The sequence below is a fragment of the Aeromicrobium sp. Leaf289 genome (assembly GCF_001423335.1).
Lineage (GTDB): Bacteria > Actinomycetota > Actinomycetes > Propionibacteriales > Nocardioidaceae > Aeromicrobium.
The window spans coordinates 56740-103360 of the sequence record NZ_LMNK01000007.1 but is presented as its reverse complement, the minus strand read 5'-3'; the positions used below and the strand labels follow the sequence as shown (position 1 = coordinate 103360).

The window sequence follows — 46621 nt, the reverse complement described above, 5'->3', positions numbered from 1 at the left end:
TTTCCGTGATCAGATCACCGCGCTCGGCTACACCGTCATCGACGAGACCGAAGGCACCGGACTCTCCCCCTACGGAGACGAAGACCCCGAGCTCTACCGAGCCATCGCCATCTTCGGATGATCCACTCCGCCGCGTACCGAGTTTCCTACGACGGTCGCCTCATTTTGAAGTAGACTTTCTCAGGTTGGTCTCAGTCGAATCGGGGGCATGCGCTGGAAACGGGACGGACGTCACACGCTGAGTGGGCTGCTGACCTCCGTTTCGCCGCGACAGATCGAGGGCCTACTCCCGCTCATCAGCGTCGTCGTCCCCGTCCACAACGTGGAGCGATACCTGCGCGACGCATTGGACAGCATCCGTCATCAGACCTACGCGAACCTGCAGATCATCCTGGTCGACGACGGCTCGACCGACCGCTCCGGCTCGATCTGCGACGAGATCGCCGCCGAGGACGAGCGGGTCATGGTCATCCACCAGCCGAACGGCGGGCTCTCCCACGCACGCAACGTCGGCATGTCGGCCGCGACCGGCGAGTTCGTCGCCTTCGCCGACAGTGACGACCTGGTGCACCCCACGGCCTACGAGCGCATGCTCTCGACCTTGATGATCAGCGAGTCGGAGTTCGCGACCGGCAACGTGCGCCGGTTCAACTCCACCCGCAACTGGCAGGCCTGGAACCAGCGTGAGTCACACCGACACCGCCGCCTTCGTACCAACCTGGCCCAGCACCCTGAGCTCGTCTACGACACCGTCGTCTGGAACAAGCTGTTCCGGCGCACCTTCATCGACCGGATCGACCTCACCTTCCCCGTCGGGCGGCTGTACGAGGACATGGCGCCCATGTCACGTGCCTACGTGCTCGCCGAGTGCGTCGACGTGCTTCCCCAGCCGGTGTACTCCTGGCGCGAGCGGGACGAGGGCGGCTCGATCACCCAGCGCCGCAACGAGCTGCCCAACATGCAGGCCAAGCTCGAGGCGATCGCCGAGATGCACCAGATCCTGCGGGCTGACCGCGAGACCTCGATCAGCGACCACCTCTTCCTCAAGCTGTTCCACGGAGACCTGTGGGTCTTCGCCCGCCACGTCGGTGACGCGGACGAGGCCTACTGCGACCTGTTCACCGAGGTCGTGCGCACCTACTGGGAGCGCACACCCGAGCGGGTGCGGAACAAGATCCACGACGGCCACCGGCTGTTCTTCTCCTCCACCGTCGCGTTCGGCGCCTCCACCGCCGCCGACATCTACGCCTGGTTCCTCGCCAGTGGCACCGAGCGGCTGACCGACGTGCGCAGCGGCGAGCTGGTGCTCAGCAGCGCCAACTACCCGTCGCGCCTGCCTCCGCTGCCCCGCCCGAGCCGCACGCTCATCAGCGGGTCGCAGGTCAAGCACAAGCTCACCGCCATGCGCTGGCGCGGCAACGTGCTCGAGATCGAGGGTTGGGCCTACGTGCCCTACACCGTCGACGCCGGCCAGCAGACCCTCGAGATCAGCGCCCTGAACGTCGCCGACGGCACCCGGGTCGAGCTGCCGCACAGCCGACGCACCGACCACTCCGTCGACGTGCTGGCCAAGGACGCCATGCGAACGTACGCCGACTCCGCCTTCACCGCCGTCCTCGACCTGGACGATCCCCACGTGGCCGACGCCATGAGCTCGGGACGTTGGGTCCTGGTGGCCACCGTGGTCGCCGGCGAGGTGAAGCGGTCGGCCGAGCTGGTCGAGCAGGACCGGAACGGCACCCTGCGCACCGTCGCCGCCCACGAGGTCGGCGCCGGCCTCGTCGTCGACCCGCTCGTGGAGCCGCGCCAGCCCGTCACGCTCGTGCTGCGCCGCCCCAAGGTGCGCGCCACCCGCGTGCAGCTGTCGCACCGCCGTCTCACGGTCGACCTGAGCTCCACCCTCACGTCGCCGCTGGTGGCGGCGTGGCTCGACCACCCGCACCCGGTGGAGTGCAGCGAGGCCACGCTCACCCAGCGCATCACCCGTGGCTACCGCCTCCGCGTCGACGTCCCCCCGCCCACCACCCGCGGCAACCTGGTGCGCAGCCTCAAGGTCCGCACCGCCGCCGGGCGGGTCCTGCCCGTGGACCTGCCCGAGCACCTGGTCACCGCGCAGGACGACGTGACCATGAGCGTCGTGCGCAACCGCCGCGGCATGGTCGCGGTGAGCGACGAGCGCAGCTCGGCCACCATCGAGGCGCTCGACGTCGTCAGCGCCACGAGGGTGCGCCTGTCGGGCACGACCCCTGGGCAGCGACTCCAGCTGGCGGTGCACCGGGCCGAGAACCAGCCGAGCGCCTGGAAGGACCTCGAGGTGGACGGCGCGCACTTCTCCACCGTGGTCGACCTCGGGTTCACCGACTGGTACGGACGCCGCAGACCCCTGCCGGCGGGCCGCTACTCCCTCACGCTGCGCGATGCCGAGACGAAGGAGCCGTGGACCCTCCGCACGGCGCTGCCCATCGTCGAGACCTACCCGATCCAGCGCGACGACTTCGACGCGCACCTCACGGTCAAGGCCACCACCACTGGTCGGCTCAGCCTGATCCTCGACGCTCCCGTGCCGGAGCCCGACCGCAGCGTCTACAGCCGGCGCCAGTCGCGCATCACCTTCGGCGAGGACGCCCAGGTCGAACCGGAGGAGGCGGTGTTCTTCTACGTCGACCTGGGATCGAACGCCTGCGACAGCGCCCTGGCCATCCACCGCGAGCTCCTGCGCCGCGACACGCACCTCACGCTCTACTGGGGCGTCGACGACCACTCCGTCCAGGTCCCGCCCGGCGGCGTCCCCATCGTCAAGCACAGCACCCAGTGGTACGAGAAGCTGGCCGCGGCCCGGTTCCTGGTCAACAACTACGGCGGGATCGACGGCTACGCCCCCCGCGAGCACCAGCGCTACCTGCAGACCTGGCACGGCACGCCCTACAAGTACGTGGGCCGGTCCCAGGTCGAGCACCAGCGGATGAGCGCCGAGGAGGCGGCCGTGCGCCGCGCCGAAGGTGCCCACTGGCACGCGATGATCTCGCCCAGCCCCTACTTCACCGACCTGGTGCCCCGCGAGTTCTCCTACGACGGACCGGTGCTCGAGACCGGCTACCCCCGCAACGACGCCCTCGTCGACACCACCCTCGACGAGCGCCTGCGGCTGCGCGACCAGCTCGGCATCCCGCAGGACAAGAAGGTGCTGCTGTACGCGCCCACCTTCCGTGACCTGAACCGCGAGGGCTGGACCGCGTCGCTGTTCACCGGGCTCGACCTCGCAGCGCTCACCCGTCACCTCGGCGACGACTGGGTGGTGCTGCTGCGCGGCCACAGCTTCAATGCCCGGCACGACCTGAGCGACCGGTCCACCGCCCAGGTCATCGACGTCACCCATCACCACGACATCAACCACCTCTACCTCAGTGCCGACGTCCTGCTCACCGACTACTCGTCGGCCATGTTCGACTTCTGCCTGACCGGTCGGCCGATCCTGTACTTCGTGCCCGACTTCGCCCAGTACGTGCGGGCCCGGGGTGTCTACTTCGACCTCGAGCCGATCGCGCCCGGACCGTGGTGCAGCACCCAGGCGCAGCTGTTCGCCGCTCTCGACGCCCTCGAGTCCTACGACCGGGAGTACGGCACGCGCTACGCGTCGTTCAAGGAGCGCTTCGCCCCGTGGGACGACGGCAAGGCGGCACGACGGGTCGTCGACGAGTTCTTCGTCGACTGAACGCCGCTGCTACTCCAACAGGGAGCGCAGCTCCTCGGGGAGCGCGTCCAGCGAGAGCTGCCACTGACCGTCAGCGAGGCCGTACCCGTCGTCCCACCCGAGCTTGCGGGTGTAGCCGGACGACTGGGTGCCGTTGAAGGCCCACCACGCGAAGCCGATACCGGTGGTCTCGAGGTTCGACGACATGCGGGACAGGAACTTCGCGCGGGAGGGATCGCAGTCGGGCTCGCCAGGATGCTGCACGCACGAGCCGAACTCGGTCAGCAGCACCGGAGCAGCGAAGTCGTTGCGGGCGTCGTTCATCCCGCCCCAGCGGGTCTGGATGCGTCGATTGAACAGCGACTGGCTGCTGAGCGCCTCGTCGGAGTGGCGCCAGGCGTAGTCGTGCACGGCGTACACCAGCTTGTCCTGGCGAGGGATCTCCAGCGGGTCGCGGAACTGCTCGATCAGCTTGGAGTTGTGCTCCAGGCCGCCGACCACCACGAGCAGGCGGGGAGCCACCGAGTGCACGGCCTCGACGCCGAGGGTCGCCGCACGCTTCCAGTCCGTCTCCTCGTCACCGCTCCCCCAGGTGGGCATGCGGTCGGTCTTCACGTCGAACCGGATCTCGTTGCGCAGCTCGGCCGCGATCACGGCCGGCTGGTCCACGTACCGCTTCGCCATGAGCGTCCAGTGCTCGAGCCACTCGCTCTCGGGGTGCTCGGCGGTGTACCAGAGACCGTTCCCGTCGCGGATGTTGCAGCACCAGTCGGCGGTGGAGTGGTGGTTGTCGAGGATGATCCTGAGGTCGGCGTCGGCCAGTGCCTCCACGACCGCGTCGTAGACCTCGAGCGCGGTCTTGCCCTGGAGCTGAGGGTTGGCAGCGACCCGCGCCGGGTCCGGCACCTCGTCGTCGCGCACCATCTCGTTCGACCACGGCAGCCGCACCGTGTTGAAACCGGCGTCGGCGATCTCCTCGGCCATGTCGGCCAGCGGGCGACGGTCCAGCCCCCCGGCCACCCGGTCCGCCGTCTCGGCCCCGTACCAGTTGACGGCGCGGACCGGGAACTGCGTGCCGTCCTCCTCGACGATGCGCATGCGGCCCTCGATCTCGGCGGCGCGGAGTCCACCCACCGGTGGGAGGGTCGGCGTCGGGGACGCGCTGGAAGTGGAGGTCGTCTCCGCTGGTGCGGCGACGTCGCGGTACGGGCCGACGTCGAGCAGCCTGGCCCCCACCACGCCCGCCAGCGCGACTACAAGCAGCGCCACCAAGGCCACGAGGCCCTTCCACGCTGGGGAAGGGCCTCGCCGCCGGTGCGAAGAGGTCATCGCAGCTTCATGAACGCAGCGTGCGTCGAGCCGCAACTGCTGGACTTCTTCCAGATGTTGATCCAGTCGGTCTTGTACTTGTTGTAGAGCGTCGGGTCGTTCCAGACCCGGAGGGTCGTCTCGTCGCTCAGCCTGAAGCCGGAGTAGTCCAGGTTGCGCGGTCCCGTCCACACCGACGACTTCTCGTCGCTCAGAATGTTCTTGGTGTGGATGTACTGGCCACAGCGCAGGTACGTCGTGGATCCGCCGAGCTGATCCGTGAGCCCGTCGAACGTCGCCTTGTCAGTACCGAAGACGTGCGAGCCGGACGGGATCGGTCGGCTCATGACCACGTAGACCTTGCAGCCCTTTGCCTTGAGCTCCTTGATCGTGTCGACCCACTTGGTGCCGATATCGCCGGTCCCGAGCAGCACCGCGAACCGCACGGCCTCACCCTTGTCGCACGTGTAGCTCGAACCCTTCAGCCGATCGAGGATCGGGTCGTAGCCGCCCGACGGCGAGAACGAGACAGCCGTGCGAGCCGCACCGGAGCCCGAGCCCTTCCGCTCCTTGGCGCTCACCATGTCGTCGCCCGAGCTGACGTCGGCCGGTACCCACGTGTTGTCGGCGGCGCTCTTGACCAGGCCGTCGGCACCTGACGTCGCCCAGCCACCGTTGCCGGCCGAGGTCCGCTCGGCGGCCTGGATCATCTGCGACAACCGCGCCGAGGAGCGCGCGTAGACGTTCGCGTCGTTCCACAGCACCGAGCTGGAGTTCCAGTAGTCGCGCAGCTGCCAGTACGACCAGTTGGAGGTCGAGATGACCGTGACGGGTGCGCCCTTGGCCTTGCTGATGGTCAAGAGCTTCTGGTGGTTGTCACCCGCGTTGTTCTGCCCGCTCAGCCCGCGGTCGCTCATGCAGGCTTCCTTGCACTCGTAGTAGCCACCGCCATTGCGGGCGGCGATCTGCTTGAGCCACTCCGTCGTGTAGGCCTGCTTGCCGGTGCTGTCGTTGACCACCATGCTGACCTTCACCTTGCGGGTCGCGCTCACGTAGTCGAGCGCGCGCAGGATCGGGTTCACGACCTCGGGAGGGTTCTTGTAGAGCGCATCGTCGTCGATGTGCCACATGGCCAGCTTCAGCTCGGCGCCGGTGTCGGCGGCGCAGATGGTCTTGACCAGCTGGTCGCGCAGCGCCTTGGACCGCTTGGTCCTGTCGGCCGTGGAGTACGCGCCGGGGTTGGAGAACGCGGGCTGAATGCCCGCAGGGCGCGAGGGGTAGGTGGTGCAGCTGACCACGTGCACGGCGGGAGTGGTGGAGTACCCGATGGCGTAGAGCCCGACCAGCTTGGTGGACACGCGGTACTGCCACCGGCCGGGGGGCGTGGACACGGACCCGAAGCTGACGGTCCGGTTGGCGCCGGTGGAACCGGTCGTGGCGGTTTTGACCGTGGCCCACCGGGTGCCGGTGATCTTGCCCGTCGAGTTGCGGGTCGGCACCCGTCGCTGCAGGTAGGCCCGGTTGCCCTTGACTCCGTACGACAGGACGGCCGAGAACGTGATGCCGCTGCGGCTGTAGATCTCCTCGTTGGTCGCCACCGCGGTCTTCTTGCCACTGATGGTCTTGCTCAGCGACACCGACACCGGCCGATAGGAGTTCACCTGCCGGGCGGCCGACTGGGTCGAGCCGACGCGGACGCGGTAGTTGCGGAAGCCGTCGACGTACTTCTTGCCGTCCGCGCCACGCTTGGCCGAGACGATGGTGATCTTCCAGGTGCCGCCGGACGTGGCCTTGGTGGCGGCCTCCGGCAGCGGGACCTTGGTGCTGGCCGTGGTGCTGGGCGTCGGGATCTTGTGCGCACCCTGGTAGAGCTGCACCGTGGAGCCGGCGGGCGCCTTGCCGGAGAACGTGACCGGCGAACCCTCCCGGACCTTGGTGAGGTTCGACGTGATGGTCACCGTGACGGCCGAGGCCGGGGCGGCGACCAGCAGTCCGCCGAGCAGCGCGAGCACGGCTGCGCGCATGAGTGAACGGACAGACACAGGGGTACGACCTTCCAAGCCCGAGACGAAGTCTGGATGATCGTACCAAGATGGCCGCCGCGCACCGACCGGTTCGCGCACATCTCCCCTGCTTTTCAGGGCGGTCGAGCGTCGGACTTGCCGGTCCCCACCTGGTTGCCATGCTGGAGGTTGCGGCTGCGGAGCGCCGCCCACCGCGCAGCTCCCGCCCCGACCGACCCCTCCCCACGAACAGGAGCACCACCATGACCGTGCGTGACATCGCCCTGAACGACGGAACCACCATCCCCCAGCTGGGGTTCGGCGTGTTCCAGATCGATCCCGCCGAGACCCAGGCGGCCGTCGAGAAGGCCCTCGAGGTCGGCTACCGCCACATCGACACCGCCAAGATCTACGGCAACGAGGAGGGCGTCGGCGCGGCGCTCGAGGCCACGGGCCTGGCCGACGAGGTCTTCGTGACCACCAAGCTGTGGAACGACGACCAGGGACACGAGTCCACGCTGCGGGCCTTCGACGCCAGCATGGGCCGGCTCGGTCTCGACGTGCTCGACCTCTATCTCATCCACTGGCCCACGCCGGAGAAGGACCGCTTCGTCGACACCTGGAAGGCGTTAGAGCAGCTGAAGGCCGACGGCCGTGTGCGGTCCGTCGGCGTCTCGAACTTCCGCGTCCAGGACCTGCAGCGCCTGGCCGACGAGGGCCTGACCACCCCGTCGGTCAACCAGGTCGAGCTGCACCCCGCCCTCACGCAGGACGTGCTGCGGGCGTTTCACTCCGAGCACGGCATCGTGACCGAGGCCTGGAGCCCGCTGGCCCAGGGCGCCGTGCTCAGCGAGCCCGCCGTCGTCGAGATCGCCGAGGCGCACGACGCCACGCCCGGTCAGGTCGTCCTGGCCTGGCAGCTGGCGCTCGAGAACGTCGTGTTCCCCAAGTCGGTCACGCCCGAGCGCATCGCCGAGAACTTCGGCGCCACCGAGGTGCAGCTGAGCGACGACGAGCTCCAGCGCATCAGCGCCATCAACCGCGACGAGCGCACCGGACCCGATCCGTCCGAGTTCAACTGACGATGTCGGTCGTTGGGCCGGTCCAGGCCCGGCGGCCGGTCCGTCAGCCGGCGATCTTCGAGACCCGCAGGAAGTCCTCGGCCAGCTTGGTGTTGCCGAGCGCGTTCGGGTGGGTCTTGTCCAGCGTGAACAGGTCGTCGAGGAAGCGGACCGTCACGTAGGTGAAGCCACGCGCCTCGGCCTCGCGCTTCTGCGCCTTCCACATCCAGGCGTGGACACTGCGGAGGTCGGTGCCCCACGGGGTGGTCACGTAGACCTCGTTGGCCGGGATCCCCTCGGCCTTGCGCGCCTTGTCGAGCTTGGTCATGTAGTTGCTGATCGCCAGCTCCACCTTGGCGCGCGGTTCGGTCACGTAGCCCTGCCCCTGACCCCCGCGGCACCGGTGGTAGTCGTTGCGGCCGGTGGCCACGATGATCTTGGCCGGCTTGATGCGCGCAATCTCGGAGAGCCGCTGGTCGAAGCGGGTTCCGCCGCACTTGTTGCCGCGGGCCCACATGCCCGAGCCCGACTCGGCCGAGAGCACGGCCCGCATGTCGGCCTTGGCCGCGACCTTGGACCACCAGCCCTGCGACGGTGACCCGGGCTGGTCGGAGAACCAGGCGCTCGTGGAGTCACCGAACACCAGGAGCGGCTCGCCCGGCGCCGGCGCCGAGGCGGCCTTGGCAGCCTTGCTGGCGGTGGCGGTGGGGGTCGGGCTCGGCCTCGGCGCACTCGTGGTGGGTGCGGGGGTCGGCGTCGGCTCCAGAGTGGGTTCCGGCTCCGCCGACGGCTCGGCTTCAGTCGTCGGCGCGGGCGGCGGGACGGCCGCCGACGGCGTGGGGTTGGCCGTCGGCTCGTCAGAGATGGCGGGCACCGTCATGACGGTGAACAGACCTGCGGTGACTGCGCCGACGGCAATCAGGTTCTTTGTGAACGCGCGCGCGTCGAGCATGTGTCTTTCCCAACCCCGAGATGATCGTGACGGTCAAGGGTCACACATGCTCGCTCGTGCGCGTCGCGGAGCACGCGAAGATAGTTCGATCGAACTAGGTGCGGCGGGCAGGCGCTCAACAGCTGGGATTCGATTGGGGCGTGTGGACCGCCACGGACCGCGACCGCCACCTGGGTCGAATCGACGTGCCGCAGGCGTCGCAGATCCCTGGCGCGGTCATCAGAGCGGAAGACGCACCGAGCTAGCGAAGTGCGAGCGCGTCCAAGTCCGAGACCGACATGAACCGGTAGAAGAGTTCGCGGCTCCCAGAGATGTTGGGATGGGTTCTATCCCCGTTGGCGAGCTCGGCGTCGAGCGTGTGACGATGCTCCAAGCGTGGCATCTCAACCCACTTGAAGCCGTTCGCCTTCGCCGCCTGGCGGTAGTAACCGACGATGATCGAACGTGTCTTCTCACTGTTCTGCGCAGCCCAGAAACTCGTGACGTAGACCTTGTTCCTCGAGATGCCCGCGGCTTTCGTGTCGACTGCCAGCTGCTTGAAGTATCGATCCACCCACCCCTTGATGAGAGTCGGCTTGTTCATGTGACTGGTACGCACGCCGTTGACGCAGTGGCCCCAGTCATTGGCCCCGCCCTCGACGATCACGATGTCGGGCGATGCCGCCTTCAACGCGTCAAGCTTGGAGTAGTCACCCAGGCGCTTGCCCTTGCATCCCATACCTTTCATGAGGATGCCGGCGCCTGACTCGGCCGCCACGGTGAGCTTCGCGTCGAGATCCTCTCGCAGGTAGCTCCACCACGCCCGCGCCGTAGAGCCTGTCTCGTCGGTGTACCGGGCGGAGTACGAGTCGCCGATGACCATGATGTGGGGCCGGTCGTCGGCAGCGACCGCGCCATTGACCAGCGTGGAAAGACCCAGTGCGACGGCGGCGACCACAACAGCGCGCCGCGCGAAGATTGAAGCGAACATGAAACCCCGCGTGCGTGATTGGACAATTGCACCAGTATGCCCCAGTGCGGGTGTCCCGTCACAAGAAATCCATGTAGCCATCGCACGCCAGCCTGGAGTCGGCTGCACTCGGCCCGCACGCCCGGTGCCCAGACGCGACGAGACCCTGGCCATCCCCCCGAACGGCCAGGGTCTCGTCGTGTGTGATGGACCATCCCCCCGAGATGCTCCACCGTCCGGCCCGTCCCCCGACAGGCCGGAAGTCTCAGTGCGTCATGCGGTCGCCACCGTGGTGAGGGGCTGGATGCCGTCGGTGTCGAGCGGCTGGATGCCGTCGGTGTCGAGCGGCTGGATGCCCTGGGTGACGAGCGGCTGGATACCGGCCTGAGGCGCTGCCTGCGCGGCGGCCGGCACGAGCACCAGCGACGCGGTGGCCGCGAGCACGGCGACGCTCGAGGCGATCACCCTGCGCGTGCGGATCGTCGTCACTCCGGAGTCCTTTCGTCCATCCCCTTGGTCACAGGAGACTACACGGAACTAGTTCTTTAGGACTAGACCTGACTAGTCACTCTTTTGTCCGGTCCCGTGTCGGGACCTTCGGCGCCCGGAACCGGGCACGACGGCGACTCGCCCGGACCGGTGGCGTCCGTCACGTCTCGTAGGGTGGACCGGTGACCACCGCCGAACTCGCCCGCGCAGCCGCGGAAGCCCTCGCCGACCGCACCGACGGAGCGACCCACGACGTCGCCCTCGTGATGGGATCGGGCTGGCTGCCCGCCGCCGACGCCCTCGGGACCCCTGACCACGAGATCGCCCTGGCCGACCTGCCCGGATTCAGTGCACCGGCGGTCGCCGGCCACGGCGGCACGGTGCGCTCGGTCAAGATCGGAGAACGCCGCGCCCTCGTGTTCCTCGGGCGCACGCACTTCTACGAGGGCAAGGGCGTGGCGGCCGTCGTCCACGGCGTCCGGACCGCGGCAGCAGCCGGCGTCCGCACCGTCGTGCTCACCAACGGCTGCGGCGGGCTCGACCCCAGCTGGACGCCCGGCACCCCCGTGCTCATCAGCGACCACATCAACCTCACCGCCACCTCACCGATCGAGGGCGCGAACTTCGTCGACCTCACCGACCTCTACTCCGCGCGCCTGCGGGCCCTGTGCCGCGAGGTCGACCCCTCGCTCGACGAGGGCGTGTACGTGCAGTTCCCCGGCCCGCACTACGAGACGCCCGCCGAGATCGCCATGGTGCGTGCCATCGGCGGCACCCTCGTCGGCATGTCGACCACGCTCGAGGCGATCGCGGCACGCGAGGCCGGCATGGAGGTGCTCGGACTCTCGCTCGTGACCAACCTCGCCGCCGGCATCTCCGGCGAGCCCCTCAACCACGAGGAGGTCCTCGAGGCCGGCAAGGCGGCCGCGAGCCGCATGGGCGCCCTGCTCGCCGACATCATCCCCCGGATCTAGTGGGCGCCCCACCCGACCTGCACCGCTCCCACCAGCACCGCCCGCCAGGAGGCACCATGCCCGTCGTCGACCTCGCCCTCGACTGGATCGACCAGGATCCTGACCCGGCTACCCGTGCCGAGCTGCAGGCTCTCGTCGACGCCGACGACCTGGACGCGCTGCACGACCGCTTCGATGAGCGGCTGCAGTTCGGTACTGCGGGGCTGCGCGGTGCACTCGGCGGTGGGCCGAACCGGATGAACCGGGTCATCGTGGCCAAGGCGGCGGCAGGTCTCGCGGCCTACCTGCTGCGCGAGACGCCCGACGACCCGTCGGTCGTCGTCGGCTACGACGCCCGTCACAACTCCGACGTGTTCGCCCGCGACACCGCCGAGATCATGCACGCGGCGGGCGTGCGGGCCTACCTGCTGCCCACCCACTTGCCGACCCCCGTGCTGGCCCACGCGATCCTGCACCTCGGCTGCTCGGCGGGTGTCATGGTCACGGCCTCGCACAACCCGCCCCAGGACAACGGCTACAAGGTCTACCTCGGCGACTCCAGCCAGATCGTCCCTCCCGCCGACACCGACATCTCCGCCCTCATCGACGCCGTCGGGCGGGTCGACGAGCTCCCGCGCAGCGACGACTACACGACGGTGGGCCCCGAGGTGGCCGAGGCGTACGTGCAGGCCGTCGTCGACCTCGCGCACGACGGGCCGCGCGACGTGGTGGCCGTCTACACCCCCATGCACGGCGTCGGGCGGGACACACTGGTCGAGGTCGTGCGCCGTGCCGGCTTCGCGCCGCTCCACGTGGTCCGCGAGCAGGGCGACCCCGACCCCGACTTCCCCACCGTCGCGTTCCCGAACCCCGAGGAGCCCGGCGCCATGGACCTGGCGCTCAAGCTCGCGTCGGAGGTGCAGGCCGACGTGATCGTGGCCAACGACCCCGACGCCGACCGCTGCGCCGTCGGCGTCCGCGACGGCGAGGGGTTCCGCATGCTCACCGGCGACCAGACGGGCGTGCTGCTCGCCGAGCTGCTGCTGCGGCGTGGCGCGATGGGCACGTACGGGTCCTCGATCGTGTCGTCGGACATGCTCGGCCGCCAGGCTGCCGCGCACGACCGCCGCTGGCAGCAGACACTCACGGGCTTCAAGTGGCTGGGCAAGATCGACGACCTCGTGTTCGGCTACGAGGAGGCGCTGGGCTACAGCGTCGCCCCGCACGTGGCCCGCGACAAGGACGGCGTCTCGGCGATCCTCGCGGTGCTCGAGCTCGCCGCCGAGCTGAAGGCCGAGGGCCGGACGCTGCTCGACCTGCTCGACGACCTGTACCGCGAGCACGGTCTGCACGCCACGGGCCAGCTCTCGGTCCGCGTGGAGGACCTGTCGATCATCGCGACGGCCATGAGCACGTTGCGCAGCACCCCGCCCCGCCTGCTCGCTGGGCTCGAGGTGACGTCCGTCGACGACCTGGCCGACGGGTACGCCGGCCTGCCCCCCACCGACGGCATCCGCCTGAGCCTCGGCGACGCCGCGCGCATCATCTGCCGTCCCTCGGGCACCGAGCCGAAGCTCAAGTGCTACGTCGAGGTGGTCGTGCCGGTCACCGACTCGGTCGAGGTCGCCCGCGAGGAGGCGTCGGCCACGCTCGAGGCCGTCAAGACGGACCTCGCCGTCGCTCTCGGCCTCGCCTGATCCACCCGCCCGACCCCACCCATCGGTGGATCCTCAACCACAGGCGCACTGCTGCGGTTGACGATCCACCGATGCGGGGCTCCGGACCCGGTCAGCGGGTGCGGTAGAGGGTGACCCCGGGCTTCACGCGGCGGTCGCCGGAGTAGACGAGGGTCAGGGTCCGCTTGCCCTTGCCGACCCCGGAGAGCCGCACCGAGGCCGTGCCGTCCACGACCTTCGCGACACCCACCGGGCGCCAGCCGTCGAGCACGAGCAGCACGCCGCCGTCGGCCTTCACGTCACCTCCGGCCACCGTGGCCGTGAGCGTGACCTTGGGCGGTGCGGTGTAGCCGGTCACGGCGATGCGCGTGGGGCCGACCTGCGGCTCGTTCTGCTTCGCCGTGAAGCCGACGATCGCCGGGTCGTGGTCGCTGGCGCGGTAGGGGCTCGTGTCGTACAGGCGCGTGACGTTGTTGTCGTAGCGGCTGTACTCACGCCCCAGCGACTCGTCGGCGTTGATGTCCCACACGTCGGCACCGGTGACCTTGTCCACCGCGGCCGGCGAGGCGAACACGTGGTCGAGCGAGCCGAGCAGGCCACCGAACTGGTACGTGGTCTTGTCGGTGTACTTCGCGGGGACGTTCACGTAGCCGGCGTCCTCGAGGACCGCGATCGGGTCCTCCTTGCTGTAGCTGTTGAAGTCGCCGGTCAGGAACACCGTCTCGGTGCCGGCGGCGGCCTTCTGCTCGTCGGCGAACGCGACCAGCGCGGTGGCCTGGCGGACGCGCGACGCGTTCGACGCACCCTGGCCGTCGCCGGTGTCGGCGTCCTCTCCGGAGCCCGAGCCCTTGGACTTGAAGTGGTTCACGACCACCAGGAAGTCGTCGCGCTCCGTGCCGCCGACGGGGCGGAACTCCTGCGACAGCGGGTCACGGGCGTTGTCGAACGCGGGGTCGTCGTCGATGACGGACTCCCCCACCGGCTCGACGACACCGACGCGGTGGATGAACGCCGTGCGGATCACGTCCTCGCGCTCGGGCACCCGGGTGGGCGACGCGACGGCCGCCCACTCCTCGCGGCCGGCCTTCTCGTTGAGCGCCGCCACGAGGGCACGCAGCGCGGTGTCGCGGTCCATGCCGAAGGCGGCGGAGTTCTCGATCTCCTCCAACGAGACGACGTCGGCACCGAGGGCGTCGATGGCGTTGACGATCTTGGCCTGCTGACGCTGCAGGTTCGCGTCGTCGGCAGCGCCGCGGGGGCCGTCGTTGGTACAGGAGTTGACGGTGACCCGGTTGCCGTTGCGGTCCGCGTAGTAGGTGCACGTGCCGGCACCGGACTTCTCGTACGCCTCCCCGGTGAGGGTGAAGTAGTTGAGCACGTTGAACGACGCGATCTTGACGTCGCCGCCCACGTCCTTCGGAGCGGCGACCCGCGTGCTGCCGATGCTGATCGGCTCGTCGCCGTCGGCGGTCAGCTGCTGGGTGGGCTGGAGCCGCCACAGGCTGAACCGGTAGTCGAGCACCAGGTCGTCGCCGGTGAACGTGACCGGGGCACCGGCGCGCACCTCGTTGTCGGGACGCAGCCACGGCACCGGCGTGTTCTTGCCGCCGCTCGTGAAGTTGATGCCTGCGCCGTCGTCGACGGTGATGAGGCGCTGCGCGTTCTCGGCCACGACGGCGTCGTACTCCGCCGATCCCGGGCGGGCGACGTCGGTGGGCTGCGGCAAGCCGGTGTCGCCGGCGGCGAGACCGATCTCGCCGAACGTGTTGGTGCCGAAGTTGTTGGTGATCGTGTAGCGACCCTCGGGCGCCACGAGCATGCCCTCCAGGCTCTCGCGCTGCGCCTCGCCCAGCGGCAGGGTGAGCGGCGTGGGCTTCACGACCTGGGCCGCGTCGGCGAGCTGCTTCCAGTCACCAGCCCCGGGCGACACCTGGGTGAGCCCGAAGCTCTCGGCCACCGTGCCGGTGACCTCGACGTGGTCGCCGATCTCGACGTCGGCCGCCATGGCGGCCGACGCGACGAAGACCCCGTCCGAAGCCGTCCGGTCCGCGGGAGCGGTGCCGCCCGTGCCCTCGGTCTGGAGGTAGAGCCCGTCGAAGCCGCCCGACGGGTAGGCGGCGGTGACCACGCCGCTGGTGGTGACGGTCCGACCGGCCAGCGGGCTGGCGGAGCCGGTGCCCTGGATCTCGGCGATCGTGACGTCGACCGGAGGCTCGGGCGGCGTGCCGCTCCCGTCGCAGTCGGTGCCACAGGCCTGCGGCGTCGGCGCACCGCCGCGCAGGTCGGCCGCGTTGTCGTCGGTGTCCTGCGCGTCCGTGCGCTGCAACGACGAGGTGACCGAGTACCCCGAGGGAGCCGGACCGCTCCCCTCGTAGGTGGCGGACGCGCCGTAGCCGACGAGGTCGACGAGCTGGTCGGAGCCGAGCACGCTCGCTCGGTCGCCGCTCAGCGCCGACGTGGAGCGGACGAGCGCCAGGGTGCCGCCGTTGGCGTTGCCCGAGAACGCGATCGCCGACGTGACGTCGGGCGTGGGCAGCGCCTGGCCGTTCGAGGCGTTGGCGTTGCCCGAGACCAGCAGCGTGCCGCCGGGCTCCACGTGGTGGTCGCCGAGGGCGATGACGCCGGTGAACGCGCCGGTCGAGGAGTACGAGCGGTACTGCAACGACCAGCCGGACACGTCGATCGGCTCGTCGGTGGGGTTCTCGATCTCGACGAACTTGTTGAGGTAGGTGGCCCCGCTGCTGCCACCGTTCAGGTAGGCCTCGCCGATCACCAGACCGTCGCCGTCGGGTGCGGCCTGGACCGGCGAGGCGGCCATCAGGCCGGCGACCAGTGCGGCGCCCGCCGTCAGGACGGCGCCGGCGCGCACGCCGCGCATCAGCGCTTCTTCTTCGCGACGACGGTGACCTTCAGGTCACGCTCGACCGGGGCGTAGGTGTCGTCGCCGCTGTAGGCAGCCGTGAGCACCTGTGCCCCCGCCGGCAGCCGTCGGGTGTCGAGCAGCAGGACGGCGACGCCGCTGCGGGTCAGCCTGGCCGACCCGAGCTTCGTGCCTGCGGCGTCGGTGACCGTCAGGCTTCCGGTCGGGCGTCCCTCGCCGCCCTTGACGCGGGCCACCAGCAGCGACGGCGAGCCCTGCTTGACGAGGGGAAGGGTGACGACGTCGAGCCTGGCGTCGGCGCCGGACTCCTCGATCGAGAACGGCGGCAGGACCGCCGTGGTCCCCGTCGGGGTCGCCTCGACCTCGACGCGCACGTCGCCCGTGACGCCGTCCGGCAGGGTGCGCTCGACGGTGACGGCGCCGTCGCTGACCGGGAACTCGCCCAGGTCGTACGGGGTGTCGCCGGAGTAGAGCGTGGCGGTGACGCTGCGGGTCTGCGGGCTGCCGAGCGACGTCAGGTCGAGCTTCGGCAGCGTGAACGAGACCGTGCCGCCCTCCTCGTAGGAGGACTGAAGTCCCTCCACCTGCACGGCGTGCCGGGCGAAGCTGGGGGCGACGGGGCTGTTCTCGCCCAGGTAGTCGATCCAGACCTCGTAGTCGAGCAGTCCGGTGTCGACCGCCGTGCCCTCGGCGAAGGTCCGGAAGTTGTCACCGCCGGAGGCCAGGAACGACGGCACCGCGACCTTGTACGTCGTGTCGGCACCGACCTGCTCGCCGTCGACGCGCAGCGACGTGATGCGCTCGCCCTCGGGCCGGGTCGGGTCGAAGGTGTAGGCGACGTTGCTCGAGGTGCCGAGCTGCAGGTAGGGGCGCGAGGGCACGTTGCCCGCGGCGTCGCGCTGCCACTGCTCCTCGAAGACCTGCGTCAGCTGGGCCCCCGTGAGGCTGACCGAGCTGAGGTTGTTGGTGAAGGGCAGCACCGCGTTGGCCTCGGCGAACGTGACCACGCCGTCGGCGTTGGAGCCGCCGGTGCCCTTGAACAGCAGGTCGCTGCGCAGGCCGCCGGGGTTGACGACGGACAGGTCGGCGCCGGCCGGGGTGTCCTTCACGCCGGCGAGCTGGGCGTCGGCGACCAGGTTGCCGAGGGTGGACTCGCTGGAGCGGTCGTCCCGGTTGCCGCCGGCGTAGGCCGTGGTGACGTCGGCCGTCACCTCGGCGACGGGCTTGCTGCCGACCTCCTGGGCGTTGGCGAGCGCGGCGTCGACGATGGTCTTGACCTCGGCCACGCGCGGGAACCGGCTCACCAGGGTGGCGTCGTCGGTGGTGGTGCGTGCTGCGTTGGTGGCGGTGCTGGTGACGTCGCCGGTGTCGCCGTCGACGGTCAGGTCGATGCTGCCGATGAACTCGCCGTAGCTGCCGGTCTGCAGCACCGGGCGGGTCTTGCCGGCCTCGCCGGGCACCGGGGCCTGCCAGGCGTACTGCTTGTGGGTGTGGCCGGTGAAGATCGCGTCGACCTCGGCGTCGGTCTTCTGCACGATGTCGGCGAAGGCGCCGCCTGCGGCCACCTCCTGCTCCAGGGTCGCGCCGTCGGGCGTCCCGGCCCCGGCTCCCTCGTGGTACGCCGCGACCACGACGTCGGGCGGGGTAGCCGACGCCTCGAGCTCGGCGACGGTGTCGTTGACCGCCTCGATCGGGTCGGTGAACTCGATGTCGGAGATGCCCGACGGCGAGACGAGCGAGGGCGTCTCCTCGGTGACCGCTCCGACGACGGCGACGTCGAGCCCGCCGACCTCGAAGGTCTCGTACGCGGGGAGCGCCGGCTCGCCGGTGGCCTTGGAGACGACGTTGGCGCCCAGGTAGGAGAAGTCCGCCCGGTCGGCGACCCGGCCGGTGAGGTCGGCGAACCCGCGGTCGAACTCGTGGTTGCCGACGGTCGAGACCTTCAGGTCGAGAGCGTTCAGCACGTCGATGGTGGGCGCGTCCTGCTGCGTGGCGGACGCGAACAGCGAGGCGCCGATGTTGTCGCCGGCCGACATGAAGAGCGTGTTCGCCTCGCCCGCCTCGGCTCGCAGCTGCTCGACGGTGCCGGCGAACTTCACCGTGTTGGCGTCGATACGACCGTGGTAGTCGTTGATGTCGAGCAGCCGGATGGTGACGTCGTCGGCGGCCTGGGCCGGGGCCGCGGCGATCACGCCTGCTCCGAGCGCGAGGGTGGTGCCGAGGGCGAGAGCGGGTGCGGCCGCAGCGCGGCGCAGACGTGTCTTCACGTGAGAGCGGTCCTTCGGGTCGTCGAGTCGGCCCCCCGATGGCACGACTGCGCCCGGACCAGCTCTGGAACGTGCCTCGATTCCACCCGACGACCACCTGTGGCGTCAACGCCCCTCACGTGACGAATGGGTGAAGTCGCGGTGTGGGCGCCTGCGCCGGCGTCTCGTAGGCTCACCCTTCGTGGGCGTCGTGATCGTGGCCGGGCCGTCGGGTGTCGGGAAGTCCCACCTCGGGCAGGTGCTGGGGTGGTCGGTGCTGCGCCTCGACGACTTCTACCGCGAGGGCCACGACCCCGACCTGCCGCGGTCGAGCCTGGGCATCCCGGACTGGGACCACCCCGGCTCGTGGGACCCCGTCGCCGCCGTCGGTGCCATCGCCGAGCTGTGCGCGAGCGGCGAGGCGGACGTGCCCGTCTACGACCTCGCCTCGAGCGCCCGTACCGGCACGCAGCACCTGGTGGTGGGCGACCAGTTCATCGCCGAGGGCCTGTTCGCGCCTCAGGTCGTGTCCGCCTGTCGCGAGGCGGGCCTGCTCGACGCAGCCATCTGCCTGCGTCGGCACCGGCTGGTCACCTTCGCGCTGCGCCTGGCACGGGACCTGCGCGAGGGCCGCAAGGGCCCGTGGGTGCTCGTGCGCCGTGGTTGGCGCCTGAAGAACGACGACGACCGCGTCGTCGCGCAGGCCGTGGCCGCCGGCTGCGAGCCGATGACTCCCCGCCAGGCCCGGCGGATGCTCCGCTCTCCCACCTGAAAACCCGGCGAGACCGTCCGACCTCGTCAGGTCGGAGGTAGGTGACGCACCTCATCGCGTCCGGATGAGGTGCGAGACCTACCTCCGACGGCGTCGTTCGGTGCGAGACCTACCTCCGACGGCGTCGTTCGGTGCGAGACCTACCTCTGACGGCCCGGGGCCGCCGGTGGGGGCGGGGGCGGGGGTGGGTCAGAGCGCGGCGTAGCGCGGCTTGATGACGTCGTCGATGAGGGCGAGGCGCTCGTCGAAGGGGAGGAAGGCGCTCTTCATGGCGTTGACGGTGAACCAGCGCAGGTCGTCGGCGTCGTAGCCGAACGCGTCGACGAGCAGCTGCATCTCGCGGCTCATCGACGTGCCGCTCATGAGCCGGTTGTCGCAGTTGACCGTCACTCGGAAGCCGAGCTCCTTGAGCAGGCCGATCGGGTGGTCGGCGATGGAGCGCATGCCGGGCACCGCCGACGTCTGCAGGTTCGACGACGGGCACATCTCGAGCGGGATGCGCTTGTCGCGGATGTAGGCCGCCAGCCGGCCCAGCCGCGGGCCGCCCTCGGCCGCGAGGTCGATGTCGTCGATGATCCGGACGCCGTGGCCGAGCCGGTCGGCGCCACAGCGCTGGATGGCCTGCCAGATGGACGGCAGGCCGAACGCCTCGCCCGCGTGGATGGTGAAGTGTGCGTTCTCGCGGCGCAGGTACTCGAACGCCTCGAGGTGCAGGATCGGCGGGAAGCCGTCCTCCGCACCGGCGATGTCGAACCCGCAGACGCCACGGTCGCGGTACTCGACGACCAGCTCGGCGATCTCGAGCCCGTGCTGGGCGTGCCGCATGGCGGTGAGCAGCTGGCCGACGACGATCGGCGTGCCCTCGGCCGCGGCCTCGGCCCGGCCCTCGTCGATGCCGGCCTGGACGGCCTCGACGGTCTCCGACAGGCTCATCCCGCCGCGCAGGTGCTGCTCGGGCGCCCAGCGCAGCTCGGCGTACACGACGCCGTCGGCCGCGAGGTCGAGGACGGACTCGCGGGCCACACGGGCCAGGTCCTGCGGCCGCTGCATGACGGCCACGGTGTGCTCGAACGTCTCGAGGTAGCGCGGCAGCGAGCCCGAGCTGGCCGCGTCGGCGAACCACAGACCCAGCTGGTCCGCGGGTGCGGGGAGCGCGTGGCCGACCTCCTCGGCAATGGCGGCGACGGTGGCGGGGCGGACGCCCCCGTCGAGGTGCTCGTGCAGCGCCACCTTGGGCGCGCGTCGGATCTGGTCGGCAGTGAGGGTCACGAACCCATCGTGGCACGCGCCACGGACCGGGCTCGCGAACACGCCCTTGACACGTCCTGATCCTGTGACTACGGTCACTGTCATCGATAACACTGTTATCGATGACAGTTTGGTTCCGAGCTCGACGAACCACCGACGGAAGACAGGTCATGGCCAACATCCAGGACGTCGCGCGGGCGGCCGGTGTCTCCACCGCCTCGGTGACCCGCTACCTCGCGGGTCAGCGCATCCGCAGCGAGGAGGCCGTCCGCCGTGCCATCGACGAGCTGGGCTACCGACCGAGCCAGGTGGCGCGCAGCCTCAAGTCCGGCCGCCACCACTCCATCGGCGTGATCGTCCCCGACATCGCGAACCCGTTCTTCGCCGGACTCGTCAAGGGCATCGAGCGCGAGGTCCGCCCGCACGGCCTGCAGGTCATCCTCGGCAACAGCGACGAGGACGCCGAGCACGAGGAGGCGTTGGTGCGCGAGCTCTCGCAGCGGACCGACGGCCTCATCATGGCGCCGCTCTCGGAGAACGACCAGATCCCGAACCTGCTCGGCGAGCACGGCATCCCGCTCGTGTTCGTCGACCGCGAGACGTCCACCGGCCCCGACGTCGACCGCGTCCTCGTCGACAACGCCGCCGGCATCCGGCAGGCCGTCGACCACCTCGTCGACCTCGGCCACACGCGGATCGCCACGATCAGCGGTCGACTCGACTCGACCCCGGGCCGGATGCGCCACGAGGCGTTCCTCGCGGCTCTCGCCGAGCACGGCATCGCCGTCGAGGACGGGCTCGTGCGGTACGGCGACTTCCGCGAGGAGAGCGGCCGCGAGCAGATGACGGCGCTCTGGCGGCACGCCGCTCCCCCGACCGCCGTCGTGATCGCCAACAACCTCATGACCGCCGGCGCGCTCGTCGCCCTGGGCGACCTCGGCGTCCGCGTGCCCGACGAGCTGTCCGTCGTCGGCTTCGACGACCTCCCCCTCGCCACCCTGCTGGACCCGCCGCTCACCGTCGTGTCCCGCCCCGACGTGGAGGAGGGCGCCGCCGCGGCGCGCCTCCTCGTCGCACGGCTCACCTCCACCGAGCCGATGCCCACCGCGCACCTGACGCTCCCCGTCGAGCTCGTCGTGCGCGGCTCCACCTCCACCCCTCCCAGGAGCGTCGCCACCCCATGAGCCCGTCCACCCCGTCCGGCGTCCTCGTCATCGGCAGCATCACCGCCGACGTGACGACCTTCTCGCAGCGCCTGCCCCGTCCCGGCGAGACGATCCTCGGTGACGACCTCACCCTCGTCCTCGGCGGCAAGGGCGCCAACCAGGCCGTGGCGGCCGCGCTCGCCGGCGCCGACACGCAGATGGTCGGCTGCGTGGGCACCGACGCGTTCACCGAGCTGACCCGGGGCGGTCTGGAGTCCTACGGCGTCGACGTGTCGGCCGTCCGGGTCGTCGACGGGCCCACGGGCGTCGCGCACATCCGCGTCGACGCCTCCGGCGAGAACGACATCGTCATGGTGCCGCTCGCCAACGCCCATCTCGGCGTCGCCGACGTCGACGCCGGGGTGCAGGCCGCTGCCGGTCGCGCCTCGGTGCTCCTCACCCAGCTCGAGACCCCCGTCGACGTCATGGTCCGCGCCACCCGAGCCGCCCGCGCCGCCGGGATGATCGCCATGCTCGACCCGGCTCCGGCTGCGCCGCTCGACGACGCCGTGTGGGCCGAGCTCGACGTGGTGACGCCCAACGAGACCGAGGCCACGACGCTCACCGGCATCCCCGTCACCGACATCGCCTCCGCCGAGCGCGCCGGCCGCTGGTTCGTCGAGCGCGGGGTCGCCCACGCCGTCGTCACGCTCGCGAGCAAGGGCGTGGTGGTCGTCGACGCCGACGGCGCGCGCCACTTCCCCGCGACGGCGGTCGAGGCGATCGACACGACCGCAGCCGGCGACGCGTTCGCCGGCTACCTCGGGGCGGGTCTCGCCTCGGGGCTCTCGCTCGACGCCGCACTCCCCCGCGCCATGGCCGCCGGAGCGCTCGCGGTCACCCGACGCGGCGCCTCGCCCAGCCTTCCGGCCGGCGCCGACGTCGACGCCTTCCTCACCTCGAACACCACCACGACCCGGGAGCTGACCCACTGATGCGCAAGAACTCCGCCACCCTCAACGGCCAGCTCTCGCGGGTGATCTCCGAGACCGGCCACACCGACCTCGTCGTGGTCACCGACGCCGGCCTGCCGATCCCGCTCGGCGTCGAGCGCGTCGACCTCGCCGTGCGCCCCGGCCTGCCGACCTTCCTCGACGTGCTCGACACGGTCCTCGACGAGATGGTCGTGGAGGGCGCCACGATCTCCGAGGAGATCCGCGACCACAGCCCCGACATGCTGGCCGCGCTCGAGGAGCGGTTCGCGGCGCTGGACGTGCCGATCACGCTGGTGCCGCACGTGGAGCTCAAGGCCCGCAGCCACGAGGCCCGCGCCGCCGTGCGCTCCGGGGAGTTCACCCCCTACGCCAACGTCATCCTGCACGCCGGCGTGGCGTACTGAGGCCGGCCATGCGCATCCAGCTGCACGACATCCACAAGAGCTTCGGCGAGACCGAGGTGCTGCGCGGCATCGACCTGACCGTCGAGGGCGGTGAGGTGCTGGCCCTCGTCGGCGAGAACGGCGCCGGCAAGTCCACGCTCACCCGCATCGTCTCGGGCGCCTACCGTCCCGACGCCGGCCGCATCGTGGTCGACGGCGAGGAGGTCTCCTTCGGCGGGCCGCAGGACGCGATGGCCCACGGCATCCAGGTGATCTACCAGGAGTTCCGGCAGAACATCTTCCCGCACCTGACCGTGGCCGAGAACCTGTTCACGCTCGACGAGCAGGCCGAGTTCGGCCGCCTGTTCGTCAACAAGCGGAAGATGGCCGCGAAGGCACGCGAGCTGCTCGACCTCATCGGCCTCGACGTGGACCCGAGCACGACCGTCGACCGGCTGTCCGTCGCCCAGATGCAGATGCTCGAGATGGCCAAGACGGCCGGGCACGACGCCCGTCTGCTGATCCTGGACGAGCCGACGGCCGCGCTCGACGAGCACGAGTCCGAGCTGCTCTTCGCCCAGATCGAGCGGCTGCGCGCCTCCGGGGTGGCGATCGTCTACATCAGCCACCGCCTCGAGGAGGTCTTCCGGCTGTCGCAGCGCGTGGTCGTGCTCCGCAACGGTGCCGTGGCGCTGGAGTCGGCCACCGCCGAGCTCACCGAGCACGACGTCGTGACCGCCATGGTCGGCCGCACCATCGACGACTTCTACCCCAAGGAGACGCACACCCGCGACGAGGTCGTGCTGAGCGTGCGCAACCTCGCGGGGCCGGACTTCTCCGACGTCTCCTTCGACGTGCGGGCCGGCGAGGTGCTCGGCATCGGCGGCGTGTTCGGCTGCGGCAAGGGCAGCGTGCTGCGGGCCCTGTTCGGCCTCGTGCCGGCCGACGCCGAGACCGTGAGCGTCGGCTCGGCCGCCTACCGGCCGTCCGCGCCCCAGACCGCCATCGACGCCGGGATCGGCTACGTGCCGCCGGACCGTCAGGCCGAGGGCCTGTGCCTGCAGCAGTCGGTCTCCGACAACATCTCGATGGCGAGCCTCTCGCGCTACACGACCGGCCCCTACGTGAACCGCGGCCGCGAGCGCGCCGAGACCTCGCGCATCATCGAGCAGCTGTCGATCCGCACCGCCTCGCCGGCGGCTCCCGTGGGCAGCCTGTCGGGCGGGAACCAGCAGAAGGCACTGTTCGGCGGCTGGGTCCTGACCCACCCGAAGGTGCTGATGATGGAGGAGCCCACCCGCGGCGTCGACGTCGGCGCCAAGGCCGAGATCTACCGGATCATCAACGAGCAGGCCGCGGCCGGAGTCGCCGTCGTGCTCGTCTCGTCCGACCTCCCCGAGCTGGTCGCCATGTCCGACCGGCTCCTGGTGATGCGACAGGGCCACGTGGTGGCCGAGCTCACCGACGACGACCTCACCCAGCAGAAGCTGCTCGAGCACGCATTGGAGAGTGCAGCATGAAGACGATCACCGCGGGGCTCACGTCCCTGAACCGAGAGCTGCGGGCGGTCTGGATGCTGCTGTTCGTCGGCCTCATCCTGTTCATCGCCACCCCGTTGTTCCTCACCGGCGACAACCTGCTGAACGTGCTGCTGGCCGCGTCGGTCACGGCCCTGCTCGCCGCCGGCCAGACCTACGTGATCATCCTCGCCGAGATCGACCTCTCGGTCGGCGCCGTGCTCGGCATCTCGAGCATCGTCACCGCCTTCACCCTGCAGGACCAGCCACTCGTGGTCGGGCTGCTGGCCGGCTGGGCCGTCGGCGCCGCGGCGGGCCTCGTGAACGGCCTGCTCGTCACCAAGCTGAGGATGCCGTCGTTCATCGCCACCCTCGCGATGATGTCGGTGCTCGCGGGCCTCACCCTGCAGCTGAGCCAGGGCAACCCCGTCTCCATCAACAACGACGCGTTCCTCGCAATCGGCCAGTCGAGCATCCTCGGCGTGCCGAACCCGGTGTGGATCATGCTCGCCGCGTTCCTCGTCTTCGGGCTCCTGCTCTCCCGCTCGCGCTACGGCCGCCACGTCTATGCCGTCGGCGACAACGAGGACGCGGCGCGCCTGGCCGGCATCGAGGTGCACCGCGTCAAGATCCTCGCGTTCGTCATCAGCGGCCTGCTCGCCTCGACGGCCGGGTTCATCCTGGCCGCGCGGCTCGGAACCGCCCAGCCCACGGCCGGCAGCGGGCTCGAGCTCGCCGCCATCGCCGCCGTCATCATCGGCGGGACGAGCCTGGCCGGCGGACGCGGAGCCCTCGTCGGCACGCTCATCGGCGCCCTCCTGCTGGGCGTCATCGACAACGGCCTCAACCTGCTCGACGTCTCCCCGTTCCTGCAGGGCGTCGTCAAGGGTCTCGTCATCCTGCTCGCGATCTTCCTGGATCGCAACTCCGATCGTGTCCGGGCGCTCACGCGTCTGGTCCGTCCCCGACGGCCTGGCTCGGGCGCCGACGCGGACACCGCCTCACCCACCACCACTGGAGGAACCCCGTGAACACCTGGAAGAAGACTGCCGCCCTCACCGCGGCGCTCGCGCTGACGACGTCGCTCGGAGCCTGCGGGCGAGGCGGCGACGCCGCCGGCGAGGAGTCGGTCAAGGCCACGCTCGTCATCAGCACGCTCAACAACCCGTTCTTCGTGTCCGTCGTCGACGGCGCCAAGGAGGCCGCGAAGGACTCCGGTGTCGACCTCGACGTCCAGAACGCCAACAACAGCGACCAGACCGCGCTGAACGCCACCACCACGGCGCTCACCAAGAAGCCGTCCGTGCTGATCATCGACCCGGTGGGCAGCGAGTCCGGCGGCACGATGACCGAGGCGGCCAACAAGGCCGAGGTGCCCGTCGTGGCCTTCGACCGCGCACCCGACAGCGGCGAGCTGGAGAGCTTCATCGGCTACGACGCCGTGCAGGCCGGCAAGGAGGCCGCGAAGTCCCTCGCGGAGTCCATCGGCGAGAAGGGCAAGGTCGTGGAGATCCAGGGCATCCTGGGCACCAACGTCGCCCAGGACCGCAGCAAGGGCTTCAACGAGGGCATCAAGGCCTACCCCGACATCGAGGTCGTGGCCAAGCAGTCGGCCGACTTCGACCGCGGCAAGGCGCTCGACGTCATGACCAACGTGCTCCAGGGCAACTCCGACATCGACGGCGTCTACGCCGCGAACGACGAGATGGCGCTCGGCGTCGTCGCCGCCCTCAAGGCGCGCAGCCTCGCGGGCAAGGTCAAGGTCGTCGGCAACGACGGCATCGGTGACGCCCTCAAGGCGATCGAGGACGGCACCATGTACTCCACGCACGCCGAGTCGCCGTTCGTCCTCGGCAAGGAGGTGCTCGGCATCAGCCTGAAGGTCGCGAACGGTGAGACCGTGGAGAAGGACACCGTCCTGCAGGGCCGTCTGGTCACCAAGGACCAGGTGGCAGACTTCTGCTCGTTCCTCGCCGACGAGGGCGACGACGACACCTGCAAGGACATCGGCTGACCGCTGGCCCCTCGGGCGGTGGTGGTCACGTCGAGGTGACCACCACCGCCCCATCCCTGTCGCACCCCCGCTGTCGCACCCGCACCACCGTCCGGAAGGACACCTCATGACCCCGACGTCCACCACCGACGCGCCGACCGCCCCCGACTCCCCGAGCACGCTGCGCGCAGCCGTCGGGCTCGGCGGCACCGACACCGCGGCGCTGCGCACGTTCCTGGACGGCCTGCCCGCCGTCGACCCCGTCGGCGTCGAGGCGCGGGCCGCCCAGCTGGCCACGCGCTCCATCAAGAAGGACACCAAGCGGGCCCTGATCGACCTCGCCATCTCGATGGTCGACCTGACCACGCTCGAGGGCGCGGACACCCCGGGCAAGGTCCGGGCCCTGTGCCGCAAGGCCGTGAACCCCGACCGCGAGGTCGAGGGCACGCCGTCGACCGCGGCCGTGTGCGTGTACCCCGACATGGTCGCCGTCGCGGCCGAGGCGGTCGCCGGCACCGGCGTCAAGGTCGCGTCGGTGGCCACGGCGTTCCCGGCGGGGCGTTCGTCGATCGAGGTCAAGCTCGCCGACACCCGCCTGGCCGTCGAGGCCGGCGCCGACGAGATCGACATGGTCATCGACCGTGGTGCGTTCCTCGCCGGCGACTACGGCCTGGTGTTCGACCAGATCGCCCGGGTGAAGGAGGCCGCCGGCTCGGCGCGGCTCAAGGTGATCCTCGAGACCGGCGAGCTCGCCACCTACGACAACGTGCGTCGTGCGTCGTGGCTGGCCCTGATGGCCGGTGGCGACTTCATCAAGACCTCGACGGGCAAGATCTCCCCCGCCGCCACCCTGCCCGTCACCCACGTGATGCTGCAGGCCGTGCGCGACCTGCACGACCTCACCGGCGCCCAGCGCGCCGTCAAGCCCGCGGGCGGCATCCGCACCACCAAGGACGCGATCGCCTACCTCGTCGCCGTCCACGAGGTCGCCGGCCCGCAGTGGCTCGACCCGCACTGGTTCCGCTTCGGCGCCTCCGGCGTCGTCAACGACCTGCTGATGCAGCGCCGCACCCAGACCAACGGCCACTACAGCGGCCCCCGCTACGTGAGCGTCGACTGACCATGCGTCCGTCCGCCGCCCAGCACCACCCGAAGAGATGAGCAGCCCCATGGATCTCGACCTGACCTACGCCCCGGCCCCGGAGTCGGCGGCGATCGCCGCGATCAAGCCGCGGTACCAGATGTTCGTCGCCGGCGAGTTCGTCGACGGCGGCGGCGACGACCTGACGTCGCTCAACCCCGCCACCCGCGAGCCGCTGACCACCGTCAGCACGGCGACGGCGGCCGACGTCGACCGCGCGGTGGCCGCAGCCCGCAAGGCCTACGACGGCCCCTGGTCGCGCATGGGCGGGGCCGAGCGCGGCAAGTACCTGTTCCGCATCGCCCGCGCCATCGCCGAGCGTGCGCGCGAGCTGGCCGTGGCCGAGTCGCTCGACAACGGCAAGCCGATCCGCGAGACCCGCGACTTCGACGTCCCGACCGCCGCCCAGCACTTCTTCCACCACGCCGGCTGGGCCGACAAGCTCGGTCACCTCGGGCTCGGTCCCGCCCCGCGCCCGCTCGGCGTGGCCGGCCAGGTCATCCCGTGGAACTTCCCGCTGCTCATGGCCGCGTGGAAGATCGCCCCTGCGCTGGCCGCCGGCAACACCGTCGTGCTCAAGCCGGCCGAGACGACGCCCGTCACGGCACTCATCCTCGCCGAGATCCTCGCGGACGCCGAGCTGCCGCCCGGCGTCGTCAACATCGTCCCCGGTGCCGGCGACGTGGGCAGCGCCATCGTCAACCACCCCGGCGTCGACAAGGTCGCGTTCACGGGCTCCACGCCCGTCGGCAAGCGCATCCAGTCCGAGCTGGCCGGCACCGGCAAGAAGCTCACCCTCGAGCTCGGCGGCAAGGGCGCGAACATCGTGTTCGCCGACGCCGCCGTGGACCAGGCCGTCGACGGCATCGTGTCGGGCATCTTCTTCAACCAGGGCCAGGTCTGCTGCGCCGGCTCACGCCTGCTCGTGCAGGAGTCCGTGGCCGACGAGGTCGTCGAGAAGCTCAAGAAGCGCATCGAGACGCTGCGCGTCGGTGACCCGCTCGACAAGAACACCGACGTGGGCGCCGTGAACTCCCAGATGCAGTACGACAAGATCACGGACCTCACCCAGGTCGGCGCCGACGAGGGCGCCACGGTGTGGACGAGCAGCTGCGCGCTCCCGGAGAAGGGCTGGTTCGTGGCCCCCACGGTGTTCACCGACGCCACCGCGTCGATGCGCGTGGCCCGTGAGGAGATCTTCGGCCCGGTGCTCACGACGCTGACCTTCCGCACGCCCGAGGAGGCGCTCGCGAAGGCCAACAACACGCCGTACGGCCTGTCGGCCGGCGTCTGGACCGAGAAGGGCTCGCGCGCCATGGGCATGGCGGCAGGCCTGAAGGCCGGCGTCGTCTGGGACAACACGTTCAACAAGTTCGACCCCACCGCCTCGTTCGGCGGCTACGGCGAGTCCGGCTTCGGACGCGAGGGCGGCACCGCCGGCATGGCGGCCTACCTCGACACCGACGACGAGGGAGCACTCTGATGGCACGACTGTCCGTCGCCAAGACCTACAAGCTGTACATCGGTGGCGCGTTCCCGCGCTCGGAGTCCGGCCGTACCTACCAGGTGCACGACCAGAAGGGGTCGCTCATGGCCAACGCCGCCCTCGCCTCCCGCAAGGACGCCCGCAACGCCGTCGTCGCCGCCCGGTCTGGGTTCTCGAAGTGGGCCGGCGCCACGCCCTACAACCGCGGCCAGGTGCTGTACCGCGTGGCCGAGATGCTCGAGGCCCGCCGGGCCGAGCTCGTCGACCTCATCGTGCAGAGCCGTGGCGCGACCGCCGCGCAGGCGCGCGCCGAGGTCGACGCGTCGATCGACCGCGTCGTGCACTTCGCCGGCTGGACCGACAAGCTGCCCGCCGTCTTCGGTGGCGCAAACGCGGTGTCGGGCCCGTACTTCAGCTACTCCGCACCCGAGCCCACCGGCGTCGTGGCCATCGCGGCGTCGCCGACGTCGGCCCTGCTGCCCCTCGTGGCCGCCGTGCTGCCCGTGCTCGCCGGCGGCAACAGCGTCGTGGTCGTGGCGTCCGAGGCCGACCCGACGGTCGCCGTCACCTTCGCCGAGGTCCTCGCCACGAGCGACGTGCCCGCCGGCGTCGTGAACGTGCTCACCGGCCGGGCCGCCGAGATGATGCCCTGGCTCGCGAGCCACGCCGACGTCAACGGTCTCGACCTCACCGGCATGACGGCCGACGACCGTGTGGAGCTGGAGCGGTCGGCGTCGGGAACCGTGAAGCGGGTCTACTCCCCCCGCCGCGAGCCCGACTTCACCGCCGCCCCCGGCACCGCCCGCCTGCGCGCGTTCCTGGAGATCAAGACCGTCTGGCACCCCGTGGGCGCCGTGTCGCTGGCGGGTGGGTCGGCGTACTGAGGTTCGTCGCGTCCTCCGGTTGCGCCTCCTCGGCCCAGCCTGACCTGCGGCTGCACACGTCCGGCTGAGTCCCGGCCCGCGGCTGCGCGGTCTCGGGCGGGCCTTTGCCTGCTGCTGCGCCGTCCGGCTGGGTCCTCTCCTGCGGCTGCGTCGCTGTGAGCCCGAGTGGGGTTGGTCTCCGAGAGGGCCTCGACCGGAGCGGTGGGTCTCGGCCCGGCTGGGTCTGCGGGGCGCGGCCACGATTCTCCTTCTGTGCGTGATCTACGCAAGATTCTGCCTTCGCGTGCAGAAACCCCAACGATGCTGCGTTCAAGACGGAATCCCGTATCAATCGCAGCATCCTTCGACCCCTCACGCACCAACGCAGAATCTTGCGTCCCCCGAGCCACGCTCCGAGAGCTCGCCCGAGCCCGGACCCATCCGCCGGTCGAGGCCCTTTCGGAGAGCAGGTCCAGTCGCAGCCACGGCGACGCAGCACCGAGCGAAGGCCCAGCCGAGCCAGCGCAGCACCGATCGAAGGCCCAGACGAGTCAGCACAACACCGAGCGAAGCTCAGACCGAGTCAGCGCAACACCGAGCGAATGCTCAACCGAAGCGACGCAGCAGCAGCCCCACGGCCCCCGTGCGGACGACCGCTCAGGCGCCGTTGGCCTCGATGAGGACGGTGACGGTCTCGGCGACGCACGCCGGCTTGTCCTTGCCCTTGATCTCGATCTGGTGACGCAGGGTCACCTGCTGGCCGCGCTCGACGTCCTGGACGTCCAGCACCGTCACGCGGTTGCGCAGCTTCGAGCCGACGACCACCGGCGTCATGAACCGCACCTTGTTGAGGCCGTAGTTCACCCGCGCGACGTCGCCGGCGAAGGCGTAGACCTGGGCGCCCAGGAAGGGCAGCAGCGACAACGTCAGGTAGCCGTGGGCGATCGTGGTGCCGAACGGTCCCTCGGCCGCCCGCTCGGGATCGACGTGGATCCACTGACGGTCGCCGGTCGCGTCGGCGAAGAGGTCGATCCGCTCCTGGGAGATCTGGACCCACTCGCTCACGCCCAGCTCGTCACCCACGGACCCGGCGACCTCGTGACGGTCGTTGAGCACACGCATGCAGTCGACCCTAACCAATCCGGTCGATGACCACATCCGCGGACGCGCCGCCGACGCCCGACGCGGTGGCCTCGACCCGCACCGCGCCCTCGAGCGCCTCGAGCGCGCGCTCGAAGCGTTCGGGCGTGTCGGTGTGCAGGGTCATCAGGGGCGCACCGGCACCAACCTCGTCGCCCGGCTTGGCGTGCAGCTCGATGCCGGCACCGGCCTGCACGTCCTCCCCCGGACGGGTCCGACCCGCGCCGAGACGCCACGCCGAGACGCCGACGCCGAACGCGTCCAGGGTCGTGAGGACGCCGTCGGACTCGGCTGTCACCACGTGCGTCTCGCGGGCCGTGGGCAGCGGAGCGTCGGGGTCGCCACCCTGGGCGGAGATCATGCGCCGCCAGGCGTCCATCGCGCGACCGTCGGCCAGGGCGTCGGCCGGGTCGACGTCGGTGCGTCCGGCCGCCGCCAGCATCTCGCGGGCCAGGGCGAGCGTGAGGTCCACGACGTCGGAAGGCCCGCCCCCGGCGAGGACCTCGACCGACTCGCGGACCTCGAGCGCGTTGCCCGCGGTGAGGCCGAGCGGGGTGGACATGTCGGTCAGCAGCGCCACGGTGGTCACGCCTGCGTCGGTGCCCAGCGCCACCATCGTCTCGGCCAGCTCGCGCGCGTTCTCCTCGGTCTTCATGAACGCGCCCGACCCGACCTTCACGTCGAGCACGAGCGCGCCGGTGCCCTCGGCGATCTTCTTGCTCATGATCGAGCTGGCGATGAGCGGGATCGCCTCGACGGTGCCGGTCACGTCGCGCAGGGCGTAGAGCTTCTTGTCCGCGGGCGCCAGGCCCGTGCCGGCCGCGCAGATGACGGCGCCGACGTCCTCCAGCTGCGCGAGCATCTCCTCGTTGCTGAGCGCGGCGCGCCATCCGGGGATCGACTCGAGCTTGTCGAGCGTGCCGCCGGTGTGCCCGAGCCCGCGGCCCGAGAGCTGCGGCACGGCCACGCCGCACGCCGCGACGAGCGGGGCGAGCGGGAGGGTGATCTTGTCCCCCACACCGCCCGTGGAGTGCTTGTCCGCGGTCGGACGGCTGAGGGACGAGAAGTCCATCCGCTCGCCGCTGGCGATCATGGCGTTCGTCCATCGGGCGATCTCGCGCCGGTCCATGCCGTTCAGCAGGATCGCCATGGCCAGGGCCGACATCTGCTCCGGTGCCACCACCCCGCGGGTGTAGGCGTCGACCACCCAGTCGATCTGCTCGTCGGTGAGGGCGTGCCGGTCGCGCTTGGCCGCGATGACCGCAGGGGCGTCGAAGCGCTCGGTGCCGGAGGGGGGCGGGGTCTGGCTCATGTCAGGGTCACCTCGAGGGACTCGTAGCCGCGCAGCACCCAGGTGGGCCGCCGCGGGGCGACGCCGGTGAGCGCGATCGTGGGGAACCGCTCGAGGAGCCGTCGGACGGTGATCTCGAGCTCGACGCGCGCGAGCGGCGCGCCCAGGCAGAAGTGCAGGCCCATGCCGAAGCCGACGTGGGGGTTGGGGTCGCGCGCGACGTCGAAGTCGTCGGCCCGCTCGAACACGTCGGCGTCGCGGTTGGCCGAGCCCATGAGGCAGGCCACCGTCTCACCCGCACGGACGGTCACGCCCGCGACCTCGACGTCGGTGGTGGCCGTCCGCTCGAACATCTGCAGAGGGGCGTCGTAGCGGATGAGCTCCTCGAGCGCGGTGGCCACGCTGACCTCACCCCCGGTGACCCGGGCCAGCTGGTCGCGGTGCGACAGCAGCGCGTGCATGCCGTTGCCGAACACGTTGACCGACGCCTCGTGGCCGGCGTTGAGCAGGAGGACCACGGTCGCCACGAGCTCGTCGTCGCTGAAGCCCTTCCCGTCCTGCCGCTCCCTGACCAGGTCGCTGACGAGGTCGTCGCCCGGCTCCCGGCGGCGCAGCTCGACGACCTCACGCACGTAGGCGGCGAACTCGCTGCTGGCCGTCACGGCCGCGGCGCGGACGTCGTCGCCGACACCCTGCTCGTACATGTGCACGATGGCCTGGGACCAGTCGCGCAGCCGCTCGTGGTCCTCACGCGGCACACCGAGCAGGTCGGCGATGACGAACACCGGCATGGGCTCGGCGTAGCGCGCCAGCAGGTCGACGGGCCGACCCGCACGGAGGTCGTCGGCGAGGTCGTCGAGCATCTCGTCGGCGAGCACCTCGATGCGCGGGCCCATCCGCTCCACGTGGCCGCGGGAGAACGCACCGGCCAGCAGCCGACGCATGCGGGTGTGCTCCGGGGGCTCGTTCTCCATGAGCTGGTTGCGATGCAGCGTGTTGAACGGCTCCATCTGCTCGGAGGGCTCCCAGTCCGTCCAGAGCCGACCGAGGCTGCGGTTGCGCAGCACGGCGCTCACCGCCGCGTGGGTGGTGGCCACCCATCGACCCTCCCGCTCCGACCGCAGCATCGGCCCGGCGGCGCGCCACCGGGCCAGCAACGGGTACGGGTCGTCGAGCAGGTCGGGGCTGGTGAGGTCGGGGACGACCGTCACTCCTCGCCCCCCTGACCGGGAGCGCGGTCGTCGGCCCCCTCGCCGGAGGCGAGATCATCAGCACCGAACGCATCGGGCAGGACCTCGTCCATGGTCCGCACGCCCGAGGCGGTGAGCAGCTGCATGGCCGGACCTCCGTTCTCCCACAGGAGCTGACGGCACCGGCCGCACGGCATGAGCGGACGGCCCTCGCCGTCCACGCACGCGACCGCGACCAGACGGCCACCGCCCGTGGCGTGCAGCGCGGAGACCATGCCGCACTCGGCGCACAGGGCCACGCCGTAGGCCGCGTTCTCGACGTTGCAGCCGAGCACCACCCGGCCGTCGTCGACCAGGCCGGCCACACCGACCTTGTAGTGCGAGTACGGGGCGTAGGCGCGCTGCATGACCTCGGTGGCGTACCTCGTGAGGGCGCCCCAGTCGACGGGGTCGTCGGCGGTGCTGATGCCGAGACCGAACGATTCGGCCACTAGCCCGCACTCCCCTTGCGGTACGGCTTGCCGTCCGCGGCCGGCATGCGCAGGCGTTGGGAGAACAGCGCCAGCACGAGCAGCGTGGTGAGGTACGGCGTCATGCCGGTGAGGTCCTCCGGGACCGAGCCGGTCAGGAAGTACCAGCCGGCCACGACGACGCCCAGGAGCGCCGCCACGAGGGACGACCGACGTCCGTGCTGGCGCCACTGCCAGATGGCCAGCGCCACGAGGCCGACGGCGACGAGCAGCAGCAGCCCGTGGATCGTGTCGCCACCGCCGCGCAGGCGCAGCGTGTCGGTGTAGCCGAACAGGCCGGCGCCGGCCAGCAGGCCGCCTGGACGCCAGTTGCCGAAGATCATGGCGGCCAGGCCGATGTAGCCGCGACCGCCGGTCTGTCCGTCGCGGAAGCCGTTGGCCGCCACGAGCGCCAGGAACCCGCCCGCCAGACCCGCGAACGCACCGGAGGTGACCACGGCGACGAACTTGTAGCGGATGACGTTCACGCCGAGCGACTCCGCCGCCGCCGGGCTCTCGCCCACCGAGCGCAGCCGCAGGCCGAACCGGGTCCGCCACAGCAGGTACCAGGTGAGCACGAACAGGGCGAGCGCGATGAGCGTGAGCACGTTGAGGTTCGACACGAGGGCACGCAGGAGCGCGGCCAGGTCGGACAGGAGGAACCAGTTCTTGGCCTCGAGGTCGCCGAGCGGGTCGGCGAGCGCACTGATGGTGATGCTCGGCAGGTCGTCGATGCGCGGCGACTGCGTCTGACCACCGCCGGGCACGCCCGTGAACGCGAGCACCGCGAGGTACTGCACGGCGCCGAGCGCGATGATGTTGATCGCGACGCCGGAGACGATGTGGTCGACGCCGAAGATGACGGTGGCCACGGCGTGCAGCAGCCCGCCCAGGGCGCCGAAGCCGATGGCACCCAGCACGCCCCACCAGGGACCCACGAAGTAGCCGTAGTAGCCGGCGCCGAAGGTGCCGAGGATCATCATGCCCTCGAGGCCGATGTTCACCACGCCCGCGCGCTCGGCCCACAGGCCGCCCAGGCCGGCCAGACCGATCGGCACCGCTGCCACGAGGGTCGCGCGCAGCGTGCCCGAGGAGTTGAGGTCGTCGGCTCCGGTGATCACCCGCAGCGCGGAGAACAGCAGCAGCAGACCCGCGATGCCGAGCAGCACCACCGGGAACGTGATCCGCGACCGCGTCGCGGGAGCCGTCGGCGCGCCGCCGACCGGTGGAGTCGCGATGCTCATCGACTCACTCCTTCCGTCGTGGGGCCGGTCGGTCTGTCGTCGTCGAGGGTCGCGGCCACCTGACGCTGCTCGAGGCGCACACCGTAGCGACGCACCACCTCGTAGGCGATGACGACGGTCAGCACGATCGTCCCCTGCGTGATCTTGACGATGTCGGGCGAGACGTCGAGCAGGATCTGCAGCGGGTTGGACTGCTCGTCCAGGAAGGCGAACAGCAGTGCGCCGAGCGCGATGCCGATCGGGTGGTTGCGACCCAGCAGCGCGATCGCGATGCCCGCGAAGCCGAGGCCCGACTGGAAGGTCGAGCCGTACGCGAAGGCCTCGCCGAACAGGATCGGCAGACCCACGAGGCCCGCCGCCGCACCGGACAGCAGCATCGAGACGAGGACCATCTTCTTGACGTCGATGCCGGAGGCCACCGCGGCGCTCTCGGAGAGGCCGGTGGCCCGCAGGTCGAAGCCGAACCGGGTCTTGTTGATGACGAGCCAGTACGCGACACCCACGAGGATCGCGAGGAACACGAACCCGTAGACCTGGTTCGGCGCCCCCGGGAAGAGCGTGAAGCCGGGGATCCGGCTGCCCTCCGGGATCTCCTTGGTGGCCACGATGTTGGAGCCCGGGTCGCTCACGGCCGCCTTGCGCAGCATGAAGGCCACGAGGGCGGTCGCGATCGCGTTGAGCATGATCGTGGAGATCACCTCCGAGACGCCGCGCGTGACGCGCAGGAGCCCGGCGATGCCGGCCCAGGCCGCACCCACCAGCATCGCGGCGAGGATCGCGGCGGCCGTGTTGAGCCAGCCGGGCAGCCACGCCTCGCCGGCCACGACCGCGGCGGCGAACGACGCCACGCGGTACTGGCCGTCGACGCCGATGTTGAACAGGTTCATCCGGAAGCCGATGGCCACCGCCACGCCCGACAGGTAGTAGACCGTGGCCGCGTTGACGATGTTGGTGAGCCCGCGTGCCTCGGGCACGCTGAGGATCTGGCCCCACACACCACCGACGGAGTCGCCGGCCACGACGAGCACCAGGCTCGTGATGAGGAACGCCGCCACGAGGGCGAGGACGGGCGCGGCCGCCGCGAGGGCGATGCGCTTGAGTCGCTGGTCGGTCATGCCGGACCTCCTTCGTCGGCACCGGTCATGGCCGAGCCCAGCTGCTGGGGGGTGACGGTGGCGGGGTCGAACGTGCCGACCAGGCGACCGCGCAGGATCACCCGGATGGTGTCCGAGAGGCCGATCAGCTCGTCGAGGTCGGCCGAGATCAGCAGCACCGCCAGACCGTCGCGCCGTGCCTGCTTGATGTGGTCCCAGATCGCCGCCTGGGCGCCGACGTCGACGCCGCGGGTGGGGTGCGAGGCGACGAGCAGGCTCGGCTCGCCCGTCATCTCGCGACCGATGATGAGCTTCTGCTGGTTGCCGCCGGACAGGGCGCGGGCCAGCGTGTCGATGCCAGGGGTGCGGACGTCGTAGGCGTCGACGATGCGCTGGGTGTCCTGACGGGCACCGGCGCGGTCGATGAACGGACCCTTGACGTTGGGCTCGCGCGTCTGGTGGCCGAGCACCCGGTTCTCCCACAGCGGGGCGTCGAGCAGGAGCCCGTGCCGGTGCCGGTCCTCGGGGATGTAGCCGATGCCGGCCTCGCGGCGCAGCCGCGTGGACCGGCCGGCCAGGTCGTCGCCGTTGAGCGCGATGCTGCCGGTGGCACCCGGACGCATGCCCATGACGGCCTCGACCAGCTCGGCCTGGCCGTTGCCCTCCACGCCTGCGATGCCGAGGATCTCGCCGCGGTGGATCGTCAGGTCGATGTCGGCCAGGAGCGGCCTACCCGACCCCGCCGGCGCGGGAAGTCCGAGGTCGCGGACCTCCAGGACCGGCTGGTCGGTCACGGTGGACGTCTCGGTGCTGGGGCTCGGCAGCTCCGAGCCGACCATGAGCTCGGCCAGCTGACGCGACGTGACGCCGGCGGCCGGACGCGTCTCGACGGTGGTGCCCCGACGGACGACGGTGACCGTGTCGGCGACCGACAGCACCTCGTCGAGCTTGTGGGAGATGAAGATGACCGCGAGGCCCTCCGCCTTGAGCTCGCGCAGGTTCTCGAACAGCTCGTCGACCTCCTGCGGCACGAGGACGGCGGTCGGCTCGTCGAGGATGATCACGGAGGCGCCGCGGTACAGCACCTTGAGGATCTCGATGCGCTGGCGTGCACCGACGCCGAGGTCCTCCACGAGGGCGTCGGGGTCGACGTCGAGCCCGTAGGCCTCGGAGATGCGCCGGATCTCCGCGCGTGCGGCGTCGCCGATGCCGTGCAGCTTCTCCGCGCCCAGCACGACGTTCTCGAGCACGGTGAAGTTGTCGGCGAGCATGAAGTGCTGGAACACCATGCCCACGCCGGCGGCGATCGCGTCGGACGGGGACGAGAGCTCGACCGGCTTGCCGTGCACCTCGATCGTCCCGGAGTCCGGTTTCTGGACGCCGTAGAGGATCTTCATGAGCGTCGACTTGCCGGCACCGTTCTCGCCGACGATCGCGTGCACGGTCCCCCGTCGCACGTCGATGTCGATGTCGTGGTTGGCGATGACACCGGGGAACGTCTTGCCGATGCCGCGCAGCCGGACGACGACGTCGCCCGCCCCGGGATCGAGGTCGGTGGTCTCGTCGGGGACGGACGTGGTCACGCAGCACTCCTCAGAGGCGGGTCCGGCCGCGGGGCCGGAGGGATGGAGCAGGTCACACAGGCAACGGCCCGGCCCCACGCTCGCGCGCAGGGCCGGACCGCGTCAAGGATGCGAGGTCCCTGGACGTCCGTTCACTCGCTCGGGACGGTGATCTCGCCGTCCACGATCTGCTGCTTGTACTCGTCGAGCTTGTCGGCGATGTCGTCGACCTGACCGCCGGTGGTGGAGTAGCCCACACCGTCGACCTTGAGGTCGTAGACCGTCGGGCCCGTGGGAGCGGCGCCGTCGGCGACACCCTTCAGGTACGCGAACACGGCGACGTCGATGTTCTTCAGCATCGACGTCAGGATCACGTCGCGGACGGACTCGTCGGCCGTCAGCGCCTGGTCGGAGTCGACGCCGATGGCCTTGGCGTCGGCGGCCGAGGCGGCCTCGAACACACCGCCACCGGAACCGCCGGCAGCGTGGTAGACCACGTCGGCACCCTTGTCGTACATGCCCTCGGCGGCCGTCTTGCCCTTGGCCGGGTCACCGAAGCCGCTGAAGTCCGGCGGCTGCGTGAGGTAGCGGGCCTGGATCTCGATGTCGGGGTTCACGGCCTTCGCGCCGGCCTCGTAGCCGACCTCGAACTTCTTGATCAGCGGCGTCTCGACACCACCGACGAAGCCGATGTTGCCGGACTCGGACTTGAGCGCGGCAGCGGCGCCCACGAGGAAGGAGCCCTGCTCCTCGGCGAAGAGGAGGTTGGCGACGTTCTCGCCCTCGACACCGTCGTCGATGATCGCGAAGTCGACGTCGGGGTTGGCCTTTGCGACCTTGCCGACGGCCTGCGAGTAGGCGAAGCCCACGGCGATGACCGGGTTGTAGTCGGCGTCGACGAGCTGCTGGAGGCGACCCTCACGGGCGGACTCGGGCTCGCCGTCCTGCGCCTCGGCGGTCTGGACCTCGAAGCCCAGCTCGCACTCGGCCTTGTCGAGGCCCTTGGCGGCGGAGTCGTTGAACGACTGGTCGCCACGTCCACCGACGTCGAAGGCCATGCCGACCTTCGTGTCGACCTTCTCGACGCAGTCGTCACCGGAAGCGGTGTCGTCGTCGTTGCTCGAGCTGTTGTTCGCGCAGCCCGCACCGGCGAGCACGAGTGCGGCCACGCCGGCGACGGCGGTGACCTTGGTGAGTCGACGCAAAGTTCCTCCTTGAGACATCGCCGGAGAGCCCGGCACGCCTGCACCCTAGCCGCGCCCGGGGGTCCTTCGGGAGGTCCTGCGCCCGATTGCGACGGGCCGTAACCGATTCGTCACCTTCGGGAGCGCCGCTAGAGCAGGGCGGAGCAGGCGAGCACCTTGGCGCCCACGGCGATGGCGCGCTCGTCGGGCCGGAAGTTCCCCTGGTGCAGGTCGTAGGTGGGCCCGTCGGGCGTGCGTGTGCCGAGTCGACCCATCGCTCCGGGGACCGCCTCGACGTACCACGCGAAGTCCTCGCCGCCGAGGCTCTGCGTGGTGGTGGCCACCGCGGCGGGCCCGATGGCGTCGGAGACCGCGCGGCGGAGCAGCTCGGTGACCCCGAAGTCGTTGACCACGGGCGGGACGCCGCGCACGTAGGTGACGTCGGCGCTCACGCCGAACGGCTCGATGATGTCGGCGATGAGCCCACGCACCAGGTGCTCGGCCTGGTGCCAGGCCGCGGAGTCGAGCATGCGCAGCGTGCCGCTGAGCTCGCCGGTGGAGGGGATCACGTTGGCGGCGTTGCCGGCTCGCACCGACCCCCACACCAGGCTGGCGCCCGAGCGAGGGTCGAAGCGGCGCGACAGCACGGCCGGCAGCTGCGTCACGAGGCTCGCGAGCGCGTAGGTGAGGTCCTCGGTGAGGTGCGGTCGCGACGTGTGCCCGCCGCGACCGGAGAGCGTGACCTGGATGCGGTCCGACGCTCCCGTGATCGGTCCCTCGCGCAGGCCCACCTGGCCGACGTCGAGCGACGGGTCGCAGTGCAGTGCCACGATGCGCGAGACCCCGCGCAGGACACCGGCCGAGAGCAGGCGCAGCGCACCGCCGGGCATGACCTCCTCCGCGGGCTGGAAGACCAGGCGGACCCGGCGCGGCAGGCCGCCGGCCACGTGCAGCTCCTGCAGCGCCACGGCGGCCCCCACGAGCGCCGACACGTGGACGTCGTGGCCGCAGGCGTGGGCGACGCCGGGCGACGTCGAGCGCCACGGGTCGGAGGTGGTGTCGTCGATCGGGAGGGCGTCGAGGTCGGCCCGCAGGGCCACGATCGGCCCCTCCTCGGGTCCGATCTCGGCCACGAGCCCGGTGCCCTCGAAGCGCTCGTAGGAGACGCCCAGCTTGTCCATCCACGCGGCGACCACGTCGGTGGTGCGCTCCTCGTGCCAGGACAGCTCGGGGCTCGCGTGCAGGTCACGCCGCAGCTCGATGAGATCGGGCGTCACGACCTCGATCGAGCGGGAGACGGCGTCGATGGACATTCCTCCAGGGTATCCCCGGCCGGCGATCGGCGCGGACGCCGTCCAGGACCGCCGACGCCGTCATCGTCCTACGGTCGGCCGAGGGCGCGCTGGATCTGCTCGATCGTCTCGTCGGCGAGCCTCTCGATCGGCCGCTTGAGCACGAGGGGCGCGAGGGCGTGCAGCAGGAACGGGAACTCGAACTGGGCCCGGTAGTGGACCTGCGTGCCCCCGCCCTCCACGCTGTCGTCGGGCGTGAACGTCATGACGTCGGTGGCCGTCGTGCGCCCGTTGACCCCACGGCAGGCGAAGAACGTGGGCGGGTCGTAGCCGACGGTCTCGTACTCGAGCGCCACCGTGCGCCCCATGAAGCGGGACCGGTTCGCGTACCGGGTGCCCATGCCGCCGTCACCCGACAGGCGCGTCGTCTCGATCGTGCCGGGGTCCCAGTGCTCGGTGTTCTCGAAGTCGCTGAGGTAGGCGAAGACCTCCTCGACCGGCCGCGACAGGTGGAAGGTGCGCTCGACGTCCATGCTGCGAGCGTAGGCGAGTCGCGATGGCGTGGAGCTCCTGCCGGTCGATCTGGCGACGGTGCGCGTACCAGAGCAGCGCCAGGGCGACCCCGACCAGCGAGAGCGCGCCGCCGCCGACGAGCGTCCACCGGGCCCCGAAGGTCTCACCGACCCAGCCGATGAACGGCGACCCGAGCGGCGTGCCACCCATGAAGATCATCAGGTAGAGCGCCGCCACCCGGCCACGCATGACCGGCTCGGTGGTGATCTGGATGGTGGCGTTGGCCGCGGTGATCATCGTGAGGGCGCAGAGCCCGAGCACCGGCAGCACCAGAGCGTACGAGAGGTAGCCGGGCATGAGACCGGCGACGATCTCGACGACGCCGAAGGCGATGGCGGCGCCCACCACGAAGCGCAGGCGTGGGCGCTCACGTCGGGCGGCGAGCAGGGCCCCGGCCAGGGAGCCGATCGCCATGATCGAGCCGAGGATGCCGTACTCCCCCGCCCCCTTCTCGAAGACGTCGGTGGCCATCAGGGCACTGGTCATCTGGAAGTTCAGGCCGAAGGTGCCGACGGCGAACACGATCGTCAGCACGAGGACGAGGTCGGGTCGGGACCGGACGTAACGCACCCCGTCGCGGACCGCCCCCTTGCGCGAGCCCATGACGGGCGCCGGGGCGAGGCGTGCCGGGTCGAGCTTCTGCAGCGACGCGATGACGGCGAGGTAGCTGACGGCGTTGGCGAGGATGACCCAGCCGGTCGCCTCGACCCCGGAACCGCCGGCCGCGATGAGCAGGCCGGCGAGCGCCGGGCCGACCATGCGGGCGGAGTTGAACGAGGCGGAGTTGAGGCCCACCGCGTTCGACAGGTCCTCCGGTCCGACCATCTCGACCACGAACGACTGGCGTGCGGGGGCGTCGAACGCGGTGCCGACGCCGAAGACGAACGCCAGCAGGTAGACGTGCCAGACCTCGACGGCACCCGTGATCGCCAGCACGCCCAGGACGGCGGCGGGGATCGCCATGGCCACCTGGGTGCAGCGCAGCACCGTCCGCTTGGGGAACCGGTCGGCCACCACCCCGGCCACGGGCGACAGCAGCAGCGCCGGGAGGAACTGCAGCCCGGTGGTGATGCCGAGCGCGGTGCCGCTCGACGTCAGCTGGAGGACCAGCCAGTCCTGGGCGACGCGCTGCATCCACGTGCCGATGTTCGAGACGATGGCACCGGCGGCGTAGACGCGGAAGTTGCGGACGTGCAGGGCGCGGAAGGTGGGACTCACGAGTCCACCCCCGCCCTCATGAGTCGGTGATCCGCGTGAGGATCGCCGCCGCCTCGCGCAGGACGGCGCGCTCGCGGGCATCGAGGCTCGTGAGCCGCTGGTGCAGCCACGCGTCGCGTCGCTTCCGCTCCTCCGCCAGGGTCTTCTCGCCGAGGTCGGAGAGGCTGACGACGACCTGTCGACCGTCCTGGGGGTGGGGTGCGCGCTCGACGAGTCCGTCCTCGGCGAGGCAGTTCAGGGTGCGGGTCACGCTGGGGGCGCTCACGCGCTCACGGGCGGCGATCGACGACGGCGACGTCGGGCCCATCTGGCGCAGCGTGCCCAGCACGGACATCTGCGTCGGGGTCAGGTCGGAGTGCCGCTCCTGCCGGAGCCTGCGGTTGAGTCGGGCCACCGCCAGCGCGAGGTTCTGGGAGTCGGTAGGCATATCCTTAGCCTAGGTCATTAACTATGCTAATTCAAATCTGCAACGATCTCGGCGTCCTGCGGCTGCGCTGCTGCAGTCGGGCTCGACCTGCCGCTGCGCTGCTGCGGTCGGGCTCGTTCTGCGGCTGCGCTGCTGCGGTCGGGCTCGACCTGCGGCTGCGCTGCTGCGGTCGGGCTCGACCTGCGGCTGCGCTGCTGCGGTCGGCCTCGACCTGCGGCCGCGCTGCTGCGGGTCGTCGTGGGTGCGGCCTCCGAAAGGCCTCGACGGAACAGAGGCTCTCGGCGCGGTCGAGCTCGCCGTCCTTCGCCCCCCATCGGTGGATCCTCAACCGCAGAAAGCGTCCTGCGGTTGACGATCCACCGATGACGAGTCCGGACCGGCTCGGGTGGTGGATCCTCAACATCAGGAAGCGTGCTGCGGTTGAGAATCCACCGATGACGGCCCGCGCGGTGAGTTCTCCCCCGATTCCCCGTCCGGGCGGTGAGTTCTCCACCGTCTCGGCGCCGAGACGGTGGAATCTGCACCGCGCAGCCCTGCCGGTCGGTCCATTCGGTGGAGAAGTCACCGCTCGAGGGGGAAGAGCGCAGAAGACGGCCCGCAGGATCGGCCGAGGCGCTGGGAGTCGCCCGGTCGAGGCCCTTTCGGAGCCCGACCCCGAGACGGCCGAGCGGACGCAGCCCCTACCCGAGCACCCCCGCCACCGACGCTGGCCGGACGCGAGATCCATCGCACGCGGCGACGCTGCCCCACCCCACGACGACCACCCCGCAGCCCGCCCCCACGACGCACGACCGCCCGCCACCGGAGCGGTGACGGGCGGTCAGGGTGGTGCTGGAGCGTGCGTGCTCAGGCGTTGCCGGCGGCGAGGGCGCCGAGCAGGTCGCGGTTGAGCCGCGAGATGACGTCGAGCGGGATGCCCTTGGGGCAGGCTGCCGTGCACTCACCGATGTTGGTGCAGGAGCCGAAGCCCTCGGCGTCGTGCTGGGCGACCATGTCGACCACGCGGGACTCGCGCTCGGGCTGGCCCTGCGGGAGCAGGCCGAGGTGCGTCACCTTCGCCGCGGTGAACAGCATGGCCGAGCCGTTCGGGCATGCCGCCACGCAGGCACCGCAGCCGATGCAGGTGGCCGCCGCGAACGCGTGGTCGGCGTCCTCCTTCGGCACGGGCAGGTTGTTGGCCTCCGGCGCCGAGCCGGTGTTGACGCTGATGTAGCCGCCCGCCTGGATGATCCGGTCGAAGGCGCCGCGGTCGACGACGAGGTCCTTGACGATCGGGAACGCGCCCGCCCGCCACGGCTCGATGTCGATGACGTCGCCGTCCTTGAACGAGCGCATGTGCAGCTGGCACGTGGTCGTGACCTCGGGGCCGTGCGCGATGCCGTTGATGACCACGCCGCACGATCCACAGATGCCCTCGCGGCAGTCGTGGTCGAAGGCGACCGGCTCCTCGCCGGCGAGCGTCAGCTGCTCGTTGAGCACGTCGAGCATCTCGAGGAACGACATGTCCTCGGAGACGTCGTCGAGCCCGTAGCCGACCATCTGGCCCTTCGTCTCGGCATTCTTCTGGCGCCAGACGTTGACGGTGATCTTCACTTGCAGCTCCCGTTCACTTGTAGGACCGAGCCTTCATCTCGACGTACTCGTACTCGAGGGGTTCCTTGTGCAGGATCGGCTTCTGGCCGCCCTCGGCGCCGTTGAACTCCCACGCCGCCACGTAGGCGAACTGGTCGTCGTGGCGCAGGGCCTCGCCGTCCTCGGTCTGGCTCTCGGCGCGGAAGTGGCCGCCGCACGACTCCTCGCGGTTCAGCGCGTCGATGCACATCAGCTCGCCGAGCTCGAAGAAGTCCACGACCCGGCCGGCACGCTCGAGCGTCTGGTTGAGCTCCTCGGCCTCGCCGGTGACCTTCACGTTCTTCCAGAAGTCGTCGCGCAGCTCGCGGATGAGGCCGATCGCCTTGATCAGGCCCTCCTCGCTGCGCTCCATGCCGCAGTACTCCCACATGATGTGGCCCAGCTCCTTGTGGTAGCTGTCCACGGTGCGGTTGCCGTCGACGGCCAGCAGTGCGGAGATGCGCTCCTCGACGGCCTCGCGCGCCTCGGTGACGGCCGGGTGGTCGTCGCCCACGGGCTCGAAGGGGCCGTCCGCGAGGTAGTTCGCGATGGTGGTCGGCAGCACGAAGTAGCCGTCGGCCAGGCCCTGCATCAGCGCGGAGGCACCGAGTCGGTTGGCGCCCTGGTCGGAGAAGTTGGCCTCGCCGGTGACGAAGAGGCCCTCGAGGTTGCTCTGCAGGTCGTAGTCGACCCACAGCCCGCCCATGACGTAGTGCACGGCCGGGTAGATGCGCATCGGCTCGTTGTACGGGTCCTCGCCGGTGATCCGGGCGTACATGTCGAACAGGTTCCCGTACTTGGCCTCGACCGCCGGGCGGCCCATGCGCTCGATCGCGTCGGCGAAGTCGAGGTAGACCCCGAGCCCGCCCGGACCGACGCCCTTGCCGTCGTCGCACTGGTACTTGGCCGCACGCGAGGCGATGTCGCGCGGGACCAGGTTGCCGAACGCCGGGTAGATGCGCTCCAGGTAGTAGTCGCGCTCGTCCTCGGGGATGTCGCGCGGGTGGCGGTCGTCGCCGGCCTTCTTGGGCACCCAGATGCGGCCGTCGTTGCGCAGCGACTCGCTCATCAGCGTCAGCTTGGACTGGTAGTCGCCCGAGACGGGGATGCAGGTCGGGTGGATCTGCGTGTAGCAGGGGTTGCCGAAGTAGGCGCCGCGACGGTGCGCGCGCCAGGTGGCGGTCACGTTGCAGCCCATGGCGTTCGTCGACAGGAAGTAGACGTTGCCGTAGCCGCCGCTCGCCAGCACGACGGCGTCGGCGGTGTGCGACTCGATCTCGCCGGTCACCATGTCGCGGACGATGACGCCGCGCGCCTTGCCGTCGACCATGACGAGGTCGAGCATCTCGTGGCGGGTGTGCACGTCGACCGTGCCGGCGGCGACCTGCCGCTCGAGCGCCTGGTAGGCACCGATCAGCAGCTGCTGGCCGGTCTGGCCGCGGGCGTAGAACGTGCGGGAGACCTGCACGCCACCGAAGGAACGGTTGTCGAGCAGGCCGCCGTACTCACGCGCGAACGGCACGCCCTGCGCCACGCACTGGTCGATGATGTTCACCGACACCTGGGCGAGGCGGTAGGAGTTGGACTCGCGCGAGCGGAAGTCGCCGCCCTTGACCGTGTCGTAGAACAGCCGGTACACCGAGTCGCCGTCGTTGCGGTAGTTCTTGGCGGCGTTGATGCCGCCCTGGGCGGCGATCGAGTGGGCGCGGCGCGGGCTGTCCTGGTAGCAGAAGCTCGTGACGTGGTAGCCGGCCTCGCCGAGGGTGGCGGCGGCGGACGCACCGGCAAGACCGGTGCCCACGACGATGACCTTGATCTTGCGTCGGTTCGCGGCGTTGACCAGCTTGGCGTCGAACTGACGCTGCTCCCAGCGACGCTCGATGGGGCCGCTCGGCGCCTTGGCGTCGGCGATGGGGTCGCCGTGCTCGATGAACTGCTCGGCCGCCCCGGTGGGGGTGAAGGTGTCGGTCATCAGGAACCAGCTCCGAAGAAGAAGATCGCGAACGGGACGACGAGGAAGCCGCCGGCGATGACCACCGACAGCACCCAGGACGCGATGGTGATCGTCGAGTCCTTGCGGGTGCTGCTGCGGTTCTGGCCGAGCGTGGTGAGGGCGCTCCAGAAGCCGTGCCACAGGTGGAAGCCGACCGCGACCAGGCCGATCGTGTACAGCAGCACGACCCACCAGATCTCGAAGCCGTTGACCACGCGCTCGTACTTGCTGTCGGACGCGCCGCCCGGGGACAGCCAGTTCGGCAGCATCTGCGCGAGGTGGCCGATGATGAACAGCAGCAGGATCACGCCGCCCCAGCGCATCGTGAACGAGGCGTAGGAGCGCTGGATGCCCGTGCGGTTCTGCTTGGAGTGGTAGCGCGTGGTGCCGGTGTAGCCGGCCGCGACCTTGTTGCGACGCCACAGCGTGATCGCGCAGTACACGTGCGCGACGAGCGCGACGAGCAGCACGACCCGCAGGATCCACAGCGCCCCGCCGTGCGGCAGGTAGGGATAGAAGATGTTCTCCAGTCCCTCGAGGT

37 protein-coding genes (1 of these 37 cut by a window edge) are annotated in these 46621 nt (G+C 70.5%); 14 read left to right on the top strand and 23 right to left on the bottom strand.

Going from position 1 to position 46621, the window contains the following annotated elements; genetic code table 11:
* Positions 1-208 precede the first annotated feature (208 nt).
* On the top strand, positions 209-3712 hold the full coding sequence (locus ASF37_RS16720) for a CDP-glycerol glycerophosphotransferase family protein (RefSeq protein ID WP_082506576.1): 3504 nt from the start codon (positions 209-211) through the stop codon (positions 3710-3712).
* Positions 3713-3721: 9 nt separating this feature from the next.
* Here ASF37_RS16720 and ASF37_RS16715 read toward each other — a convergent pair whose 3' ends face one another.
* Both ASF37_RS16715 and ASF37_RS16710 read right to left on the bottom strand, forming a co-directional pair.
* On the bottom strand, positions 3722-4825 hold the full coding sequence (locus ASF37_RS16715) for a glycoside hydrolase family 5 protein (RefSeq protein WP_056581974.1): 1104 nt from the start codon (positions 4823-4825) through the stop codon (positions 3722-3724).
* A 191-nt stretch (positions 4826-5016) separates the two neighbouring features.
* Positions 5017-7023, bottom strand: a complete 2007-nt coding sequence (locus ASF37_RS16710; RefSeq protein WP_056581969.1) for a hypothetical protein — start codon at positions 7021-7023, stop codon at positions 5017-5019.
* A 242-nt stretch (positions 7024-7265) separates the two neighbouring features.
* Here ASF37_RS16710 and ASF37_RS16705 point away from each other — a divergent pair, with 242 nt between their 5' ends.
* Positions 7266-8084 carry an aldo/keto reductase gene (locus ASF37_RS16705; protein WP_056581966.1) on the top strand — a complete coding sequence of 273 codons (819 nt, stop codon included), beginning with the start codon at positions 7266-7268 and terminating at the stop codon, positions 8082-8084.
* Between the two features lie 43 nt (positions 8085-8127).
* Here ASF37_RS16705 and ASF37_RS16700 read toward each other — a convergent pair whose 3' ends face one another.
* The 3 genes from ASF37_RS16700 to ASF37_RS16690 all read right to left on the bottom strand — a co-directional run bounded on the left by ASF37_RS16700 (position 8128) and on the right by ASF37_RS16690 (position 10453).
* Entirely contained in the window at positions 8128-9015 is an 888-nt protein-coding gene (locus tag ASF37_RS16700) for an SGNH/GDSL hydrolase family protein (protein ID WP_056581963.1), read from the bottom strand.
* 241 nt (positions 9016-9256) lie between these two features.
* On the bottom strand, positions 9257-9985 hold the full coding sequence (locus tag ASF37_RS16695) for an SGNH/GDSL hydrolase family protein (protein ID WP_056581960.1): 729 nt from the start codon (positions 9983-9985) through the stop codon (positions 9257-9259).
* A 252-nt stretch (positions 9986-10237) separates the two neighbouring features.
* Positions 10238-10453 carry a hypothetical protein gene (locus ASF37_RS16690; protein ID WP_056581957.1) on the bottom strand — a complete coding sequence of 72 codons (216 nt, stop codon included), beginning with the start codon at positions 10451-10453 and terminating at the stop codon, positions 10238-10240.
* A gap of 182 nt (positions 10454-10635) precedes the next feature.
* Here ASF37_RS16690 and ASF37_RS16685 point away from each other — a divergent pair, with 182 nt between their 5' ends.
* Both ASF37_RS16685 and ASF37_RS16680 read left to right on the top strand, forming a co-directional pair.
* Positions 10636-11427: a purine-nucleoside phosphorylase gene (locus ASF37_RS16685; RefSeq protein WP_056552579.1), complete on the top strand. Its 792-nt coding sequence runs from the start codon at positions 10636-10638 to the stop codon at positions 11425-11427.
* Positions 11428-11483: 56 nt separating this feature from the next.
* Positions 11484-13103, top strand: a complete 1620-nt coding sequence (locus ASF37_RS16680) for a phospho-sugar mutase (RefSeq protein ID WP_056581955.1) — start codon at positions 11484-11486, stop codon at positions 13101-13103.
* Between the two features lie 91 nt (positions 13104-13194).
* Here ASF37_RS16680 and ASF37_RS16675 read toward each other — a convergent pair whose 3' ends face one another.
* Positions 13195-15960, bottom strand: coding sequence for an ExeM/NucH family extracellular endonuclease (locus tag ASF37_RS16675; protein ID WP_056581952.1), 2766 nt, complete (start codon positions 15958-15960; stop codon positions 13195-13197).
* On the bottom strand, positions 15960-18230 hold the full coding sequence (locus ASF37_RS16670; protein WP_056581756.1) for a 5'-nucleotidase C-terminal domain-containing protein: 2271 nt from the start codon (positions 18228-18230) through the stop codon (positions 15960-15962). Before ASF37_RS16670 ends, ASF37_RS16675 begins: the two co-directional genes overlap by 1 nt.
* A 181-nt stretch (positions 18231-18411) precedes the next feature.
* On the opposite strand from ASF37_RS16670, the gene ASF37_RS16665 reads away from it, so the two are divergent.
* The gene (locus tag ASF37_RS16665; protein WP_056581754.1) at positions 18412-18981 is read left to right on the top strand and encodes a hypothetical protein; all 570 of its coding nucleotides are present in this window, start codon (positions 18412-18414) and stop codon (positions 18979-18981) included.
* A gap of 189 nt (positions 18982-19170) precedes the next feature.
* Here the strand turns inward: ASF37_RS16665 and ASF37_RS16660 are convergent, their stop codons facing one another.
* Positions 19171-20250 carry an adenosine deaminase gene (locus ASF37_RS16660; protein ID WP_055969240.1) on the bottom strand — a complete coding sequence of 360 codons (1080 nt, stop codon included), beginning with the start codon at positions 20248-20250 and terminating at the stop codon, positions 19171-19173.
* 149 nt (positions 20251-20399) lie between these two features.
* Here ASF37_RS16660 and ASF37_RS16655 point away from each other — a divergent pair, with 149 nt between their 5' ends.
* The 9 genes from ASF37_RS16655 (at position 20400) to ASF37_RS16615 (ending at position 29773) form a co-directional block, all read left to right on the top strand.
* Complete coding sequence (locus ASF37_RS16655) at positions 20400-21413, top strand: LacI family DNA-binding transcriptional regulator (protein ID WP_056581752.1); 1014 nt, start codon at positions 20400-20402, stop codon at positions 21411-21413.
* The gene (locus tag ASF37_RS16650; protein ID WP_056574588.1) at positions 21410-22369 is read left to right on the top strand and encodes a ribokinase; all 960 of its coding nucleotides are present in this window, start codon (positions 21410-21412) and stop codon (positions 22367-22369) included. The genes ASF37_RS16655 and ASF37_RS16650 overlap by 4 nt, the downstream gene beginning before the upstream one ends.
* Positions 22369-22773, top strand: coding sequence for a D-ribose pyranase (gene rbsD / locus ASF37_RS16645; RefSeq protein ID WP_056581750.1), 405 nt, complete (start codon positions 22369-22371; stop codon positions 22771-22773). The genes ASF37_RS16650 and rbsD overlap by 1 nt, the downstream gene beginning before the upstream one ends.
* A gap of 8 nt (positions 22774-22781) precedes the next feature.
* Entirely contained in the window at positions 22782-24272 is a 1491-nt protein-coding gene (locus ASF37_RS16640; protein WP_082495548.1) for a sugar ABC transporter ATP-binding protein, read from the top strand.
* A complete protein-coding gene (locus ASF37_RS16635) occupies positions 24269-25300 on the top strand; it encodes an ABC transporter permease (RefSeq protein ID WP_200931253.1) in 1032 nt (343 codons plus the stop codon). Before ASF37_RS16640 ends, ASF37_RS16635 begins: the two co-directional genes overlap by 4 nt.
* Entirely contained in the window at positions 25297-26283 is a 987-nt protein-coding gene (locus ASF37_RS16630) for a substrate-binding domain-containing protein (protein WP_055969251.1), read from the top strand. Before ASF37_RS16635 ends, ASF37_RS16630 begins: the two co-directional genes overlap by 4 nt.
* 106 nt (positions 26284-26389) lie before the next feature.
* Entirely contained in the window at positions 26390-27382 is a 993-nt protein-coding gene (gene deoC, locus ASF37_RS16625) for a deoxyribose-phosphate aldolase (RefSeq protein ID WP_056574594.1), read from the top strand.
* A gap of 49 nt (positions 27383-27431) precedes the next feature.
* Positions 27432-28886 (top strand): aldehyde dehydrogenase family protein, encoded by a 1455-nt coding sequence (locus tag ASF37_RS16620; RefSeq protein WP_055969258.1) that lies wholly within the window; start codon positions 27432-27434, stop codon positions 28884-28886.
* The gene (locus ASF37_RS16615) at positions 28886-29773 is read left to right on the top strand and encodes an aldehyde dehydrogenase family protein (RefSeq protein ID WP_056574599.1); all 888 of its coding nucleotides are present in this window, start codon (positions 28886-28888) and stop codon (positions 29771-29773) included. Before ASF37_RS16620 ends, ASF37_RS16615 begins: the two co-directional genes overlap by 1 nt.
* Positions 29774-30409: 636 nt before the next feature.
* Here ASF37_RS16615 and ASF37_RS16610 read toward each other — a convergent pair.
* From ASF37_RS16610 to ASF37_RS16540, 15 genes are all read right to left on the bottom strand, one after another.
* Positions 30410-30874 (bottom strand): MaoC family dehydratase, encoded by a 465-nt coding sequence (locus ASF37_RS16610; RefSeq protein ID WP_056574602.1) that lies wholly within the window; start codon positions 30872-30874, stop codon positions 30410-30412.
* Positions 30875-30884: 10 nt separating this feature from the next.
* Positions 30885-32204 (bottom strand): thymidine phosphorylase, encoded by a 1320-nt coding sequence (locus ASF37_RS16605; protein ID WP_056581748.1) that lies wholly within the window; start codon positions 32202-32204, stop codon positions 30885-30887.
* Positions 32201-33394: a cytochrome P450 gene (locus tag ASF37_RS16600; protein WP_235492866.1), complete on the bottom strand. Its 1194-nt coding sequence runs from the start codon at positions 33392-33394 to the stop codon at positions 32201-32203. Before ASF37_RS16600 ends, ASF37_RS16605 begins: the two co-directional genes overlap by 4 nt.
* Positions 33391-33864 (bottom strand): cytidine deaminase, encoded by a 474-nt coding sequence (locus ASF37_RS17005; protein ID WP_156364670.1) that lies wholly within the window; start codon positions 33862-33864, stop codon positions 33391-33393. Before ASF37_RS17005 ends, ASF37_RS16600 begins: the two co-directional genes overlap by 4 nt.
* Entirely contained in the window at positions 33864-35126 is a 1263-nt protein-coding gene (locus ASF37_RS16590; RefSeq protein ID WP_056581746.1) for an ABC transporter permease, read from the bottom strand. Before ASF37_RS16590 ends, ASF37_RS17005 begins: the two co-directional genes overlap by 1 nt.
* Complete coding sequence (locus ASF37_RS16585; protein WP_055969272.1) at positions 35123-36241, bottom strand: ABC transporter permease; 1119 nt, start codon at positions 36239-36241, stop codon at positions 35123-35125. The genes ASF37_RS16590 and ASF37_RS16585 overlap by 4 nt, the downstream gene beginning before the upstream one ends.
* Positions 36238-37803: an ABC transporter ATP-binding protein gene (locus ASF37_RS16580; protein ID WP_055969276.1), complete on the bottom strand. Its 1566-nt coding sequence runs from the start codon at positions 37801-37803 to the stop codon at positions 36238-36240. The genes ASF37_RS16585 and ASF37_RS16580 overlap by 4 nt, the downstream gene beginning before the upstream one ends.
* Positions 37804-37934: 131 nt before the next feature.
* On the bottom strand, positions 37935-39023 hold the full coding sequence (locus ASF37_RS16575; RefSeq protein WP_235499165.1) for a BMP family protein: 1089 nt from the start codon (positions 39021-39023) through the stop codon (positions 37935-37937).
* A gap of 92 nt (positions 39024-39115) precedes the next feature.
* Positions 39116-40279, bottom strand: a complete 1164-nt coding sequence (locus ASF37_RS16570) for an amidohydrolase (protein ID WP_055969282.1) — start codon at positions 40277-40279, stop codon at positions 39116-39118.
* A gap of 68 nt (positions 40280-40347) precedes the next feature.
* Positions 40348-40767, bottom strand: a complete 420-nt coding sequence (locus ASF37_RS17645) for an SRPBCC family protein (protein WP_235492890.1) — start codon at positions 40765-40767, stop codon at positions 40348-40350.
* A complete protein-coding gene (locus ASF37_RS16560; protein ID WP_082481288.1) occupies positions 40667-42049 on the bottom strand; it encodes an MFS transporter in 1383 nt (460 codons plus the stop codon). The genes ASF37_RS17645 and ASF37_RS16560 overlap by 101 nt, the downstream gene beginning before the upstream one ends.
* A gap of 16 nt (positions 42050-42065) precedes the next feature.
* The gene (locus ASF37_RS16555; protein WP_055969289.1) at positions 42066-42476 is read right to left on the bottom strand and encodes a MarR family winged helix-turn-helix transcriptional regulator; all 411 of its coding nucleotides are present in this window, start codon (positions 42474-42476) and stop codon (positions 42066-42068) included.
* Between the two features lie 846 nt (positions 42477-43322).
* Positions 43323-44069, bottom strand: a complete 747-nt coding sequence (locus tag ASF37_RS16550; RefSeq protein ID WP_055969292.1) for a succinate dehydrogenase/fumarate reductase iron-sulfur subunit — start codon at positions 44067-44069, stop codon at positions 43323-43325.
* A gap of 13 nt (positions 44070-44082) precedes the next feature.
* Positions 44083-46059, bottom strand: coding sequence for a fumarate reductase/succinate dehydrogenase flavoprotein subunit (locus ASF37_RS16545; protein WP_055969294.1), 1977 nt, complete (start codon positions 46057-46059; stop codon positions 44083-44085).
* Positions 46059-46621, bottom strand: the 3' portion of a protein-coding gene (locus tag ASF37_RS16540) for a succinate dehydrogenase cytochrome b subunit (protein WP_055969297.1). It continues 154 nt past the right edge of the window; the window shows 563 of its 717 coding nt (coding positions 155-717); its start codon lies beyond the right edge, outside the window; it ends in the stop codon at positions 46059-46061. Before ASF37_RS16540 ends, ASF37_RS16545 begins: the two co-directional genes overlap by 1 nt.

Excerpts from the sequence above, each read along its gene's own strand:
- ASF37_RS16720 (WP_082506576.1), top strand. The coding sequence starts at position 209 with ATGCGCTGGAAACGGGACGGACGTCACACGCTGAGTGGGCTGCTGACC.
- ASF37_RS16710 (WP_056581969.1), bottom strand. The coding sequence starts at position 7,023 with ATGCGCGCAGCCGTGCTCGCGCTGCTCGGCGGACTGCTGGTCGCCGCC.
- ASF37_RS16705 (WP_056581966.1), top strand. The coding sequence starts at position 7,266 with ATGACCGTGCGTGACATCGCCCTGAACGACGGAACCACCATCCCCCAG.
- ASF37_RS16700 (WP_056581963.1), bottom strand. The coding sequence starts at position 9,015 with ATGCTCGACGCGCGCGCGTTCACAAAGAACCTGATTGCCGTCGGCGCA.
- ASF37_RS16695 (WP_056581960.1), bottom strand. The coding sequence starts at position 9,985 with ATGTTCGCTTCAATCTTCGCGCGGCGCGCTGTTGTGGTCGCCGCCGTC.
- ASF37_RS16680 (WP_056581955.1), top strand. The coding sequence starts at position 11,484 with ATGCCCGTCGTCGACCTCGCCCTCGACTGGATCGACCAGGATCCTGAC.
- ASF37_RS16675 (WP_056581952.1), bottom strand. The coding sequence starts at position 15,960 with ATGCGCGGCGTGCGCGCCGGCGCCGTCCTGACGGCGGGCGCCGCACTG.
- ASF37_RS16655 (WP_056581752.1), top strand. The coding sequence starts at position 20,400 with ATGGCCAACATCCAGGACGTCGCGCGGGCGGCCGGTGTCTCCACCGCC.
- ASF37_RS16650 (WP_056574588.1), top strand. The coding sequence starts at position 21,410 with ATGAGCCCGTCCACCCCGTCCGGCGTCCTCGTCATCGGCAGCATCACC.
- rbsD (WP_056581750.1), top strand. The coding sequence starts at position 22,369 with ATGCGCAAGAACTCCGCCACCCTCAACGGCCAGCTCTCGCGGGTGATC.
- ASF37_RS16640 (WP_082495548.1), top strand. The coding sequence starts at position 22,782 with ATGCGCATCCAGCTGCACGACATCCACAAGAGCTTCGGCGAGACCGAG.
- ASF37_RS16635 (WP_200931253.1), top strand. The coding sequence starts at position 24,269 with ATGAAGACGATCACCGCGGGGCTCACGTCCCTGAACCGAGAGCTGCGG.
- deoC (WP_056574594.1), top strand. The coding sequence starts at position 26,390 with ATGACCCCGACGTCCACCACCGACGCGCCGACCGCCCCCGACTCCCCG.
- ASF37_RS16620 (WP_055969258.1), top strand. The coding sequence starts at position 27,432 with ATGGATCTCGACCTGACCTACGCCCCGGCCCCGGAGTCGGCGGCGATC.
- ASF37_RS16615 (WP_056574599.1), top strand. The coding sequence starts at position 28,886 with ATGGCACGACTGTCCGTCGCCAAGACCTACAAGCTGTACATCGGTGGC.
- ASF37_RS16610 (WP_056574602.1), bottom strand. The coding sequence starts at position 30,874 with ATGCGTGTGCTCAACGACCGTCACGAGGTCGCCGGGTCCGTGGGTGAC.
- ASF37_RS16605 (WP_056581748.1), bottom strand. The coding sequence starts at position 32,204 with ATGAGCCAGACCCCGCCCCCCTCCGGCACCGAGCGCTTCGACGCCCCT.
- ASF37_RS16590 (WP_056581746.1), bottom strand. The coding sequence starts at position 35,126 with ATGAGCATCGCGACTCCACCGGTCGGCGGCGCGCCGACGGCTCCCGCG.
- ASF37_RS16585 (WP_055969272.1), bottom strand. The coding sequence starts at position 36,241 with ATGACCGACCAGCGACTCAAGCGCATCGCCCTCGCGGCGGCCGCGCCC.
- ASF37_RS16570 (WP_055969282.1), bottom strand. The coding sequence starts at position 40,279 with ATGTCCATCGACGCCGTCTCCCGCTCGATCGAGGTCGTGACGCCCGAT.
- ASF37_RS16555 (WP_055969289.1), bottom strand. The coding sequence starts at position 42,476 with ATGCCTACCGACTCCCAGAACCTCGCGCTGGCGGTGGCCCGACTCAAC.
- ASF37_RS16545 (WP_055969294.1), bottom strand. The coding sequence starts at position 46,059 with ATGACCGACACCTTCACCCCCACCGGGGCGGCCGAGCAGTTCATCGAG.